Genomic DNA, 56,264 nt, shown 5'->3' with positions numbered 1-56,264 from the left:
GCAACTGCGTGGCCGGCAATGCGGCTGCGGGCGCCGGTGTTGGTCCGGGCATGCTGCATTACATCCTGGGCATCACCAAGGCTTATTGCACGCGTGTCGGCGGCGGCCCATTCCCGACCGAGCTGGACTGGGAAAAGCCGGGAACCCCGGGTTACCACATGAGCACCGTGGGCGCCGAAAAAGGCGTAACCACCGGGCGCAGCCGCCGCTGTGGCTGGTTCGACGCCGCGCTGCTCAAGCGCTCGGCGCAGGTCAATGGCCTGTCAGGCCTGTGCATCACCAAGCTCGACGTGCTTGACGGCATTGACCAGCTCGAGCTGTGCACAGGCTACGAGCTCGACGGCCACCTCATCGACATCCTGCCCATGGGCGCCGAAGAAATTGCCCGCTGCAAGCCGGTTTACGAAACCCTGCCGGGCTGGACCCAGAGCACGGTGGGCGTGACCGACTACGACAAGCTGCCCACTGCGGCCCAGCGCTACCTGCATCGCATCGAGGAAGTCACCGGCGTGCCCATTCACATGATTTCGACCAGCCCCGACCGCGACCACACGATCTTGCTGCGCAATCCCTTTGCCGCCTGAATGGTTTCGCGAAAATTTTGAGTCAAATCGCGCTCCAGCCCAATAGGGTCGGGCGCAGCCAGCTATTGAATCAGGAGCATTTTCATGTTGACGGAAGACGGCAAACACCTATATGTCAGTTATGACGAATACCACAACCTGATTGAAAAACTGGCGATCAAGATCCACCAGTCCGGCTGGCAGTTCGACACCATCCTGTGCCTGGCGCGCGGAGGCATGCGGCCTGGCGACATCCTGTCGCGTATCTTCGACAAGCCGCTGGCCATCATGTCCACCAGCTCCTACCGCGCCGACTCCGGCACGGTGCAGGGCAACCTCGACATCGCGCGTTTCATCACCACGCCCAAAGGCGAGATCGCCGGTAAAGTGCTGCTTGTGGACGACCTGGCCGACACCGGCCACACGCTCAACGCCGTGATCCACCAGTTGCGCAACAACTACAAGCCCATCAGCGAGCTGCGCAGCGCGGTGATCTGGACCAAGGGCGTGTCGACTTTTCAGCCCGATTATTCGGTGGAGTTCCTGCCGACCAATCCGTGGATTCACCAGCCCTTCGAAGGCTACGACAGCATGGGCCCGGAGAAATTGCTGGAGAAATGGAAGGTTTAACGGCCCCCACGGTCGCTCACTTCGTGTAGCTCCCTGCCCCCCGAGGGGGCCGCTGCGCCTGCGGACTGGCAAAGCCATATCCGCGGCCCCTGCTTGAAGGGGAAGCCCCTAACCATCGCCTGCCGTTAACATCGGCAAATGAGCGATATTTCCACCCAACTGATCCACCACGCCTACAAGCCGCCGGCCGGCTTTGACTCGGTCCAGCCCGGCGTCCACAAGGCTTCAACCATCATTTTCCCGAGCGTCGCGGCGCTGCGCCAGCGCGACTGGAAACACAAGACCGGCTACACCTACGGCCTGCATGGCACGCCGACCACCTTCACGCTGGAAGAGCGCATTGCCACGCTGGAAGGCGGCAGCTTCTGCACCCTGGTTCCCAGCGGGCTGGCGTCCGTGGTGCTGGTCGACATGGCGCTGCTCAAGGCCGGCGACGAGGTGCTGGTTCCGGACAACGTCTACGGACCGAACAAGGCCTTTGCGCAGCACGAGCTCGCCGCCTGGGGCGTCAGCACCAGTTATTACGACGCCATGCAGCCCGCTGACTTGGCCGCCAAACTGAGTGCCAAAACTCGTCTGGTCTGGCTCGAGGCGCCGGGCTCGATCACCCTGGAGTTTCCCGACCTGCCGGCCTTGGTGGCTGCCGTCAAAGCGCACGGTGACAGGCATCCGCAAGGCATCGTGACTGCACTGGACAACACCTGGGGAGCCGGCATCGCCTTCAACGCCTTCGCGCTGGGTGCCGACATCTCCGTTCAGGCCCTGACCAAGTATCCGAGCGGCGGCGCGGATGTGTTGATGGGCTCGGTCGTCACGCGCGACGAGGCGCTGCATCAACTGGTGCACTTTTGCCATATGCGCGTGGGCTACGGTGTCAGCGGCAACGACGTCGAGCTGGTGCTGCGCGGCTTGGGCACCATCGCCTTGCGTTATGCCGCGCAGGACGCCGCGACCCGCACGCTTGCGGCCTGGCTGCAACAGCAGCCGCAGGTTGAAGCCGTGCTGCATCCGGCGCTGGAAGGCTCGCCCGGGCATACTTTCTGGAAGCGCGACTGCACGGCCGCGGCCTGCCTGCTGAGCATTGTGTTCAAACCCGGCTATGCGCAGGCGCAGGTCGACCAGTTTTGCGACAACCTGCAGCTGTTCCAGCTCGGTTACAGCTGGGCCGGCCCCATGAGCCTGTGCGCGCCGTATGACGTGCCGGCCATCCGGACCATGCCCTGGCCCTTCAAAGGCGGCCTGGTGCGGTTTTCGATCGGGCTGGAAGCCGTTGCCGACCTGCAGGCCGACCTTGCGAACTCGCTGGCCCTGATGCAGTACAGTTAGGACATATTCCCCTGAAGAAAGCACGCCGTGGCAACTCCCAATTACTCCTACGAAAAGCGCCAGAAAGAGCTGGCCAAAAAGAAGAAAAAAGAGGAAAAGCTCAAGCGCAAAGCCGAAGGCAAGCCAGACTTGCCGGACGATGAAACACCGGGCGAAGAGGGCGGCGAAGCCACCCCGCCAGCCGACCCCGTGTCCTGAGGCGGGATGACTCGAAAAATTTGAAAGAAATCGGGCATTAGCCCTTGATTTACGGGCGCTACTAGCTATTTATTTGATAGCAACCTTGGTGCCCAAGGCCCCGCAGGAACAGGCAGCTGTTTTTCCGGGGCCTTGTTTTTTGGGCCGCCGGTTCAGGCGGCCAGCAGGCTCGCGGCTAGTTCGTCCATGGCCGCGGTTGTATGTGACCTGGGCGCCAGAACACGCGCTGATTCGTACTGCGCGAAATTGCGCTGTATGGACTGCAGGTAGGCCGGATCGTAGTGCTCGACCAGCAGCTCCTGCACCACCGAGGCGACATCGCCGCTGCGTGCGCGGGCCTGCCAGTCCTGCACGGTGGCCTTGCCGCGTGCCTCTGTCAATGCGCCCAGGCGTTCGCAGAAAAAGCCGATGTCTTTCACGAAAAAATCGTAATCTTCCAGCAGCAAGGCCACCCGCTCGCTCTCGGGCAGGTCCAGCCTCAGGCAAGGGCTTGCCCGCATCGCCGTAATCAACCCTTCGGGAACGGCGACATTGCCCACCTTCTTGCTTTCGCTTTCGATGTAGACCGGCCGGGCAGGGTCAAACCCGCGCAGTGCTGCCCAGATCTGGCTGTCAAAAGCCTTCTGGCTGGGTTGCGCCACCCCGGGGATCAGGCCCAGCACCGAGCTGCGGTGATTGGCCAGCGCCTCCAGGTCAAGCACCTGCGCGCCTTGCTGCGCCAATGCGTGCAGCAGGCGCGTCTTGCCCGCACCGGTAGGGCCGCAAACCACCTGGTAGCGGTAGCGGGCAGCCAGTTGGGACAGGTCGGCCACCAGCGCTGCCCGAAAGGCCTTGTAACCACCGTCGACCAGTGTGACCTTGAAGCCGATCTGGTCCAGGATCAAGGCCAGCGAACCGCTGCGTTTTCCCCCACGCCAGCAATAAATCAGGGGTTGCCACTCCCGGGGTTTGTCCAGCACCTCGCGCTGGATGTGTGCGGCGATGTTTTTTGCCACCAGCGCCGCACCCAGCTTCTTCGCTTCGAACTGGCTGATCTGCTTGTAGCGGGTGCCAACAATCTTGCGCTCTTCATCATTCAGGCTGGGCCAGTTGACGGCGCCGGGCAAATGGTCTTCGGCGTATTCGCCTTCGCTGCGGGCGTCGATGACGGCAGAGAAGTCTTTCAGCCGGTCAAGGGCCTCCCCGGCCGGGATGCGTTCGATCGTCACTTGAGAAGTTTTTTCAGTTCCGGCCAGACATTGGCCAGCATCATCGGGTGCGCCTGCTCATTGGGATGAATACGGTCAGCCTGAAACAACCGGGTAGCGTCATTGGTGTCTGCCACACCCTTGAGCAGGAAAGGCACGATCGCCGATTTGGTGTCCTTTGCCACTTTTGCGAACAAGCCCGAGAACTTCGCCGCATAGTCGCCACCGTAGTTCGGAGGCACCTGCATCCCGACCAGCAGGACTTTTGCGCCGGCTTTTTGTGCGGCCTGCGTCATGGTGCGCAGGTTACCCTCGGTCATTTCCAGGGGCAGGCCGCGCAGGGCATCATTGCCGCCCAGCTCGATAATGACCACGCCGGGTTTGTGCTGGGTGAGCAGGGCGCCCAAGCGCGAGCGGCCACCGGAGGTCGTATCGCCGCTGATGCTGGCGTTGACCACTTGTCCCGGCATCTTCTCGGCAAGCAGGCGCTGGGTCATCAGGCTGACCCAGCCGCTGCCGCGTTTAAGGCCGTACTCGGCACTCAGTGAATCACCCACCACCAGAATGGTGGGGCCGGTGCCGGCTGTGGCCGGTTTTCCCACCGCCTGTGCATGGCTGTTCGGGGCCAATACCAGCATAAAAAGACTGACCATAAAACCCAACAGGCCCGCAGGCAGGCCCGGCTTGGTAAAGTCAGGTCGCTTGAATCCCAAAATATCCGATAAGGCTGGCATGTTTGAACCTGTTGTTCCTGTTTCTTCGGTACCGCCGGCTTCACCGGCGGAAACGGAAAACCGCTCTTCTGCAATTATTTCCGTCGAGCATGTTTTCAAGAGCGTGAGCGATTCGACGGGAACCCTGACCATTTTGCGCGATATTGATTTTGCACTCGCGCCCAGGGAGACTGCCGCTATTGTCGGCGCTTCAGGGTCGGGCAAAAGCACGCTGCTGTCCATCATCGCCGGGCTGGACACGCCCACCCAGGGTACGGTGCAACTGGCTGGACAGGATCTGTTCGCCCTTACTGAGGATGACCGGGCGGCCTTGCGCGCCCAGAAAATCGGTTTTGTGTTCCAGAGCTTTCAGCTCATGGGCAACCTCAATGCGCTGGAAAACGTCATGTTGCCGCTGGAACTGTCCGGGGCCAAAAACGCACGGGCGCAGGCCACTGAGATGCTCAAACGTGTCGGCCTGGGCGAACGGCTGGGCCACTACCCCAAGGTGCTTTCGGGCGGCGAGCAGCAGCGCGTAGCACTGGCGCGGGCGTTTGTCGTGCAGCCGGCTGTCTTGCTGGCAGACGAGCCGACCGGAAGCCTGGACTTTGCCACCGGCGAAAAAGTCATGGCGCTGATGTTCGAGCTCAACCAGGAACTCGGAACCACGCTGGTGCTGGTAACGCACGATCCCGGCATTGCGGCCCGCTGCGAGCGGCGTATCACCATTGAAGCCGGTCAGGTGGTTGCCGGTTAAAGAAAAATTGGCGCTTTGCCCTTGATTGATGATCGCTAATAGCTATCAAAAGAGTAGCAATAGGGGAGGGTCGGCAGAGGTCAAGGCTTGTGCGCGGCAGCCAGAAACTTTGAACGATCATCGGGCCGATCCACCTCGGCAGCCAGGGCCTTGATCAAGGCTTCCATCGAAGTATGCCGCGCCACTTCCCTTTTGACGATCATGCGTGCCAGAGGCCCGATGAACTGGCTCAGGGCTTTTTCCAGGCGGACCAACTGCTCGTGGTCGAAGTGGGGCGAGGAGATGGTCGAGGACGGGCCCGAACGCGAATTCACCGGCTGGCTGTGGTCGCTCCGCGGACGGCTGAAAGGGTTGAGCGCACCCCAGTCGCTGCGCACGCCGGAATTGGGCATGGGTTGGGTTTTATTGCTTTTCGGTTTCACAAAAAGCTCGCGTGCGATTGGATCGGGAATCGAAACTGCCAGCAACTGACGCAGGCCCTGCACGCTGACGCTGCGCGGCAAGGCTTTCTGGACCAGCACCTTGGCAAGTGGCCCGATGCTGCGCGCGAGTTCTGCCTCGATTTCGGCAGTGGTCTCCGGCGTCAAGGTGGCCAGCGTTGCGAAGGAGGCCGTATTTTCAAACTCGCTGTTGCGTGCCGGTATGGGTGCTGCAGGCCGTGATTTCGGGTCCAGCACGGCGTAAATTTCGTGCGAGCGAAGGTGTTTGTCCAGGTGTGGTCCCATCGCACTGAACATGCCAGCAGCGTTGTCGGTGAGACAGGAAACCACGTCGTAGTAGGCCCGCGACACCACGATCTGGTTGGGCTGGGCAAAGTCCATGATGCGCTGCGCCACGTTGATGCCGTCGCCCACCACATTGACACGCTGGTTGACGTCAAACACCATGCGGATCGGCCCCAGGTGCAACCCGATGCGGACCGACAGCATCTGGCCGTACTTCTGCAGCAGGAGCCCACGCAGCAGCAAGGCCGATTGCAACGCCTCCTCAGGGTCGCCAAGAAAACAGGTGGCTGCGCCATCGCCGGTGTCAATCACGATGCGCGAGGCCTCCGGCACGCCTTTGAGCGCCTTGATGATCAGCTCGTTGAAACGCTCCTTGAGCACCACCTGCTGGTCGATGGAGTGTTTCGAATAGGCCACCAGATCGAGAAACATCACGGTGCCAAGTACATTCTTGCGGATGTTCTGCGCGCTGTTGCCGGGGAATGAACGTGCGCTGGCCGCGAAGGCAAGCACGTCGCTGTCAGGCCCCGCTCCCGGTTCGGTGGGCATACGGCTCGCCGCCGCGGGCGCCGCCTGCACAGTGGGTGCCTCCACCAGCGCCGCCCGGAATTCGGCAACATTCTGCGGCCTGCGCGCCTCGTTCGAACTCAGTGCCCAGTCAATGGCGCGCAATAAGGCCTCGCCAAATACTGCGGTATCGCCAATGTCGATCGCCCGGGGCATGGAATCGTCCTGGACACGCGCGGCCGATTCCAGTGGCTTTTGTCCTGTGGTCATCCAGTACATCACGGCGCCCAGCGAATAGATGTCCGTCCACGGACCCTGGTTGCCCTTGCTGTGGTACTGCTCAAACGGGGCAAAACCGGGGCTGACGATGTTGGTCAGGTCGCGTCCGCCGGTGTAGCGCCGTGCCGCGCCGAAGTCCAGCAGCACCGGCGAGCCGTCGGCGCGAATATAGATGTTGTCGGGCTTGATGTCGCGGTGCAGGAAGTCCAGCTTGTGTACCGCTTCCAGGCCGTCCATCAGCGGGTAAATCACCTTGAGCAGGCCCGCCTGGTCCAGTGCCGGTTGCTTTGCCAGCCAGCGTTTGAGCGGGTCGCCCGACTCGTACTCCATGACGATGTAGGCGGTACCGTTTTCGCGGAAATAGCGCAGCACGCGCGCAATGTTGGGGTGGCGGAAGGAGGCCAGGGCCCGTGCTTCGTCCAGGAAACGTTCCAGGCCCCAGAGGAACTGCTGCTCGCTTTCGGGCACACGCACCTGGACCGACAGGTCCGCGGCGCGGGTTGTCAGTTCACCGGGAAAATATTCCTTGATGGCGACCGGGAGTTCAAGGTTGATGTCGCGCGCCAGATAGGTAATGCCAAAGCCGCCGCCCCCGAGCATTTTTTCGATGCGGTATTCAAAAACCTTGTGGCCGGCGGGCAGGGCGGCCGCATCCACGCCAGCCGCGGGTGGCTTGGCGTCCGGAGGCTGGCCGGCCACGCTCATGGGCTCAGTTTCCCCGCTCGATCATCTGCATGGCTTTCTCCAGGCTGCGCCGCATGCGATTGAAGGAACTGCCGAGTACGGACACTTCATCACGGCCTGCGTCCGAAAATTCCGGCACGTCGAAGTCACCTGTGCTGACCTTGTCGGCCGCCAGGGACATGCGGCGGATAGGCCGCACGATCAACCAGTTGAGCATCAGGTTGAGCACGATGAAGACCACCACAAATACCGCAGCCAGCGACGCCATGAAGGCCTTGAACGTGCGGTCGGCATTGAGGATGGGAATGTCCATGGGCACCGTGACCACCTGGGCGCCGATGATTTCGTTGTGCTTCCATCCAAAGCCGTTGGCTTCGCCGTAAATCTTGATCATGCTCGCCGGCGCGGCCGACGGCACGCTGTGGCATTGCAGGCAGGCGGCGTTGGTAATCTGGATCGGCTTGGCAATGTAGAGAATGCGGCCCGTACCGCCGGTGCGCTCGGAAACCAGTTCTTTCGACTCGGCGTTCTGCCGGAACTGCTGCACGATGTCGGCTTCCCAGTCGGTGGCGCGGTCGCGCGGATTGGTCGGGTTCAGCGTGGCTTCCTTGTAGCCGTAGTCGCGGTATTTTTTCTGGATGTAATGCAGCGTTTCCGTGGCGGCATAAGCCGGCACGGTTTGGGGCAGGAAAACCTCTTCGAGCTGCTTGTCCAGGTGCGGCTTGACCTGCTCGACGGTATAGGCACGCACAGACAAGGCGGTGTCCATCATCAGGCGCGCGTTGCGCAGCACCTCTTCCCGCGCGTTCTCCTGCAGCAACTGGCGGGAAATAAAGCCGGCCGCGGCAAAGCCGGCCAGAAATACGATCACCAAAACCAGGTTGAATTTGAGGCGAATGCCCATGGCGTCTCCAGTGAGAAAAAACGTCTAGTTACCATTTTAGGCTCAGAGCGCTACCGCCCATCCTGCGCAAGCACCCTGCGGTCAGGCCACAGGGTGCAGCAGTGATAATCGGAGCATGTCATCTTCTCCCAAAGTCCTGTTTGGCTTCCATGCCGTAGGCGTGCGCATCAAAACCGCTCCCCAATCCGTTTTCGAGGTGTTTTTCGATGTGGCGCGGCGCGACGCGCGCATGCGCCAGTTCATCGACCGTGCGCGCGAAGCTGGCGTCCGGCTGGTGGAGTCCGATGGGCTCCGCCTGGCCAAAATGTGCGGCAGCCACGGCCATCAAGGGGTGGTGGCACGGGTGGACGCAGTCGCCCAGGTGAAATCGCTGGACGAATTGCTTGAGCAGCTCGAAGCGGCCGGTGAGCAGTCTCCGCTGCTGCTGGTGCTTGACGGTGTGACCGACCCGCACAACCTGGGCGCCTGCCTGCGCGTGGCGGACGGTGCCGGCGCACACGCAGTGATTGCGCCCAAGGACCATGCGGCGGGCATCAACGCCACGGTCGCCAAGGTGGCCAGCGGCGCTGCGGAAACCATGCCTTACTTCATGGTGACCAACCTGGCGCGCACGCTGGGCGAGCTCAAGGAACGCAACATCTGGTGCATAGGCACCAGCGACGACGCTGAAAAAACCATATACGACGTGGACCTGAAAGGACCGGTGGCCCTGGTGCTGGGTGCCGAGGGCGAGGGCATGCGCCAGCTCACGCGCAAGACCTGCGACGAACTGGTCAGCATCCCGATGCGCGGCGCGGTTGAAAGCCTGAATGTGTCGGTGGCCAGCGGCGTCTGCCTGTACGAGGCGTTGCGCCAGAGGACAACCTGAACTCGAGTGGCCGGGCGGCGTGGAGCGGGCTCAGCCCACTTCGTAAAAACGCATCAGCACCTGGTCAGGCAAGCGTGCGCCGGTGCCGACGAAAAGCCGCTCGTTGATCCAGCGCAGCGCCGGTGCGGTGGTTTCAAAGCGTGGGCTACAACGGAAATAAACCAGCGCAGGATCCACCGGCTCGCCGCGAAGAAGCCGCGCCATCAGCTCCGGCGGGCCGCTGCGAATGGCATGGTTTTGCACGTAAATCATCTCACCGGCATCGGTTTCCAGCAGATAGCGGGCATCCAGCCTGGCGGTACCCGCAGCCGTGACCAGCTGGAAGTCGGTGCCTCCCGGCAAAACACGGGCCTGCCACTCCTGCCCTTGGGCCTGTCCGCCGGTAATGGGAACCAGGCGACGCAAACCCTCGCCACTGTCACCCACCTCCTGCGGTTTCCCCACATTGACCGACAGGTCGGCAAAGAAATTCAGGGGCGGGGTGGCCAGGTTGTTCACGGACTTCTCCGACGTGTATATGAGGATGCGACTTAAACCCAGCCCATTGCGCCCAACAGGGCCCCGACGCCCAGCAGCCACAGCAGGTGCACGCGGGTGCGCCAGACAATCAGCGCGGTTACCACGGTGAGCAGCGCCACCGGCCAGTCTTTCAGGCCGACGACGTTGGCGCTGGCCAGGATCCAGCCCGTGGCAATCAGCAGCGCAATCACGATAGGCGCCATGCCTTGCTTGAAGGCCCGCACGCCGCGCAGGTTGCGGTTTCGGTGCCCCCAGCTGGCGGCCAGGTAGGTGAGGGTGGTGCTGGGCAGCATGATGCCCATCATGGTGACCAGTACGCCGAACAGGCCCATCAAGTGCCCGCCAGCGTTCAGGCCCACCTGCCAGCCCATCAGCGCGACGAACAGCACATTGGGGCCGGGCGCGGCCTGTGCGATGGCCACCGAGGCATTGAACTGCGGGTCGGTCAGCCAGTGCTGGCCATCGACCAGATAGCGATGCATGTCGGGCGCGGTGGTGATGGCGCCGCCAACTGAAAGCAGCGACAGCACCAGAAAATGCCCGAACAGGCCCAGCCAGTCACTCCATTGCAGTGCGATGCTCATGGGCCCAGCTTTCGCCAGGTGAGCCCGCAGGCCGTGACGCCCAGGCCGAGCAAAACATACACCAAAGGCAGGCGCAGCAAGGCAATGCCAATGAAACACAGCACGGCCAGCGTGATGCAAAGCGGCAAGCCCAACGGGTGAAGTTTCAACGTCCCCATTAATTTCAGTCCGGTGGCGGTGATCAGGCCGGCCGCCACGGCGCCCATGCCGCGCAGCGCTCCGGCCACACCTGGGTGGCCTTCAAACTGCCCATAGAGCAGCGCCAGCAGAAGCACCACCACCAGCGGAACGGTCAGCATGCCGGCCAGTGCGGCCATGGCGCCCGGCAGGCCGAAGTAACGGTGGCCAAGCATGAGCGAGAGGTTGACCACGTTGGGGCCCGGCATGATTTGCGCCACCGCCCATTCCTCGACAAACTCTTCGCGGGTCAGCCAGCGTTTTTTCTCGACCAGCTCGCGTTGCACAACGGCCAGCACGCCGCCAAAGCCCTGCAGGGCGAGCAGGGTGAACGAAACAAACAGGTCCGTGAGTGAGCGGGGTCGGGGTCTGGCCCCTTCGTCTTCGGCAGGCGCTGCGGGTGAAACATTCATGGCCGGTCAATTATCTCCCGGCCATTGCCTGCCAATTTATCAATGCTGGTCTGACCTGGCTGCCAGCGGCAGGAAAATGTCGGTGAGCAGCTCTGCGGGCGCCGTGTCGCGCGGGTTGTTGAGGTATTCCTCGAAGACCGGCAGGTTGGCCGCCTCGTAGCCCGACTGCACCAACCATTGACCGTACAGCCACTGGTATGCGGCGCGCATGGTGGCGTATGGGCCCTTATGTCTGAGCACGGCACAGGTCCCTCCGCCGAGTTCAAACAGTACAAGAGGTGCACGGGCTGTAGCATCTGGCGGCAGCGACAAACCTGCGCGCGAATTGAGCTGCGCTTCCGGCACGGAGAAGGGGTCATCGTCATACACCGCCATCCAACGCATGTCTGTGCGGGCCAGGCCTTGGGCAGCCATTTGCGTGTAGGCGGTTTCAAACGCCTTGCCAATGCGCATATAGGAACCCCTGTGGGGCAAACCTGCCAGTTGTACCACCGGCACGGTGCGGATTTCCACGCTATAGCCAGCGAGTTCAGGCTGTGCCTGACCGCCCAGAAAAACCGCATGGCCGCCGCGCTGGCGATAGTCGCTCGGGCTCATGGCAAAAGCTACGCGAAAAGCACGTGCAAAGGACTGGACATTGGGATAACCGCACTTGCGCGCCACCTGTGTCACGGCCATCGTGGTGTTGGCCAGGTACCCGGAAGCCCGATGCAGCCGCAACCGGCGAACCGTGGCGGCAATGGTCTCGCCGTACAAGGCGTGATAAACGCGATGCCAGTGGTAGGACGACAGGTGCGCGACTTCTGCCAGCCGGTCCAGGTCCAACTCGCTCTCAAGGTGATCGTGGATATACGCAGTCACCCGGCCCAGGCGTTCCTGGTAATCCAGCCAGCCGTGACTGCGGCTCACAGGCATGCCCGACGCCGAAGCTGGTCGTGATGACGCTTGGTCATGCGCGCGCGGCCTCCTTGTCAAGGCCGATGAAGATGTCGATGTCGCCTTGGGCGGTGTAACGCTCGTACTCGACGATGAAGGTTTTTGGCAGCTCGTTTCTGCGCCAGATCTCTTGCCATTTTTCGCCCACCAGATCGAAGCGGCCTTTTTCGACAGGAAACACCGCGCGTCGCGACGCCGGGATGACCGCCCGCGCCAATCCGCCTGGTAGGGGCGTGTGCGGATGCACCTGCGCGCCCAGGATCAGCGAATAAACCCCCTGGTTGTTGCTGCCGGCATGGTCGAAGTGGGTGTAAACGGCATAAACGTCGTCAGAAATCTTTCCGGGAATGTTTGCCGGCACAGCTTCCTGTGAAAAGCGCTGCCAGTGCGGCGGGATGGTCTGCATGGCCTCGTCGTTCGACGTGCGCAACTCGATGCCGAAAACGTGGATGGCTTGATCCTGGTGGACGATGTGCATGGCCTGCATGATGGAGTTTCCTCGGGAATAGGTGGAAGGTTGAAGGTGTCGAACGCCAGGAGGACTTTATGCGCGGCGGGCTGACAATTCTTGCGGACTTGGCGGGCGGGTGGCAAACCACAAGCCCAAGGCTATGAAAAAAATCGCTGAAATGGACCACCGGTCAGGCGCTTCTCCGAGAAAAAGCATTCCAAGCAAGGCCGCAGTCAGCGGATTGAGGGCCAGAAAAACCGTCACTCGCGTCGGTGATTCGTGTTTGAGCGCATAAAGCCACCAGAAGTAGCCAATGCCGCTGGACACGCCGATGAAACCGACCACAGCCCAGGTTTGCAGGCTGAGCGCCATCACGCGCGCCGGCCAGTATTCCTGAAGGGCGAGCAGGCTGAGAAACAGAACCGACACCAGCATCGCGAAGCTTGACACGGCCAGCGTCGGGTAACGCTGCAGATAAGGGCGATAAAGAACACTGCACAAGGCCCCGACACAGGCGCTTGCCAGCACTGCTGCTTCTCCCCACCAGTGGCCTGCATGCGCTGTCTGGAGCTTGGGCCACAGCGACAGGGCGACGCCGGCGATGGACAGCAGCACGCCGAAAAGCAGGGCAGGCGAGATACGCTCCCGCCCCAGTGCGCTGGACAGCAGCAGCGTCAGCAAAGGAAACAGGCTGAAGATCAGCGCCGCCTGGGCCGCGCCCAGGTGCTGCAGACCGTAGTTCAGCAGCGCAATCAGCACTGCAAACTGGCCCGTTCCCAGCGCTGCCATGGCGAGCCAGTCTTTGCTTGCTATGCTTTTTATAGCTGCCGGCGCTCGTAAATCAAGGGCCAGTGCCCGAAAATGCTTGAGAAGAAGCGGCAGAAGGCAACAAAACCCGATGCTGTAACGCAGTAAGGCCAGGGTCAGCGGTGGCACGTCTGCAACCACAAAACGGGAGGCCACGATGGCCGCGCCAACCTGCACGCCGGTGGCGGCGGCAGCCAGAAGGGCCAGGTTGATTCGCGTCAAAGCCGCGGGCCGTTCACAGCGGGAGTTCCCAGGTTTCGCCAACCAGCTCTTTGCCGAAACCGGTGTAGGGCTCGCTTTTGACCATGGTGAAACCGCGCTTGGCATAAATGGCTCTTGCGCCATCCAGGCAGCTGTTGGTCCAGAGCACCATTTTTTTATAGCCTTTGTTGCGCGCAAAGCTGATGCATTCATCGGTCAACCGGGCGCCCAAGCCAAGCCCGCGCGCGCCGGGCGCCAGGATCAGCAGGCGCAGCTGGGCCACGGTTTTCGACTTGCGCACGACAAATACGGAGCCCACGCGTTCGCCTCCCAGTTCGGCGATCCAGCAGCGTTCCCACTCAGGCTGGTAGTCGCGCACATAGCCGGCAACGATGCCCGCGACCAAGGCTTCGAATTCGGCGTTCCAGCCGTATTCACGCGCGTAAACCTCGCCATGCTGTTGCACCACCCAGCCCATGTCGCCGGGCTGCGGGTCGCGCAGAACGACGGCCGGCGTGGGGGACGCGGCAGAAGGATCGAGCAGGCGCTGCACGGTGGCCAGGGCCCTTGTCAGTTCCTGCCGGGCAGGATGTGGCAACGGAGCCAGCAGTGCCGCTGCCTCGTCGCGCGAGCGCTGCTGCAACGGCGCGAAAGCCTGGTAACCGGCTTCGGTCAGTTGCAGCAGGCTTTGCCGGGCGTCATTGGGGGAAGGCAGGCGCGTCAGCCACTGCCTGGACTCGAAGCGGCGCAGGATGCGGCTCAGGTAGCCGGCGTCCAGGCCGAGGTCGCGCCCCAGTTCCGTTGCGGTAGGCTGCTGGCGATGCGCCAGCTCATAAAGCACACGCACATCGGTCAATGACAGCTCGCTGCCCAGGTAGGGCGTGAGCACACCGATGCGCTGAGTGTAGAAACGGTTGAAGCCGCGCAGGGCCTTGACGTGGGCTGTGGGAACGCTGCTGCGCCGGGTGTCAGGTGTGGATGCCATGCCCCGGATCATCTGCCAATTACTTGACTTAGTCAACTAATTGGCGTTACGCCGTCAGGCTTCGTCGCCGCGGCTGATCAGGGTGCGCAGGATTTTTTTCAGGGCGGTCACGTCGCGTTCGCTGAAGCCCTGCAGCAGCAAGTCTTCATGCGCCTTGGCCTGGGCCAGCAAGGCCGCCACAGTGGCGCGGCCCTGCGCTGTTTCGAACACCAGGGTGCGCCGGGCGTCGGCCGGGTCCTCGCCGCGCCGCACCCAGCCGGCTTTTTCCATGCGCTGTACAAGTTTGGTCAGGGTCGGCTGCTGCGCCAGGATTTCGCGCGCCAGCTCGCCGATGGTCAGGCCGTCACCATCCGACAAGGTGGCCAGCAGGCGCCATTCCAGCTGGCTCAATCCAGCGGCCTGAACCTGGGCGTGGAACTCGCTGTACACCACATGGCTGGCCCGCGCGAGCAGGTAAGACAGATAGCCATCGATGAACCGGGTAGCCGGCGCCGGGCAGGCCGGCTTGCTGGAGCGGCTCATACGATGTCTCGGCGTGAAAGGAGTGCGCTTGCGTATTGCATGAATATTCATATATTATGCGCAGATGAATGTCGCCTTGCAAGCTTCGCTGGACCCCGCTCCCCTTGACCCACCGCCCGTGCTGGACAGCCGGGTCCTGCGCACGGCGCTGGGCCAGTTTGCGACGGGCATCACGGTGGTGACCACCCGCGCAGACAGTGGCCAGTTTGTCGGGCTCACGGTCAATTCGTTTTCGGCCCTGTCGCTGGAGCCGCCGCTGATTCTCTGGTCGTTGCGGGTCAGCTCACCCAGCCTCGCGGTGTTCGAAGGCGCCGAGCGTTTTGTTGTCAACGTGCTGGCTGAAGCGCAGGTGGAGGTGTCGCGCCGCTTCGCCTTGCCCCAGGCCGATAAGTTTGATGGGGTGCCGCATGCCGAAAACGCCTGGGGCCTGCCGCTACTGCACGGTGCCGCCGCCTGGTTTGAATGCCGCAAGGTGTCGCAGCAGATGGCCGGCGACCATTGCCTGTTCATTGCCGAAGTCGAGCGTTTCACCTTGTCCGAAGCCGCGCCACTGCTGTTTCATGCGGGCGGGTATTTCACGTTGGGCTCGCGCCTTTAAAGAAAGCTTTTCCCATGCTGCAGGAACGAATCGAAGCCCGCTGGATTGACTGTTTTGCCGAGGCCTTTGCGCTGTGCGGCGTGAAGGCGGGCGACACGGCGGCCATCCTGTCCGAAACGCAGTCGCGTCCGGTCAATGTGCGGCTCGCCGAACTTGCGCTGGCGCGCCTCGGTGCGCGGGCCTTTCACCTGGTGCTGAACACACCGCGGCTCACCGCACCGGTACCGGTGCGCTCGACCGGCGCATCCGACGCCATTGGCCAGTTGGCTCCGGTGGTGCAGGCGCTGGCAACCTGCACCTTTGTGGCCGACCTGACGGTGGAAGGGCTGCTGCACGCAGCCGAGCTGCCGGATATTCTGAAAGGCGGCGCGCGCGTGCTGATGGTGTCCAACGAATACCCCGAAATCCTCGAGCGCTGCCTGCCCGATCCCGCGCTCGAACCCAAGGTCAAAGCCGGCATCAAGCTGCTCAGGAATGCCAAAGCCATGCATGTCACCTCCAAGGCGGGCACGGACCTTTCCATCTCGCTGGTCGGGGCGCAAGCCGGCGGTGGCTGGGGCTACACAGCCCGGCCTGGCACCATTTCGCACTGGCCGGGCGGCCTGTGTCTGGCCTTCCCGGCCAAAGGCAGCGTCAACGGCAAGCTGGTGCTGGACCAGGGCGATGTCAACCTCACCTTCAAGCGTTACCTCGAGAAGCCCGTCGTGCTTACGATCGAAAACGACTTCGTGACCGACATCGCCGGCGAGCATGTGGACGCCGAGCTGATGCGCAGCTACTGGGCCGCCTGGGGCGACCGCGAGGCCTATGCGGTCTCGCATGTGGGTTGGGGCATGAACCCCAGGGCGCGCTGGGATGCCATGGCGTTTTACGACAAGAAAGATTTCAACGGCACCGAGCTGCGCGCCTTTGCCGGCAATTTCCTTTATTCGACCGGCGCCAACGAGGTGGCCGGGCGCCACACGCTGGGGCATTTCGATTTGCCGCTCAGGAACTGCACGGTGCACCTGGACGGGCAAATGGTTGTGGATGCCGGCCGCCTGACCGGCGAGCTGGCCTGAGCCATGGCGCTGCCGGCTTATCTGGAGCAGGGCAAGGGCGATACGGCCGTTTTTCTGCTGCACGGCGTGGGCGGGGGCAAGGAGGCCTGGGCGCACAACCAGCCGATACCGGCGAGCCACGGCTACCGGACGATTGCCTGGGACATGCCGGGTTACGGCGCGTCGCAGGCGTTGGCGTCCTGCAGCAATACCTCGCTGGCAGAAGCACTTAAAACCCTGATCGAACACACGGGCGCGAAGCGCAATGTGGTGCTGGGCCACAGCATGGGCGGCATGCTTGCGCAGGAGCTGGCAGCCCTGCATCCTCAGCTAGTACATGGCCTGGTTTTCTACAGTACCTCGCCAGCTTTCGGCAAGGCCGACGGCGCCTGGCAACAGCAGTTTTTGCAGAGTCGCTTTGCGCCGCTGGACCAGGGGCTGGGCATGGCGGGCCTGGCCGGCAAACTGGTGCCCACCATGTTCGCGCCGGATGCCGAGCCGGTGCGCGTCGCCGAAGCCGCCGCATTGATGGCCCGTGTGCCTGCAGACAGCTACCGCGCTGCACTCTCGGCCATCGTTTCGTTCAACCGCCTGGCCGCGCTGGGCGACATCGCCGTGCCGACCCTGTGCCTGGCGGGTGAGCTGGACCAGAACGCACCGCCCGCTGTGGTGGAAAAAATGGCCAGCCGCATTCCGGGCGCTGCTTATGTCTGCCTGCCGGGCGTGGGCCATATCGCCAACATCGAGCAGCCTCATTTGTTCAACGGCGCCGTCCTGACGTTTCTAAAACAGCATTTCCCGACCTGACCCGAGGACCTTCCCATGTCTGCATTGCCTGTCTCTCCCCCCACTGCCGTCCGTTACCAGCCGCCCTCGATTGCCGGTGACTACAGCGAACTCACGCCCAAGCAAACCAAACTGCTGACTATTGCGGCCCGACTGGGCCGCGAGAAGTTCGCGCCACGCGCGCAGCAGATCGATCGTGACGCGGTGTTTCCCTTCGAGAATTACGCCGACCTGCGCGAGGCCGGCCTGCTGGGCATCTGCGTGCCCGAAGAGCATGGCGGCTGGGGCGCCGACTTCGCGACCTATGTGATGACTGCCGCTGAAATTGGCCGGCATTGCGGCGCCACCGCGCTGACACTGAACATGCATGTGAGCTCCACCATGTGGACCGGTTTCATCGCCGACGACCTCGACATGACGCCGGAGCAGCGCGCCAATCACGAAGCGCACCGCAAGATTCATTACCAGCGCGTGGTGGAGCAGGGCAAGGTGTACTCGCAACCCTTCTCTGAAGGTGGGGCGGCTGCGGCCGGCAAGGCGCCTTTCGGTACCCTGGCCCGTAAGGTCGAAGGCGGGTACGTCGTCAACGGCAAGAAAATTTTTGCCTCGCTGGCGGGGGCGGCGGATTACTACGGCATCCTTTGCACGCTGGACAAGCCGGGCGCGACCCAGCGTGACTCGCTCTACCTTGCGGTCGACAAAAACCTGGTCGGTGTCAGCGTCACCGGTGACTGGGACCCGCTGGGCATGCGCGGCACGGTCTCGCGTACGCTGGTGTTCCAGGATGTGTTTGTGCCTGAAGTTGAGCGGCTGATACCCGAAGGCGTGTATGCCCAGGCTGCCTTGCGCTGGCCGCACATGTTTGCGACCCTGTCGCCGACCTACATGGGCATTTGCCAGGCGGCCTACGATTTCACGGTGCAGTACCTGCGTGGCGAGGTACCGGGCACGCCGCCGGTGAAACGCCGCATGTACCCCACCAAGCAGATCGCGGTCGCGGAAATGAAGGTCAGGCTGGAGCAGACCCGCGCCATTTTTCTGCAGAATGCGCGTGCTGCGAGGGTCGATCCTTCGAAGGAAATACGCCTCGGGCTGTATGCGGCCCACTACACCATCATGGAAAACGCCAACGAGATCTGCCGCCTGGCCGTGCGCACCTGCGGCGGCCAGTCCATGCTCAAGAGCCTGCCGCTGGAACGCATGTACCGTGATTCGCGCTGTGGCTCGCTGATGCTGCCGTGGACAGCCGAACTCTGCATCGACCGCCTTGGGCGTGAATGCCTGTATGAGGCCGGCGAACAGGACGAGCAGGCGGTGCTGTAGGGCCCGGCATGAACCTCGCGCAGATCATTCAGCGGCACGCACAGTTTTCGCCGCAGCAGGTGGCGATCCACGCGGCGGGGGAAGACATCAGCTACCCGGCGCTGTGGCAGCGCATTGAGCGTGCGACGCAGGTGCTGTTGGCGGCCGGTGTGCAGCCAGGCGACCGTGTGGCCTGGCTGGGCTTCAACGACCCGGCCATGCTGGTACTGCTGTTTGCACTTTCTCGCGTTGGTGCAATTTTGCTGCCGCTCAACCACCGGCTGGCGGCGCCCGAACACGCGGCGATTCTTGAACATGCGGGTGTGAGCCTGCTGGTCAGCGACAGTGGGTACGCCGATGCGGCGGCGGCGCTGGCAACCACACAAGGCTGCCGCCTGCTGCCGGCCGCCGGACTTGCGACAGAACATGCCGGGAGCAGCACCGCCCAGCTGTCAGGCGACTACGCCTCGCCGGTGCTGCTGGTCTACACCTCGGGCACAACCGGCAAGCCCAAGGGGGCGCTGCACACGCAGTCAGGCCTGATCTGGAACTGCGTGATTTCCGCGCATGCGCATGAACTCACCCAGGCTGACCATGTGCTGAGTGTGCTGCCCATGTTTCATGTAGGTGGCCTGTGCATCCAGACTCTGCCGGCCCTTCACGCCGGCGCAACGGTGACCCTGCATGCGCGTTTTGATGCCGCGGCCTGGCTGGCCGATGTGGCCGGGCGTCGGCCGGCGCTTTCCCTGATGGTGCCGGCCACCTTGCGCGCGGTACTCGACCATGCTGATTTTGCTGAGGCCGATTTGTCTTCCCTGCGTTTTCTGGCTGCGGGTTCTTCCACCATTCCCACCTCGATGATTGCAGCCATGCATGCACGCGGTGTACCGGTCGGCCAGGTGTATGGCGCGACAGAAACCGGCCCGGTTTCCATCTACCTGCGCCGTGCCGATGCGATGCAGCATGTCGGATCGGCCGGCAAGGCCGGTCTGCATGTAGAAGTGAAACTCGTCAACACGCTGGGCGAAACCGTGGCCCCAGGCGAGGTCGGCGAAATCCGGGTGCGTGCTCCCAATGTGATGTGTGCCTATTGGGCCGATACCGATAACCTGGCCTTTGCCGAAGGCTGGTTTCACACCGGCGACCTGGCGCGCTGTGATGAAGCAGGGTTTTATGAAGTCGTCGGGCGCTCGAAAGACATGATCATCTCGGGTGGGGAAAACATTTACCCGGCCGAAATTGAAAATCTGCTGGCCGATTGCCCTGAAATTCTGGAGGCCGCGGTGGTGGGCCAGCCAGACGCACGCTGGGGCGAGGTGGTGGTTGCCGTGGTTGTGCGCAAACCTGGTAGCGGGCTTGATGCGGCCGGGGTTCAGCAACTGTTTGAAGGCCGGCTCGCGCGTTTCAAGCACCCCAAGCGCGTGCTGTTCTGCGATGCCTTGCCCAAGACCGCGCTGGGCAAGGTGCAGAAAGCCGGCCTGCTGACCGGCATCAAAGCTCAGTAGACCGGCTGGTACTTTTTGATCGCGGCCTTGACCTCATCGCTGAGTACAAAGCCCGGGCCGAATTTTGCAGCCAGTTCACCGGCGCGTTTCACAAAGGTCTCCACCCCCATGCTGTAGATGAACTGCATTGCGCCGCCGGTCCAGGCGGGAAAACCGATGCCGAAGATCGAACCGATGTTGGCATCGTGCACGCTGGTCAGCACGCTTTCGCTGAGGCAGCGCGCGGTTTCCACGGCCTGGCGGTACAGCAGCCGATCCTTCAGGTCGGTGATGCTCCAGCCCGTACCCGGTTTCTCGAACAGGGGTTTGAGTTCGGGCCACAGGCTTTTCTTCGCGCCTTTCTCCTCGGGGTAGTCGTAAAAGCCCGCGCCTGCGGCACGGCCGTTGCGGTCGAACTCCTTGACCATGCGCTCGACGATCAACTCGCCCGGCGTGGCGATATAGGTCTTGCCTTCGGCCACATAGTCGGCACGGGTCTGGTCCAGCACATGCACGCTCAGTGATAGCGCGGTTTCGTCGAGCACGGCGAGCGGGCCCACCGGCATGCCGCACTGGATGCCGGCGTTTTCAATGGCTGCCGCCGGAATGCCTTCGCCCAGCATGGCCGCGCCTTCCATCACAAAGGTGCCGAAGGTACGACTGGTGTAGAAACCGCGCGAGTCATTGACCACAATCGGAATCTTGCCGAGGGCCTGCACATAGTCGAAGGCGCGCGCCACAGTTTCATCGTCGGTCTGTTTGCCGCGGATGATCTCGACCAGCTTCATCTTGTCGACCGGGCTGAAGAAGTGGATGCCTACGAATTTTTCAGGGCGGTCACTGGCCGTGGCCAGCCCGCTGATCGGAAGGGTGGACGTGTTCGATGCAAAAAATCCGCCGGGTGCCAGCAAGGGTTCGGCTTCCTGCGTGACCTTGGCTTTCAGGTCGCGGCGCTCGAACACCGCTTCAATGATCAGGTCGCAGCCGGCGAGGTCGGCCACCTTGTCGGTGGCGTGGATGCGCGCGAGTAGGGCGGTCTGGTCGGGCGCACTCATGCGACCCTTGTCCACGCGTGTTTGGGTCAGTTTGGCGCTGTAGGCCTTGCCCGTGTCGGCCTTGTTCTGGCTCACGTCCCTGAGCACAGTGCTGATGCCGCGGCTGGCCTGGGCGTAGGCAATGCCGGCGCCCATCATGCCGGCCCCCAGCAGGCCGACTTTCTGCGGCTTGTAGCGCGGAACATCTTTCGGTCGCGAGTGGCCCGACTTGATCGCGTTCATGTTGAAGAAAAAGGTGTTGATCATGTTCTTGGCAACAGGGCTCACGATCAGCCTGGCCAGGTAACGCGACTCGATGCGTAGCGCGGTGTCGAAATCGACCTGCGCACCCTCGACCATGGCGGCCAGCGCATATTCGGGGGCCGGGTAAAGTCCGCGCGTTTTCTGCTTGAGCACGGCCGGCGCCACAGCCAGCATGCCGGCAATCTTGGGGTTGGCAGGTGTGCCGCCAGGCATCTTGTAGTTCTTGTCTTCCCACGGGTGGTGCGCAGGTGCGGCGGTGCCGTCATGGGTCGCTACCCAGGCCAGCGCCGCGGGACGCAGTGCGGCGGCATTGGGCACCAGTTCGTGCACGAGGCCGAGTTCCAGCGCCTCGTGCGGGTTGAACAGCTTGCTCTCCAGGATGTAGGGCTGTGCACCCATCAGACCCAGCATGCGCGTCATCTTGGTGATGCCGCTGGCACCGGGGATCAAACCCAGTGTGACTTCCGGCAGGCCGAACTGGATCTTCTTGTCATCAACCGCAACGCGGTAGTGGCCGACCAGTGCCACTTCCCAGCCGCCGCCCAGTGCTGTGCCGTTGAGACAGCTCACCACCGGCTTGCCCAGGGTCTCCAGCGTGCGGAAGTTCTTCTTGGTCAGCTCTATTCCCTGAAACACCGCTGCAGCGTCCGAAGCCTGCAGGCGCATCGTGGCCTTGAGGTCGGCGCCGGCAAAGAAAGTGCTTTTATTCGATGCCAGAACGATGCCTCGAATTGCGTCCCTGTCTTTCACGACCTGCGCAGTGGCCGCTGTCAGATCCTTCTGCCACTGGGCACACATGGTGTTGACCGGCGAACCTTCCTCGTCGAAGGTGAGTGTTGCAATGCCGTCGGCCAGTTCGTACTTGATCGTCTTCATCAGATTCTTTCCACAATGGTTGCGATGCCCATGCCGCCGCCTACGCACAGGGTGGCCAGGCCGTAGCGCAGCTTGCGCCTGTGCAACTCATCAATCAGGGTGCTGAGAATCATGGCGCCGGTCGCGCCCAGCGGATGGCCCATGGCAATCGCGCCCCCGTTGACGTTGACCTTGTCGTGCGGGACTTTCATCTCCTTCATGAAACGCATGACCACGGCGGCAAAGGCTTCGTTGACCTCGAACAGGTCGATCTGGTCAATCGTCAGGCCGGCTTTGGCAAGCGCCTTGCGCGTCGCGGGCATGGGGCCGGTCAGCATGATGGTCGGGTCGGCGCCGCTCAGCGCTGCGGAGACGATGCGGGCGCGCGGCGTGAAACCATGGGTCTTGCCCGCGGCTTCCGAACCAACCAGCACAGCCGCCGCACCGTCCACGATGCCCGAGGAGTTGCCGGCATGGTGCACATGGTGAATGCGCTCGACCTGTGGATAACGTGTCAGCGCCACCTGGTCAAAACCCATGCCGCCCATCTGTTCGAAAGCCGGTTTGAGGGAGGCCAGGCCTTCCAGGGTGGTGTGCGGCTTGATGAACTCGTCCTGCGCGAGGATGGTCTGGTCGAGGAAGTCTTTCACCGGAACGACCGAGCGGTCGAAATAGCCGGCGTCGCGCGCCCTCGCGGCGCGCTTCTGGCTTTCCATCGCGAAGGCGTCCACATCGGCGCGCGTGAATCCCTCCAGGGTGGCAATCAGGTCGGCTCCAACGCCTTGCGGCACAAAACCGGTGGCGCTGTTGGTTTCTGGGTCCTGCGCCCAGGCGCCGCCGTCCGAACCAATCGGCACGCGGCTCATGCTCTCCACGCCACCGGCCACCACCAGGTCTTCCCATCCGGAACGTACCTTCTGCGCAGCCATGTTGACGGCTTCCAGGCCGGAGGCGCAAAAGCGGTTGACCTGCACGCCCGAGGCGCGGAAGTCCCAGCCGGCCTTGAGCGCGGCCACCTTGGCAATGACGGAGCCCTGCTCGCCGATGGGCGAGACCACACCCATCACCACGTCGTCAACAAAGGCGGTGTCGAAGTCATTGCGCCGCTGCAGCTCGCTCAGCACACCGGCCAGCAGGTTGACGGGTTTGACCTCGTACAGGCTGCCGTCTTTCTTTCCCTTGCCGCGCGGTGTGCGGATGGCGTCGTAAATGAATGCTTCTGTCATGGCGTACTCCGGTGATGGGTCACGGCGGATCGACCCCGCCATGCATGAATCCCGGAGCCGGCCCGGGATGAAGGAAAACACTGGGTAGAGTATATTCATTTCACCAAGCAAACGCTTTGCATAAATGTATTCCGGGCTTTCAATACTCCCCACAACGAGGTAGCACCATGATCGAAAGAACTCTTTTCAACCCCGACCATGAGGCGTTCCGCGACAGTTTTCGCCGTTTCATGGACAAGGAAATCGCGCCCTTTCACGCCGAATGGGAAGAGCAGGGCTATGTGAATCGCGCGGTCTGGAACAAGGCGGGGGAAAACGGCTTCCTGTGCATGACCATGCCCGAGGAATACGGAGGCTCCGGCGCCGACAAGCTGTATTCCGTGGTGCAGATGGAAGAGCTCAATGCAGCGGGTTTCACCGGCATTGGTTACAGCCTGCACAGTGAAATCGTCGCGCCCTACATCCTTCATTACGGCACCAAGGCACAGAAGAAAAAATACCTGCCGAAGCTCGCCAGCGGCGAGATGGTCGGCGCCATTGCGATGAGCGAACCGGCAGCCGGCTCCGACCTGCAAGGCGTCAAATCCAGCGCGATCAAACAGGCCGACGGCAGTTACCTTCTCAACGGCAGCAAGACCTTCATCACCAACGGCTGGCACGCTGACCTGGTGATCGTGGTCGCCAAGACCAACCCGACGGCCGGAGCCAAAGGCACCAGCCTGCTATTGGTCGAACGCGGCATGCCGGGCTTTGCTGTGGGTAAACGGCTGAAAAAGCTGGGGCTGAAGGCGCAGGACACTTCGGAGCTTTTCTTTGACGGCGTGCGTGTGCCGGCTGAAAACCTGCTCGGCGGAGAAGCGCAGGAAAACCGCGGGTTCATCTGCCTGATGGAGCAGTTGCCGTGGGAGCGCCTGCAGATTGCCATCGGGGCCGTGGCGGCAGCCCAGGCCGCGATCGGCTGGACGCTGGACTACGTGAAGGAACGCAAGGTGTTCGGCCAACCGGTGGCCAGCTACCAGAACACGCGCTACACCTTGGCCGAGCTGCAGACCGAGGTGCAGGTGGCGCGTGTGTTTGTCGATAAATGCACTGAATTGCTGGCCGGAGACAAGTTGGACACCGCAACAGCCAGCATGGCCAAGTACTGGTGTTCGGACCTGCAATGCAAGGTGATGGATGAATGTGTGCAGCTTTTCGGCGGCTACGGCTACATGTGGGAATACCCCATCACCCGGGCCTATGCCGACGCCCGTGTGCAGCGCATCTACGGCGGCACCAACGAAATCATGAAGGAAGTGATTTCGCGGTCCATGGGCCTGGGAAGCAAATAGCGCTGCTGCGTGCCCGGATAGAAGCGTTCAACCGACTTTCGGGCTGGCGCTGTGCGATGGGGCGTAAAGCGCCCGGAAGCGGGCATAACGCGAGGAAAGCATTGCCTGCTCGTCCGGGTCGGGGGCATACGTCACCTCCACCGCAGGTGTTTTGCACACCGTTTGCGGTGCGGCTCCGGTGGACAGCCATGCCAGGCGCGCGGCACCCAAGGCTCCTCCGACTGCCGAATCGCTGTGGGTCAGGATCTCGATATCCAGACTTGACGCCAGCTGCTGAGCCCACATGGCACTGCGCGAGCCACCGCCAACCAGCGAGAGGCGTTGAACAGAGCTGCCGGCGGCGGTCAGGGCAGCCAGGCCGTCGCGCAGGCCGAAGGTCACACCCTCCATCACTGCATAGGCCAGCCGTGCGGCGTCTGTCGTGAAGCTCAGGCTGTGAAAGCTGCCGCGAATGTCGGCGTCGTTGTGGGGAGTTCTTTCTCCGTCCAGGTAGGGCAGGAAAATGGGAGCTGCTGCGCGCTCGGCCAAGGTCAGCGCACTGGCCTGGGTGGCCAAGGTGCCCTCCGAAGGCGCCCCCAAGAGGCGGGTGACCCATTGCAGGGAACTGGCTGCCGACAACATCACGCTCATCTGGTGCCAGCGGTTGGGGAGAGCGTGGCAGAAGGCATGGGTGGCACTGGCTGCATTGGGCTGATAGCTGGGTGTCACCACGAACAGCACGCCGCTGGTGCCCAGCGACAAAAATCCCTGGCCCGCCTCGGTGGCTCCCATGCCTACCGCGCTGGCTGCGTTGTCGCCCGCACCACCGGCCACCACCGTGCCGGCCTTCAGGCCCAGCACCTGGGCTGCCTTCGCGCTGAGCTGGCCACCCGCGGCACTGCCTTCCACCAAGCCCGGCATGTGCGCCTGGTTCAGGCCGGTGAGGGCCAGCAGTTCATCCGACCAGGCGCGGCGCTGCACATCCAGCCACAAAGTGCCGCTGGCATCCGACATGTCGGTCAGGAAGTCGCCGGTCAACATCAGGCGCACATAGTCCTTGGGCAGCAGGACCTTGGCAATTCGCTGAAATATTTCCGGTTCATGGCGCGCCACCCAGCGCAGCTTGGGTGCAGTAAAGCCCGGCATGGCCAGACTGCCTGCCAATGCCGGCAGGCCGGGCAACTCGGCCATCATTGCGGTGCATTCGGCGGCTGAGCGGGTGTCGTTCCACAAAATGGCGGGTCTTAGCACCTGGTCCCGGGCGTCCAGCAGCACGGCGCCGTGCATTTGCCCGGAGAGGCCTATTGCCTCGATTGCTCCGTAGGCTTCAGGATGGGCCTGGCGCAATTGAGCCAGTGCGGCCTGGGTCGCCGTCCACCAGTCCTGGGGTTGCTGCTCGCTGTGGCCGGGGTGCGGGCGGGACACGGCGAGTGCGGCACCGGCCGAACCTACCACGCGATGGTTGGCGTCAAGCAGAAGGGCTTTGACTTCCGAGGTGCCGATGTCGATTCCGAGAAACATGGTGAGGTTCCGAAAAAAATCGCCAGAAAAAAGGCTTAGCTCCGTGCAGGGACGCCGTTGCGCACGAGGTGGCCGCGCGGATGCATGGGGCGCAGATACTGATGCAGCACCAGGGCGGCAGCACCTACTGCAGAAGCCAGCAGGCCGTAACGCGCGACACGCACCACGGGAGCGGTTACGCCGGCTTGGGTGGCGTAGTTTTGCAGCGTCTCCTGGGCAACCTGCACCATGTCGGGAAAACGGTGACATGAAGCGCCGCCCACCACCAGCACGCTGGGGTCGAAAGTGGTCCACAGGTTCTGCAGCAACACGCCCAGATAGTGACCTGCCCGGCGGGTGTCCGCCAGCTGGCCCAGGGCACCCGAACCGATAAACGTCTCTGCGCACCCGCGCCGCCCACAAGAGCACAGCGGGCCATCGAGTTGCAAAACGCTGTGGCCGATCTCGCCGGCCATGCCCTGCATGCCGGTGAACAGCCGGTCGTTAAGCACAATGCCCGCGCCCACGCCGACGTCACAGGTGACAAAAATCAGCGAGTCTTTGCTCTCGCTTTCCGAAAATTCGTATTCGCTCAGCGCGGCGGTATCGGCTTCGTTTTGCACATGTACCGGTACCGGGGGCAGACCTGCATGAACCAGTGCCTGGGTGATCTGCGGCAAGAAATCCACATTGCGCCAACCCAGGTTGGGCGCAAAGCGGACCACACCGGTGGCCTCGTCAAACGCGCCGGGCAGGCCTATGCCTACACCCGAGAGTTGCACGCCGCGCGATACCAGCTGCCCCTGGGCCTGTACCGTCAGGTCGGCGATCTGGCTGCAGACGTCTTGCGGCCGGGTGCCGCGCAAAGGCTCTTGCGTTGACCACAGCACCTGCCCCAGCAGGGAGACGCTCACCACACGCAAAGTGTCCACAGCCACTTCCACGCCAATCAGGCCGCGTGACTGGGTGTCGATTTGCAGGGGTGTGGAGGGCCGCCCCACACCGTTGGCAGCGGCCAGGCTGGTTTCGCTGAGCCAGCCTTCGTCAATGAGTTCGCGCACCAGCAGGCTGACCGTCGACTTGGTCAGCCCGCTATGGCTGGCGAGCTGCGCACGCGAGCGACCCGGCTGGCTACGCAGCAAGCGCAGCAGTACGCTGCGATTGATACGTTTGACGAGTTGCTGGTCGCCTGTGGTTTTCATGGCCGATGGCATCTTCAGGCGATGCGGTGCGGCGCCTGTGTTTTTCCTTCCGGCTGCTTGCCGGCGATGATCATGCCGAGAATCTGGTCTTCGTTCAGATCAGTCGTTCGGTAAGTGCCTATCAGCCGGCCGTTCTTCATCACGGAGAGACGGTCGCTGAGCGAAAAAACATCGTGCATGTCGTGCGTGATCAGGAAAATTCCCACGCCTTCGGCCTTGAGCTGAAGCACCAGATTCGCCACCATGGCGGACTCCTCCGGGCCCAAGGCTGCGCAGGGTTCGTCCATGATCAGGATGCGGGCGTTGAAGTAGATGGCGCGCGAGATGGCCACCACCTGGCGCTGCCCGCCCGACAGGCGCCGCACCGGGGTGTGGATGTTGGTGAAGTTTTTATTGAGACGGCCAAACACCTTGCGGGCCTGCGCCTCCATGAAGTAATCGTCCAGCGTATTCCAGGCCGTCATTTTTTCCCGGCCCAGGAACAGGTTGGCCACGGCGTCCAGGTTGTCGGCGAGAGCCAGCGTTTGATAGATTGTTTCTATACCCTGGTGCTGCGCATCGGCCGGGGTCCGGAGATTCACTTTCTCTCCCATCACATGGATCTCGCCCGAATCGATGGGGAAAGCGCCGGCCAGCATTTTCATGAGAGTTGATTTGCCCGCGCCGTTGTGGCCCAGCACGGCAACGACTTCGCCGGGGTACAGGTTCAGGTTCACGCCGTCCACAGCGTGAACGCCGCCAAAGGCCTTGCGGATGTCCTTGAATTCGACCAGGGGTTCGGTAGTGGTTTGCATGTCAGTTTTCCTGCGCCCACTTGCGATAGAGCACGTCAAATACCACCGCCACAATCAGCACCTGCCCGATGATGATCATGCGTTTTCCGATGGACACATCCAGCAGCAGCATGCCGCTGTCCAGCGACTGCATGATGAGTGCGCCCAGGACCGAGCCGATGATGGTGCCGCTGCCTCCGGCAAGCGCAGTGCCACCGATCACGGCGGCAGCAATCACGAACAGTTCCATGCCGGTGCCCAGCGAGTTGGTGCCTGCGTTCAGGCGAGCCACCGACACGATCGCCGCGATGGTGATGAGCACGGCGAGCAAGGCAAACAGCATGAGCGTTACCCGCTTGACGGGTATGCCGACCAGTACCGCAGCGTCGGGGTTGCCACCCATGGCATAGACATAGCGGCCAAAACGGGTGCGCTGGGAGATGAAGGACATCACCACCGCCACGGCCGCCCAGATGAGCACCGGGATCGGAATGCCCTGGGGAGCATCCTTGTTGGGGACCAGGTAGCTGTTCATGGTCGCAGCAAACGCGGCCAGGAGGGCTACGGGTGCTGCCACCAGCAGGACATCCACCCATACGGGCTGGTTGGGCATCTCGTGGTGTGTGGAGGCGCGGCGGCGCAACAGCATCCGGATTACCAGCACCAGGCTCACGCATGCGGTCAGCACCCAGGTGGCAGTCACTCCGATGCCACCGTCATAGCCACCGCCCAGCTGCAAAAAGGTCTCGTCGCTGACGGGCTGGGTCTTGCCGTCGGCCACCAGAAAAGCCGCGCCGCGCAGGGACATCAAGCCTCCCAGCGTGACCACAAAAGACGGCACCCCAAGCATGGCGGTCAGCCATCCCTGGTACACCGACACCACCAGCGCCGCGGCCAGCCCGGCGAGTGACGCTGCGGGCCAGGACCATCCCAGGGTGTATTGAAGATAGGCGATGAGCACGCCGACAAAACCGATCACCGAGCCGACCGACAGGTCAATATGCCGGGCCACAATGATCAACACCATGACGGTGGACACGATGCCCACCACCGCGGTTTGCTGGGCGATGTTGTAGAGGTTTTCAGGCGACAGGAAAATGCCGCCCGACAGGACCTGGAATATGCCTGCCATGACGGCAAGCACGCCGCCCATGAATACCAGCCGCCAGTCGACGGCAGCGTTGCGCAGGAATCGAACGGGAAATTGCATGGTCTTGAGGATGCAGTACTCCCCAAGGCAACCTACAGGCTGGTTGCCTTGCCTGCTTGCGCAGAACGGGGAGCAGGGAGCTGAAAGCCTGTATTACTTGCAGGCGGGGACGTTGCCGGTGACACCCTTGCAGAGTTCGTCTTTTTTGATCCAGCCGGCTTTCACCACCACGTCGAGGTTGTCACGGGTGATGGGCACGGGCTTCAGGAACTGGGCCTGCAGGGCGACCTTCTTCTCGCCACCGTTCCAGGAGGTCGCGCCATCGACTTTTTTGCCGGCACCCAGATTGACAGCTGCACTGGCAGCCTGTTTACCGAGGTCGCGGGCATCTTTCCATACCGACACCGTCTGAGTGCCCATGGCCACGCGGTTCAGTGCGGCAAAGTCACCGTCCTGGCCTGACACCGGCACGCCCTTGAGGCCCTTGGAGCTCAGCGCCGCCACAACACCACCGGCGGTGCCGTCATTGGATGCGACCACGGCATCAACTTTGCCGCCGTTCTTGGTCAGGATCTGCTCCATGTTTTTCTGCGCGACTTCAGGCTTCCAGCCATCGGTGTATTCCTCGCCCACGATCTTGATGTCGCCTTTCTTGACGGCGGCTTCAATGATTTCCTGCTGGCCTTCGCGCAGGAAATTGGCATTCGGGTCGGTGGGGGAGCCCTTGATCATCACGTAGTTGCCCTTGGGCTTGGCCTGGAACACGGCACGGGCCTGCATGCGGCCGACTTCCTTGTTGTCGAAGGTGATATAGAACACGCCGGGCGCTTCGATCAGGCGGTCGTAGGCGATGACGGGCACTTTTTGTTTGGTGGCCTTGTTCACGGCGGGCAGGATGGCGTCCTTGTCCATCGCCAGCACGATCAGAACCTTGGCGCCCTTGGCCATCAGGCCGTCAATGTCCGCCAGCTGTTTTTCGGGGGAGCCGGCGGCGTCTGCACTGATGTACTTGGCGCCCAGCTTTTCAAGTTGAGTCTTGATGGCGGCCTCGTCGGTTTTCCAGCGTTCCTCCTGGAAGTTGGACCAGCTGACGCCCACCGTGACCTGCGCAAATGCGCCGGCGGCGGCCAGGCTGAGTGCCAATGCAGTGAGGGTAGTTTTTAATTTCATGGATGTCTCCGATAGTTCTGCCCAAGTCAGGCAGGTGGTTTTGAAAACTCAGCTAAATCCCGGTGATCGTCCGGCTGCAAAAGCAGCAGCCACGGATTAGTTTGAACGACGCACTAATTATGTGGAACTGAAGAATTCCCCGCCTAGGGACAAACCCCCGGGGTGCGCGGCCGGGCCGAATTTTTGGAGAGTTTCTGTAACGCTGCGCCTGCCAGAGCCGCAGGCAACCAATCATCAGCTGATGGCAGTGGGTTCCGACACGCCCAGCTTTGCTGCCCATGGCGCCAAGGCGGGCAGGATGGAGGGGTAAAGCGTGACGCCCTGGCGTGTTTGCTGGTCGGCCAGCGCCACGCCTTTTTCTCCAGGTGTCCGCACCGGTTTGCCGGGTTCTGCCGCCCGTGAAGCGCGGCAGGCGTCAGTCACATGGCCGGTCTGTCGCGTGAAGGCATCCAGACCCGCGAAGGCACGCGGATCGATGATCTGTAAAAACACCGTGGCGCCCCAGCCTTCCTTCGCGTCGGCGCGCCCATGGCCCGCAAGACCGCCAGTGAGGGCCTCAACCAACAGCGAGAGGCCGTAGCCTTTGTGGCCCGAATCCATGCCGCCCAGCGGCAGGATGGTGCCCTTGGGTTCCTTGAACAGCACCGCCGGGTCGTCACTCGCCACGCCGTGGCCATCCATCACCCAGGCGGCCGGCAGCCGCCGGCCTTCCTTGTGCAAGCGGTTGGTCAAGCCATTGGTAGTCGCAGAGGTGGAGACATCCATCAGCACCGGAACGCCATCCGTGGGTATGCCCGCGGCAATCGGGTTGGGCGTGAACACGGCGTCCAGCCCCCCGAAAGGCGCCACGCTGGCTGTGTTCGGATCCGAGCAAGTCAGCAGCATCAACAGCCCCTGGTCCGTGGCGCGTTTCAGGTAGGCGGCCAGACAGGCAATGTGGTGGCTGCGGCGTATGACCACCGTGCAAGTACCTTGCGCACGTGCGCGTTGCGTGGCCAGTTCCATGGCCTGGAGCACCAGCCAGGGCCCTGGCAATCTCTGGCCATCCCAGGTGACGGCCGCAGGATGGTCGGCGAGCACGGCGGGCTCACCGTGCTTGCGCATCGCGCCGGATTCAAGTTCAGTGAGATAGCCCGGCAGCAAGGCCAAGCCATGGGTGGTGTGCCCCATGAGATCGCCCTGAACAAGAATGTCGGCAACCGAGCGGGACTTGTCCGCGTCAAGACCACAGGCGTCAAGAAGGGCACGAGCGTAATCGACCAGATCGGTAGGGCGGTAAGGCATGCGGAGTGTCTCCATCTGCTATTAATACTGTAGCTGCTCACGCCCGTCAGATAAGGGCCAGATGCCAATATGGCTTGCGACTTTGGTGAAAAGGCTCTGGAGCGGCCTATTTGCCTTTGATTCTACGGACAGGTGCCAGAAAACCTGCACGAAAAAAAACCAGATAGTTCTTCACTGCTTCGGCGCGCCGCGGCACAAGTGCGGGACGCCGCCTGCCTCAACAGTTCTCACGTTCGCCAGCCATGAAAAAAAGAGCCCGCTTGAGGCGGGCTTGAAAGGGGGGAACTGTGATGCGTGCTTTTTCTGGCAGTGTGCGTTGTGATGAGCGAAGACGAAATGCGCGGAGCGTACCTCTTGTGATTTTCAGGAAGGGTCTTTGCTGCGTGTTCGGCTCACAGCACTGAAGATTCCGATGCCCAGGATGATCAGTGCTCCGATGCCGATGTAGACCTGCGGAACGCCGAGAACAAATGCGCCCCATACGAGACCGCCGAGGAAGATCACGAAGCCGACCATATAAAGCGCAAAAGACATATTCTTTCTCCAGAAAGTAGAACTCTCAGTATCCACAGCACTGTCTAAGTCTCTATCGGGCGGTGTCTTTGAAGGCTGTCGGAGAACACCGACGGGCATCTTTAACAGACAGTCAGCGAAAAGTTCTATTTGTGACTTTGTAGCTGGGGTCTTTGGCACTCATTCATGGAATTTGTCACAGCAGCACTACCTCAGACTACCGTGTATCAGAAGATGACAAGCTGTAACGAAACGCATACTATATTTGTAGTGAACCGCAGAACTGAAGAACCGGGCCAAGCAACAAAATTCGCAGGAAATTGACATCAGGGTGGACCACGTCATTCAACATCTATTTGCGCCATGTCATTCTTTCAAAACCTCTTTTCTTCTTCGAATACCCTGAAAGATACGGGCTCGGGTGAAACCGGGCCCGTCAAGATGAGCCTGGACGAACGCATGGCGTTTCGACGAGAAATGCTGTTTGATTCTGTGAAGGCCACCATGGAAAGCAAGGGCATTCTCAGCGGCAGTTATAAATTCAAGGTGGTGCGTGCCGACAAGCGCGGCCACAGTTTTGTTGTCATGGTGGATCTTTCCACCGACTTCATGGACAGCGAGCAGGGGCGGCAGCGCTCCCTGGCGGCACTCGGTGCCGTCATCGGGAAAAATGCCCTGGCCCGTTACGGCTTGGGGGTGTCATCGGTCTACTGGCGCGTTAACGAGGAGCTCCGGGGCTTCGATCCTCAACGCGCAGAGGCCGCGGTCGGACAGGACAGCGGCACACTTTCCCCCGAAGAAAAACGGGCATCCAACGTACGCCGCTATGAGCGTGCAACCGCGGAGGAACTGGCTGCATTCGAGTCCGCGTGGCAAAACAGCAGCGAGATGACCATTGGTGACCGCACCTACTCTTCCGACCTCGCCCCTCTGGGTGGGTCCGAAAAAGACAGTCGCTGACAACCGCTCAATGAGCCGGCCTCTTTGAAGCGGGGCAGGATAATGCAGGTCTCTTCACTGACCGGCTTACCCGATGCTCGTTTTTTTCCTGCGCTTGCTTTTCCCAGACGCGACCAAGCTCTACCTTCAACGAAAGCAGCGGCGTGGGTGAGCCACTGCAGATGCACTGGGTCGAAGCCGGCGAGGCCCGCTCCGCCCGTTGGCGCTCTGAAAGCGGAGCGGCACCGCCCAAACGTGTTCAGCTCGCCGACGACACTCTGACCGCCGATGCGGCATTCCGGCTTGCCAGCGAAGGCACGGCCATCTTGTGGCGAGGTGATTTCCAGAATGCGCGGCAGCTCCTGCAGGCACTGGCAAGGCGCATCGACAAACCCAAAAAGGGAAAAAAACCCAAGCCTGATGCACCGGCGATTTCGCCGATCGATGCTTTCAATCTGCATCGCCAGGCTCAATCGCAGCGTGCCCGCACGCTGGGCATGCTGGTACTGGAGTTTGACGGCGAACACCACAGCAGCTTGCGCCGGGCGCCTGATGTCGCAGAGGCGTGCCGCGAAGCCTATGGCCCCGGCGACAAAGCCCAAGGCAGTTATGTCGTGTCGCTCCGTGAAATTCAGGGATTGATCGGTGCGCACGAATGGCGAAAAAAAGGTGTCGAAATAGCCGCCTTGGGTGGTGAACGCATTCACCCTCACTACGGGGTGTTCGCTCCAGTGCGGGGCGAGTACCTGGCGCTGGTGGCCGAAGCGCCTCTGCCGCCGGCCTTGAAAGCCGAAAGTCTGGCATTTGACATTGGAACAGGAACGGGCGTGCTTGCAGCCATCCTGGCGCGCCGGGGCGTGCAGCAAATTGTTGCGACCGACCAGGATCCGCGCGCGCTCGTGTGCGCGCAGGAAAATCTGGTGCGGTTGGGGCTGACGGATCGGGTGGCGCTGCAGGCGGCGGACTTGTTTCCGCCAGGTCGTGCGCCGTTGATCGTCTGTAATCCGCCCTGGGTACCCGCACGGCCAAGTTCGCCGGTCGAGCACGCGGTGTATGACCCCGACAGCCGGATGTTGCGTGGTTTTCTGCAGGGAGTGGGCGACCATCTCGCGCCCGGTGGAGAGGCTTGGCTCATCCTGTCGGATCTGGCCGAACACCTGGGTCTACGTTCGCGCAGCGAATTGCTTGCCTGGATAGATGCTGCGGGCTTGCAGGTGGTGTCCCGCATGGATACCCGGCCGCAACATCCCAAGGCAGGTGATGCCAGCGACCCGCTGCATGCCGCCCGCGCAGCTGAAAACACGTCGCTCTGGCGCCTGGCTGCCAGGGCATCCACGTGATTTTGCTATCAAATAAGTAGCTGTTCGCGCCCGAAGAACAATGGCCAGAAGGCAGTTTGATACTCAAAAACTGGCAAGGAGAGACCTGATGGCTTACGAATTGCATTATTGGCCCACGATTCAGGGACGCGGGGAGTTTGTGCGGCTTGCGCTGGAAGCTGCTGGTGCCGACTACGTGGATGTGGCGCGCGGCCCCGAGCGCAAAGGGCAGGGCGCACCAGTCATGATGCGGTACCTTGAGAACCCGGAAATACAGACCCCGCCTTTTGCGCCGCCCTTCCTGGTAGATGGCCGGGTCATCATTGGCCAGACATCGGCCATCCTGCTGTACCTCGGCCCGCGCCTGGGCCTGGTGGGAAAGAGCGAAGCCAAGCGCTTGTGGACACACCAGTTGCAACTGACCATTGCGGACGTGGTCGCAGAAGCCCACGACACCCATCACCCGATTGCCACCGGCCTGTATTACGAGGATCAGAAAAAGGAAGCCGTGCAGCGGGCGAAGGCATTTCGCGCGCAGCGGATTCCAAAATTCCTCGCCTGGTTTGAAAGTGTCCTGGCGCGCAACCCGCAGGGCCCGGCCCATCTGGTTGGTGCTCGCTTGAGTTACGCCGATCTTTCCCTGTTCCAGCTTGTTGAGGGCCTTTTGTATGCCTTCCCCAAGGCGACGCGGCGTGCTCTCCGGCGGACGCCCCTCGTTGGCGATGTGCATGCCCGAGCGGCCCAGCATCGGCGCCTCGCGCAATACCTTGCCAGCGACAGGCGTATTCCTTTCAACGAAGACGGAATTTTCCGGCGTTACCCCGAGCTTGACGCGTGAAATGGCGCCACCGCGCGCTTGGTCATCCATAAAAAACTTCGTATCAATCCCACGGCGTGTTCTCCTACAGGCGGGTCTGTTCTCGCCTGACCGCAGGTTATTTTTTGTGGCGGGAGGATGGCTTCTCGAGCTGAAAAATAACCGCAGTGCAGTCTGGTTTTTAAGCCATCTGCCAGAGGTAATTTTCAGTTTCCGATGCCCCATCAAACACTTAAGGAGCACACCATGGCACTCGACGACTACAAAACTGACAAGAATCTCAACCTTGATCCGATTACGGATGCGCCTGGCTCTCATCCCGTTGGCACCGGTTTAGGCGCAGCTGCCGGTGGTGCAGCTGCGGGTGCCGCCGCGGGCGCTTTTGGCGGCCCGGCGGGCGCGGTGGCTGGCGCAGTTATTGGCGCGGTGGCCGGCGGTCTGGGCGGCAGGACTGTGGCTGAAGCCATCAATCCGACGGCTGAAGAAGCTTACTGGCGCGAGCAATACATCAAAGAGCCGTATTACCAGACAGGCCTGAGTTATGACGACTACGCCCCCGCCTACCGGCTGGGTCTCTACGGGCGCAGCAATTACACGGGCACTTTTGACGACGCCGAGACCGACCTGTCAGTCCATTGGGACAGCAAAAAGGAACGCTCGACCCTGAGCTGGCCGGAGGCCGAGGCCGCCAGCCGGGCTGCGTGGATGCGAGCGGACGATCAACTGAGCTCACGCACCATCTCCGGACAGGTGGCAGACAACGACGACGTGATCGACACCCTGAATCAACTGCTGGAGTCCTGCCGCGACGGCGAGTACGGTTTTGCGGAATGTGCGGAGCATGTGAAAGCACAGGACATCAAAACCCTGCTGATGCGCCATGCCGACGAATGCCGCGGGGCAGCCGCAGAACTAATTTCGCAGATTCGCCAGCTGGGCGGCGAGGTCGAAGAGGGCGGTACCGTGGCAGGCGCCATGCACCGTGGCTGGGTGTCGGTGCGCCGGGTTCTCAGCGGCTACACGGACCTGACCATGCTCAAGGAGTGCGAACGTGGGGAGGATGCGGCGGTTGCACGCTATCGTTCAGCGCTGAAAGAAAACCTGCCCCCGTCGGTGCGAAGCCTGGTGGAGCGGCAAGCCCAGGGTGCACAGCGCAACCATGACCAGGTCAAGGCGTTGCGCGATGCGCTGGCTGCTTCTTCCTGACCAGCGCACATGGCGTGAAGCACAAAAAAAGCCGGCCCCGCCAGCTTTTTTTACGCCTGCACCAGCGAGGGTTCAGTCCTTGTGACCTTTTCCGTGACCCTTGCCGTGGCCATTACCGTGGCCGTTGTCGTGCTTGTCGTATTTTTCTTTTTTGAATTTTTTATCCTGGACCACCACGTAGTTGGCGTCACGGACCCAATAACCAGACTGGCGCTGATAGCCGTTGCCTCTCTGTTCCCAGTGGTCCGGCGCCCAACGGTAGCCATCGCGTTTCATGATGGGTCGACCCGCCACCCACACATGGCGTTCTCCCGTCCACGCCCAGTAGCCTGGCGCCCACGCCTGGGTAGGCGCCAGCACTGGCACAGCTTCGTATTGCGGCTGGGGCGGGGCAATATTGATGTTGATGCTGACCTGCGCAAGGGCAGGCATGGCGGCGCCAGCGCTCAGCACTACGGCAAGCAGCATTTTTTTGCCAGGCACGGGAAAGGGCAGATGGATGGACATGAAAAGCTCCTTGGTTGTTGAAGGCGGTGTGGACCGTGTGTCCGGGGGGGCTTACCGCATGCCGTGTAAAGAAGCATGAGGTACGAGAACGATCCTGCAAGATTTTGTTGGTGCTATCTATTTTGTAGCTTTTGGTGCCCACCAAATAAGGGCGAGCGGCGTATTTCGTCTAATCTTTTAACTTGCTACCGCAATCCACCTGCGCGCTGAGCGCGGTGGATTTTGCGGCGTAGCTGCTGTCGGTCACCTTGCAGTTAGAGGCCTTTTCAATGGCGCGCACCAAGCCCGCTGTGGTTTGCGAACTGCCGGAAGTCCCTGCCGGTCCACGGGCCGTCCAGGTGCTGGCGGTGATCTGTTCAACGCGGTAGGCCACGCCATCGAGCTCCAGGGTCCGAGGTGGCGATTCGGGTTGCTGCGCCGGCAGGCCGCAACCGCAAAGGATAAGGGCAAAGCCGGCCTGGGCGAGCCACGAGCATTGCACGGTAAAACGAGGAAAGTCAGATTTCAAGGGTATGCCTTTGCGGTACATAGATGCTGGCCTTGGGTTCGGGCACCATGCCTGGTTTGTCCGGCACCTTCGATTGCGGGCAACCCGCCAGAAATATCAGGCTGAGGAGGACGGGCAGGGCGGTCAACAAACGCTTCATGATGTGCTCCGTAAGCAGGACGACCAGCAAAGCAGCGGGCCGGGTGAGGCAGCTTTCAGAATATCGGGTGCGCGCGCATGCCACAGGTGGCGTGAACCGTCGGGGCGTGTCAGCACCGTGCTCGTCGGGCTGTGATGAGGGTCCTACAAGAAGTGCTTTGCGACCTTGGACAAAACTGGATGCTCTGGACAGGGCGGCTGTGCCGCCTCACAAGCCTGCGTCCTACGCCCTGCGCCACGGCATTCGCATTAAGATGACTGCCCCTCTTTCCCTTTCTGGAGACAAACATGATGACCATTGATCGCCGTACCCTGGGTGCCGTCGTTGCTGCTGCCGCTGTTGTGCTGATCACCGGCTGCGGCATGATGCCGTCGTCCAAGTCCAACCTGGTGGCATTCACCACGCAAATGCGCGGCGCAAACGAAGTGCCGCCGGCTGCCTCCAACGCCAACGGCCAGGTGGATGCCGTATTGAACAAAGACACCAATGTGCTGCGTTGGGAACTGACGTATTCCGGGCTGAGTGGCCCCGCGACGGCCGGCCATTTTCACGGTCCGGCCATGGTGGGGGCCAACGCGGGTGTTGCGCTGCCATTCAACAACCCGATCACCAGCCCCATGGCGGGCCAGGCCACACTGACAGCTGCGCAGGCCGCCGACCTGATGGCCGGCAAGTGGTACGCGAACATCCATACGGCCAAATTCCCCGGGGGCGAAATTCGCGGCCAGATGACCGTACGCCCTTGAATACGCGATAAAGTCAGAAAAAAAAAGCCGGGCCGGGTGTCCGGCTTTTTACTTTCCGGCCACTGGGTGTAGTGCGGCTCCTACAGCCAGCGGTCCATGGAGATGACGCCCCTTTATCCAGAGGTCGCTTAAGGTCTGATTGACCGCAATCATGCTGCCTGACAGCGCGCCCGGTCGTTATCAAAGGACTTCATCATGACAAACAGACTTTCCATTTCTTTTGTGTCCGCCTTGCTGCTTGCCAGCGCGTCCGCTGTGTTGTCTCAGCCGGTCGCCCTGGAGGAACGGCTGCTGGAGCGTGGCGCGGTTGAAGACAGCACCCCACAACAAAGATATCGCACAGCCATCAACGAAGCCGGCGGCGGCTACAAGCTTTATCTGGTGGAATGCGCCAGCATGCCGGCGGCAGAACGCACCGCCTGCAGGCGTGAGGCCAAGGCTGTTTATGACCGCGACATGGCTGCTGCCAGGCAGATTCTGCGGAAATAGCAGCAACAGGGCAGGGTGGTGCGCATTCGCACAAAAAGCCGCTGTCCGACAGCGGCTTTTTTGTGGTGGGCCGCGTTTGCGGTAGAGCGCGGACCGCAGCCCTTGCTGGCAGGACTATTCAGCTGCCTGCTGCCGCTGGTGTTCGCTGCGTTTCATTGTCAGGTACGCGGTACGTTCAATTTCGCGCAATTGGCGTGGGTAGCGTTCGGTGGCTTCAAACCAGTGTTGCAGGCGTTTTTCCAGCTGCTCGGCAGGAGGTGCGGCCAGTGAGGCGAGGTAGGCGTCAATCGCCAGGTAATAACGCATGGTGTTGCGCTCTACCGTGCCACGCATGCCGTCCACATATTTTTTCTCGCCGCCGCCCTCAACCTGGGTGAAGCCCAGTTTTCCGCTGCCAACGGTGGAGAGGTAGCCCTGCATGGCCATACGTCCTGCCATGCCGTAACCATAGGAATATTGCAGGTGCATGAAGGTTTTGCCGCCAGCAATGGGGGTCACCTGCAGGTTGATGCGGTAGTTGTTCGTGCCCAGCGGGCCTTTGTCGGCATTGAGTTGCACCGCCATGTAGTCGGGTGTGGCGCTTGCCAGCCTGAAGTCGAACGCCAGCGTGTAAGCATCCTTGATCTCCTGCCGGGTTTTCTTGCCAATGCTGACTTCAAGCACCGACGGGCTGGCGTCCCCTTGGGCGCGGCAGAACTTCGTGTTCAGGTGAAGCATCAGCACATCGCACCAGTTGCCCGGGTTTTTGAACGCTGTACTGACGGTGGTGAACGGGTAGTTGATCACCGCGTAGGCGTTGCCGTTGACTGAATTCGGCGATTCCGAAGATTCAATGACCAGCGGCCGCTGGAACTCGTTGCGTGCCAGCTGCGGGGCGAGGGCGTTGTACCGTGCCTGAAGCGTTGCGGCCGCCCCCGACTCCGCCGGCGCACTCAACGCGCTTGTGCAGACCAAGGCCGCCACAAGGCCTGCGGCAGTCCAAAGACCCATGGATTTCGTTCGTTTTTTGTGCATATTGACAGTTTGCGCGGCCCGTCAGGGGCTACGGGCTGTTTGCTACTCGGTCCTACATGGTTTGGGTGAGACAGGGAAATTAAAGGAGAAGGCTGACCGGGATGAGGCTTTATCTGGTCAGAAATGCAACCGGAAGTGTCAAGGGGCTTGCCCATGCTCCGATATTTCGAACGATACGGGGTTCCCGGTTCGCGATTAGTCGCCGTGACAGACCAGCGTAAACTCCACCGTCGTTGACCCTTAATGAGGCACTTGCAGAACTTATGTTTCGGAATCTACACATCAAGAAACGCCAATTCCGGGCGGATCAAGGTATTAAGCGCTTCTTCGATCATGGCTTCACCTTGCTGGAACTGCTCGTTGTCATGGTGATCATTGGCTTGCTGGCTGCTTATGTCGGGCCGCGTTACTTTGCTCAACTCGGAAAATCCGAACAGGGAAGTGCCAAAGCCCAGATCGAGGCCTTTGGCAAAGCGCTTGATTCCTATCGACTGGATACCGGGTACTACCCCACTTCAGAAAAAGGCTTGGCTGCCCTGGTAGTCAAGCCAAATAGCGAGCCTAAATGGCAAGGGCCTTACCTTCAAAAAGCCGTACCACTGGATCCTTGGGGGCGTGCCTACATCTATCGCTTTCCCGGGGCTGGGGGAGACTTTGATCTGCTTTCTTATGGGAAAGACGGACAACCCGGTGGAGAGGCTGACAACGCTGACGTTTCCTATCGCTAATCCGGCTCTTTGGTTTTAGCCGTCTATCGCTAAAGTTTGTCGAGCTGCACGCTCCAGATTCCGCGGTGGTTTAGCGCTGATCCGAACCCCATCGGGTTGCTGGTAGCGGTGCTTACGCTTTCCAGCTGCCAGGGGCGGTTGTCATAGCCTGTGTTGAGAAGGGCGGTGAGTGAAGCGGCTTTTCCCACCGAATCTATCTCAAACTCCAACCGCAACGCGCCGGAAGCTCCATCGAGACTTAAATTACGCAGTCGAGTACCAGGTTCTTTGAGGTTCTCAATGGTCGCAAATACCTTATTCAAGTCTTGCTGAAGAAGTTTCGCTGCTTGTTCTGCGCTGCCATGCCTGGGGTTAGGCAGACTTTCCTTTGGCGCGTTTAATTGGCTTAGTTTCTGCCTGACGCCCTCTATACGGCTTCCTGTTTCGCGGATGGCACGATCACTTTTTTGCCATTGCCAGACGGTCACGCCCGAAAGAAGCACTCCGGAAAGCAGGCACGCTATCCAGATCCAGCGCCAGCGCTTGTCCTGTATGAAATCTATCTGAATTGATTTCATGGTTTGTACCAGTGGCTGGACCAAGGTTTGGGGTACGCGGGTACAACGTTCCCCGGTTTGATGTCAAAACCGATTTTCATGACCTGGTCTTCAGTGAGGCCATGACTGACTTGCCAACGCCGTGTGTGCGTGCCTAATAAGGATGGATCAATCTGACCGGGCAAGGTTGATGCCGTGAAACGGTTCAGCTCGTCACTTGCCAGCAGGGTCACAGCATCCGGCTCCAATAGAACCAGACTCTTGATGCCCGGCTGACGAGCCGCCTGGCACTGCGTTGCCAACGCCCAAAGCGGTTGAATGGATACGATGGAGTAATGGGACTTGATTGCCCACAGGCGCAATTGTTCAAGAGTCGCAAGGGAGATGGCGGCAGCTACTCCAGGGAGAAAAGCGTCGATCCCGCATTCAACCTGATTTGTATCGGTGCTCAGGGTTTGGGCAACGGAAGCGAGTGCGATCTGGTGCCGTTCTTTCCATTGGGTTATCTCTTTGGGAGTCGAAACTCCAAGAGCCGGGCACAAGGCCCCGCTCAGGAAAACCCGGAGCTTGCCTTTCGCTATATCCCGGCCCGCCAGAGCAGTCAGGCTGGACAGGGTGGCATCCAGCGGCGACGTCGTGACAGGTATCTCCATCATGACGGGCGCGGCAGAGCCAACCTTGAGCATGGCAACGGACCGGCCGAGGTAAAGATCCACCGGTTCAGACCAAGCCAACCACACGGGTTACCTCCTCCAGCGTTGTGCTGCCTTGCGCCACCTGGTTCAGTGCTTGCATTAGCAGCCGGGTGTTTTCATCGCGGTAAATAATTTCTTTAAGTTCTGTCATCGAGGGTTTGCGAACGATCAGATCGCGCACTTTGTCTGTCAATTCATGGACCTCTGCCACCACAAAGCGTCCGCGGTAACCAGTCTGGCGGCAATGGTCACAGCCATGTGCTACCGGCAACTTAAGAGGTACAGGCAGGTTTAAAGAGATCAATTTTTTCTCTTCATTACTCGTAGGCTCCCGCCAGGTCCCACAATGCTTGCATAACCTGCGTAGCAAGCGCTGTACCACGACTCCGTTGAGAGCCGAAGCAAGCGCAAAGGGGTCAATGCCGAAGTGCTGAAAGCGGCCTAATACGTCAAACAGACTGTTGGCATGGACAGTGGTAAATACCAGATGCCCTGTAAGAGATGATTGGATGGCAATTTCGGCTGTTTCAGCGTCCCGAATTTCACCGACCAGGATTTTGTCCGGATCATGGCGCAAGATGGACCGGAGTCCCGTAGCGAAGGTCAGGCCTTTCTGCTCGTTCACCGGAATTTGCAATACACCCGGGAGTTCGTACTCCACCGGATCTTCAATGGTCACGATTTTTTCCAGGCCGTCATTGGCTTCTGAAAGGGCGGCGTAAACGGTGGTGGTTTTACCGCTGCCCGTCGGCCCTGTGATTAGCAACATGCCGTGCGGGCGTGTTGCCAATTCCCGAATAACGGCTGCCACATTGGCATCAAAACCCAAAACATCCAGCGACATGCTTTGCTCGCTATGGCGCAGCTGGGCTTTGTCCAGAAGGCGCAGCACCGCGTCTTCGCCAAAAATGCTGGGCATGATGGAAACACGCAGATCAATACTATCCCCACCGTCCCGCTGCCAATGGATTCGCCCGTCCTGTGGCCGGCGACGTTCGGTGATGTCGAGTTGCGCCAATACCTTGATGCGGGAAATTACTTCCTCTGCGCGGCCGTCGTCCAGCCGCTCACCGGGAGCCATCACGCCATCCAGTCGGTATTTGATCCCCACCCCGCGACGATCGGTTTCAAAGTGAATATCGCTGGCGCCCTCTTCGTAGGCTCGAACAATAGCTTGGTCCACAAACTGGACGACGGAGAAAGAATTATTGACGTTGCCTTTTGACAAGGCGAGGTTTGGCGTGGACGTTTTAGGTTTGAGGTTCTTCTGCAATGAGGCCAGTTGCCCCGGCCGCGCCAGTGCAAGCTGCATGTGGACTGGCGCAGGTCTTGCCTGTGCCGCCATGGCCTCAGCTGACCAGGGATCTTCACACAGCAGCAGCAATTCCTCGCCGAGCGTGATTTTCATAACGCCAGGCGAGTTGTTTGCTGGATCTCCTGCAGGATCTGCATTGACTTGCAGCCAGCGTTCATCGTCGATCAACGTAATCCCGTGCCCATCCTGCAGCAGGGTGGCCAAAGCTGATTCACTGATGCCCAAGGTTCTGATGAGCATCTGGCAAATACTTCCGTCCAGGGCAGGGGATTGGCGCAGTGCTACCAAGGCCATGTCGAGCTGGTGTTGCGTAGCCATGTTGGCCGATGCGGTCGTATTCATGGGCTCAAACTTTCAGTCAGCGCAAATTCGTAGCCATGTCAAAGACAGGCAGGTACATCATGACAACAATGGTGCCGACCATCAGGGCGACTGCCAGTAGCAGGAGTGGTTCAACGATGCGCGTAGCACGCTCAACAAACAGCTCAAACCGCTCCCCATGCAAGCGCGAAACCACATCGGCGGCCAGGTAGAAATCGCCGTTGCGTTCGGCGGCAGCCATCAGCCGGCGTCCAACTTCATCACACAGGTGGGCCTCTGAAAGTGCCTGCGAAACAAGGCCACCGCGCTCTATCTGGCCAAGCGCCTGTTCAAGTGACATTTTCAAGTGAAGAGAGAGCGCGGACTGGCTAGCAACAGCCATTGCTTCCGTCATGGGGTATCCGCCTTTAAGCAGCAACGCGAGGGCCTGGTACATCATGGCCAATTGAAAATCTTCCATGCGCTTGTGTATCCAGGGAATCGAACGCCCCAGCTGAGCAAAAAACTTTTTCGCATTGCCGCTGACAATCCAGAAAATCAGCGCAGCGCCGGTGAAAGCCATGCCACCCAAAGTGGCGTTCCGGTTTTTTCCGATGAATTGACTGATCTCGATGGTGAGCGCGGTGGTTCCGGTGGAGGCACCTCTCAAATTTTCATACATGCCTGCGAAATTGGGCATGACCACCAGCAACAGAAAGAGGGAAATTCCCAGGCCCAACGTTGTAACCAATGCAGGGTAGATAGATGCGCTGATGACTTTCGTTCTTAACTGCTCCACCAGATTGTTAAAGCGCAAATAGTCGTCAAGTGCTTCAATCAGATTACTGGTACGTTCACCTGCCCGCACGGCAGCAATCAAGACGGTTGGGGTGTTGGGCAGTTCGCTCAATGCATTGGACAGCGACTTGCCTTGCTGCAAACGTACCAGCAGCGCTGCCGACAGACTTTCACTGCGTCCCTCAAGACGTTCGCGCGCGGACAGTGTGTCTACCGCCTCAACAATGGTCATGCCGGCGTGGATCAACGTCCTTACTTCGCGGCAGAACAGCGGGAAGCGATTGCGTGCTACTGACCGCTTGAGCGGCCAGAGTGTTGAAACCTTGCGAATGCTGAGTACTGTTCGCCCTTGCGTCTGCAGTGAAGCGCGCAGGGCCGACTCGTCGTCTGACTCCAGCACTTGTTCGCTGACAGACAAATCGCCTAATTGCAAGCTCCGGACGCGGTACTGCATGTTTAACGCTTCGGCGGGGGTACTGTTGGCGGAGGCTGGTAGACAAATTGCCAGTCAGCATAGCGGCCCGCGGGGGGAAGAACCAAAGCGCCAAACTCCATTGCTGCAGTACGCAAGGGCCGTAGGTCACTCAGGCTGTGAAGACCGGCAATTCCACCGTCTGAAGAGGGCACGATGCCCCAGGCGGACGATCGAGCGACCGGATCTGAATAAACCTCTCTCAAATGGCGCTTGATGCCTACGAATCGTTTGTCGTCTGTAAGATCTTCCAGAGAGCGCGGCCATTTTTTTACGCTGCCGGGAGACGATTCATAGTAGCTGCCAATGGCTTGCACATAGGCCTGCCCTATACGCAACAACTCCTCTTCCCGATCGCGTTGCGCTTGTTGTGACACATAGGTCATGACGCCCTGCGTCGAAAGGGCGAGGATGAACATGGCAGCCAGCACAGCAAGCAGAGTGAAGCCCTGCTCCGCAGATGATGACGCCGACGAGGTGGGGGTGCTACCAAGCCGCATACTCGCTTCCATCTCTGGCACGCTGGGTAGCACCGCTTTTGACGTCGAACACGGCCTTGGAGGACTCCTTGGGTGAGACCAGGATCCACGAATCCGTTCTTTTCGTCATCGGGTCAAGCGGGATAGCGCGGATATAGCGCTGTGTGACCAGCTCATCCAGTGTTTCCGGATAGCGGGCTTTGTCACGGTAGAACTGATCGATGGCCGTACGCAGGCCCACCAGGTTTTGCCGCAGCACAGTCTCGCGGGCATCGTCCACGCGGTCAAGGTACCGGGGTGCTACAAGGCTTGCCAATACTGCAAGCACCGCCATAACCACCAGCAACTCAATCAGCGTAAAGCCGCCGGAAAAGGGGCGCGTCTGGATCACTCGCTGTAGCCTGCGGCGGACTGAATTTTTACCATTTGGCATAGGGCGACCCATCCAGTGCGATTCCGTCTGATGAGGAATGAACATCGTAAACATCAGCACCCGTCGCCGGTTTGTTTGGCGGTGAGGCGTAGCTACGCAGCCGCCACGTCTGCTCTGCCGGCAGGCGGGCATCGGCAAACGGGTCGCGGGGGATCTGACGCAGAAAATATTGCGTTTTCCCTTTTCCTTGTGGGCGTGCGTCAGGCGTGCCGTCCACCAGTGTCTTCAGATTGGCCGGATAGCCCGATTGCCCGGAGGTCACGACAATGGCGCCCTGGTCGGCGGCCCGCTTGTAGTCGTCGATGGCGCCCCGAAGTTCCCGCAAAGCCAGGCGAAGATCGCGCTCCCTTTGCGCGGTCAAAAGTGTCTCCCCGAGCGGCATGACGGCCGCCGCAAGTATTCCCAGGACAGCCATCACGACCAGCAGTTCAATGATCGTGAAGCCGCGGGCTTCAATCCTTGCAGCGGTTCTGGAAAGCGCAATCATTTCACGTCAAGACGCAGTGTGGGTAGTTCGCCAATGGCTGCTACACCATTCAGGGCAATGGGTTTAAGGCTGGTAATCACCAGATCAATCGGCCCCGGCGCTTTGGCCTTCAGCCGCAACTGCAACAAATTGCCTTGGCCTGTTGCCCCGCCTGTATCGTTGGTAAGAATTCCCGCGCTGATACGGCCCGTCGTCGCGTTAACTGCATGGGTGAAGCTGGTAGCTCCTCCTGACTGCCTGAAAAATGCCCCCTCAGTCACTTCCAATACTTCCAGAGACTTTGCCGGGAATCCTATTTCCAGTGGGGCACCCCGAAGTGGGGCATTCGACGCGAGACCCAAGGTAACGACAAACTCAGCGCCAGCCTTCAACTCGGAAGGCGCCTGCCAGCTAAGTTGAACGGGGCCGGCGGCCGCAGCTGCAGCCGCCGGCGGTGAAACCGCTTTGGTATTCGCTGATGCGGCAGGGGAGGCGAGTCCGGTGCTTGGGGTTGCCGCCGCGACGCTCGCGGAGGTCATCGGTACGCGTGTCGGCGTGGCGCGCAAACGCGTTGCCATTTCGCTACCAACCCACATCTCTGCCTGGGCAATGTCAGGCCGCGGTGCGTTCCGCAAAATGCGTGGCGTGATGGCCAAGACCAGCTCGGTACGCTGGAAGTCGTCTCTCTGGCTGGAAAACAGCCGTCCCAGGACCGGCAAGTCCCCCAGTCCTGGAACGCGATTGGCACTGGAGCGGTCTTCATTGCTGATCAGGCCCGCCAGTAACTGCGTTTCCCCATCGCGCAGGCGCAGGATGGTGTTGGCGTTGCGGGTACCAATTTGGTAAGCCAGCGAACCGCCAGCCGTACGTATTTCCTTTGCCAGGCTGCTGACTTCCAGTCCAAGCTTGATGGACACCTCATCGTCCGGCGAGACCGTAGGCTCAACTTCCAGCTTGATGCCCACATCCAGATAGCTGACGCTTTCTGACAAAAATCCGGTTGCAGTTGAATTGGAGGTGATCACCGGTACTTTGTCGCCAATCAGAATACGGGCCTTCTCCCGGCTTTTTGCGCGTATGCGGGGGTTGGCCAGAATATTGAAATCACCCACCTCGCGGCGCAGATTCACAAGCAAGCCCGCTACCCCCACTCCAATACGGTCGGAGTTCAGACTCTTCATGCTGCTCACCGTCAGACCGGTAGCGCCCGGTATGGGTAACGGAGTCAACGAAAAGCTGTTTGGAAAATTAATTCCCAGCTCGGTCAAGCGGGTTGTCTTGATTTCCAGAATTTCAACTTCCAGCATGACTTCGGCTTCGCCCACATCGTGCAGCGCTACCAGTCGTTCCGCGAGGGCAATGATCTCCGGAGTTTCCCGCAACGCGATCAGATTTGCACGTTCATCGACAAAAGGATCCTTGATGCGCAACATCCCACGCAGCAAGGCCGCCGTGGACTTGGCTTCTGCGTGCCCGAGGTGAAATACCCGAATGATCTGCTCTTGATGTTCACGCTGCTTTTCAGGTGTGTTGGGATAAAGCAGCACGGTTTTGGAGTCAACGATACGGCGCGACAATTGATGCGCTCCCGTGACCAGATCAATGGCGTCATCAACCCTCGCTGACCGCAGATACAAGGTAACGCGGCTGTCCTGTTTGACGTCACGGTCAAGAATAAAGTTGATACCGCTACCGCGAGTGATAGCTTCCAGCACGGTAGACAGCGGTGCATTGCGGAAGTCGAGCGTGATCACACGTTCCTCTGCAAGCCCGCGTCGCCCCGCAGGCTCGGACTCGAAACGAAGCTCGGCTTCCAGCCGGCGTTGCAATGCCAACAGCTCTTGTTGCCGGGGCACATCTCGAAGCCCGGACTCCACCGCGCGCAATGCTTGCTCTTTCTTCTTGCTGTTCATCAGCGTCAGCGCTTCGTCCAGGCTCTTTTCTGCCCGCCGTTGCATCACGACGTCATTCTGCAAAGCCAGGATGCGTTCGTTTCTGGGGTCCAGTGCCAGTGCACGCAGCAGCGTGTTGTCAGCATCGTCAAAACGCCCAACGGCACGCTGCTGAGTAGCTTGAGCCAAAAGGCGTGAAACGGCTTCGGTCTGGGCCGACACCAGCCCGGCTCTGAGCGTGGCGCTCTCGGGGTATTTGGTTACGCCTTCTTGCAGCCCCTGTATTGCAGTTTCATAGTCGCCTTCGCGCAATTTGGTACTTGCGTCGTCGCGGATGAGTTGCGCGCACCCACCCAGGAGGAAAAGCAGGGTCAGGCTGCTAAAGGCAGGCAGTGGCGAAAAAAAGGATTTCATCGGATTTCGTATCGGGGTGGCTCGGGCAAATCAAGACGTGCGGTGAAATTCAAGGGCTGGTAATGCAGTTCAACATTGCGCTCATGGATCGCGTGAACCCTGTAACCATTGGGCAAGGTTTGACCAGGCGACAAAGACATAGGTGTGTCGCCGAAGGCAACAAATATGACCTGGCTGCCATCAGGCGCCGTCATCCTGCCCGTGAACCTTAGATTCAGTGGCGGCGGTGACGGCGCGGGTGGTGGGGCCACCGGAACCGGCTTTTGGATGGCTACCAAGGATGGCGGCGGAGCCAGAGCAGCGAAGGGATCACGGCTCGCTGGCTCCAGGGCAGGGCGTTCCAGCTCTGCGGGCAGCGCAAGAACGGCGCGGGAAGCCGGTACTGCTTGCTGAAAAGACGCGCTGGCCCTGCTACCGCCGGGTACAGCCGCCGAAGAGGCCGGCTCCCGAGCGCCTATCCATGCGATCAATACAACTGCGCAAAGCACGCCATAGATCTGAACACGGCTAGCCACATCAGTCCTTCACAAAAAGAACAAAACTCACCAGGGCTTCCTGGCGAGTTGAGTCGTTGGATGCCCCGCGCATGGACAGTGCTTGAACCGCCAACGACGGATAGCGAGCCAGCAATTCCCCTAGCCAGAGTTTCAAGGCCTTGTAGTCAGCATTCGTGTTCAGATTAAATTGAAATTTTCGGAGTTCGCTGATGGAGGGCTCCGGAATGACGACGGACAACGAGGTAATCTGAACACCGAGGAGCTGGGCCTGGTGGCTCAGCTCACGCACAACCTCATCGGATCGCGAGGCCGGGGGAAGGCTCTGGGTAAAGTCCCCGGATTGCTTTTTTACGCTCGTGCGCTCCAGGGTCTGCAGTTGAATCTGCAAAGAACGCAGCTCGGTGTCACGCTCGCTGGCCAGGAATGAGGCTTTGTGCGCCAACCACCAACCAGCCGTGGCAATACCGGCCACTACCAGGCAGGCGGTCAGCATGTGATAGCGAAATGGCCATCGCTGGAACGGAATACGCAGGAGGAACATCAGATAAGCAGGGATAAATGGCCACGATGAAGACAGGTGAGATGGTCCGCCGCCGGCAAAAGCGTCTGAATTTTATGCCCAGAAATTGCGATTCTGCCGTTTGGGTGTGGTGCAAATGAATCAATTGACGCCAGTTAAGCCGCTTAGTCTTAGCGCTTAAGTTCTGGTCGAACGAGTCAGGCTGTCCCCGGCTCATGTCCTTGGATGCTGGGTCTTTAGTTCGCATTTTCTTTTTTTGAAACGAGCGTCTACTACAAATAGAGGAGATGAAAAGCGTTTTTTTTCTGACCCGCATGTTGAATTGCTGCCCGAGCTTGGTAGCATCGCGGCAATTTAATTTCAGAATAATCAAAAAAAAGGGCGGGCATGAGGCATTTCGACAGACAGGCGCTGTTTGGCGTGGTCCTGTGCATGACCGCCGGTCTCACACTGGCACAAACCACGGTTGCGGGCACCACACCCGGGCAGTTCTCCGTCAACGAATCAGGCGCAGCTACCTACGCCATTCCCATCCAGGTACCGCCCGGCGTGGCCGGCATGCAGCCTCAACTCTCGCTCGAGTACAACAGCCATGGTGGCAATGGACTACTGGGTATCGGCTGGAACCTTGGAGGGCTGTCTGCCATATCCCGGTGTCCCAAAACCATGGCCAGCGACGAGGTGCGTGGAAGCGTCAATCTCGACAACAACGACCGGTTCTGTCTGGATGGCCAAAGGCTGATTTTGGTGACTGGAAGCTATGGGGCAAATGGAAGCGAGTACCGAACCGAACGGGAGTCTTTCTCAAAGATTACGGCCATCGGGGGGGACAACGGTACTTCTGCAACCTACAGTGGCCCGCTGAGTTTTAGCGTTCAAACCAAAGCAGGATTGACACTGCACTTTGGCTCAAGCGTCGATTCAAGAATCGAGGCGCAAGGTAAAGCGGCTGTCTTGATTTGGGCGCTGCAAAAAATGACCGACGCCAAGGGCAACTATCTGACCTTTACTTATACAGAAGACAACACCAACGGTGACTTTTATCCACAGCGTATTGACTACACGGCAAATGCCACTACTGGCGTCACCGCTACCCATCAAATACGTTTCAACTATGAAGCGAGGCCGGATGTTCTGGTGCGTTACCGAAGCGGTTCCAAAAGCAGGAGTGCGCTCCGACTGACTTCAGTTCAGACCTACGTTGGGCCGCAGCTGGTTAAAAGTTACTCGTTGTCCTATGACAACCTGATTGCCGGAGGCGCAACGCGATCGACGGGCCTGCAGGAGTGTGAAGGCAGTGGGGCATGCTTTCCTCCAACCATTTTTGGCTGGCTGTCCGGCGTCAATGGGATGGATGCAGCAGTTATTCCAACCGACATCAATGGCAGCGGCTGGACCTCGAGCGCCTATCCCCGGCGATTTGCCGATGTCAACGGTGATGGAATACCAGATATCGTTTTGATTGACAAGGATGAAGCGGTACCTCATGTGTTTTTGGCCAAGGGAGACGGCTCATTTCTGACGCAACCGATTTCGACTGACGTCAACGGCAACGGATGGACCGAGTCAGCGTACCCCCGGTATCTGATGGACGTGAACGGTGATGGCCGGGCCGACCTGGTGATGGCCGCCAACAGCGAAGCACAGGTGTACGTGTTTCTGGGCCAAACCAACGGCTCCTTTGCACAACAACCTGTGTCCACAGACGTTGACGGAAGCGGCTGGACTTTCAGCGCTTATCCCCGTCGATTCGCCGATGTCAATGGTGATGGTCTTCCGGACTTCGTTCTGATTGACAAGGACGAAGCGGTGCCGCACGTGTTTCTTGGCAAAGGCGATGGATCGTTCCTGACCCAGCCGGTGTCAACCGACGTCAACGGCAATGGGTGGACCGAGTTAGCGTACCCCCGGTATCTGATGGACGTGAACGGTGATGGCCGGGCCGACCTGGTGATGGCCGCCAACAGCGAAGCACAGGTGTACGTGTTTCTGGGCCAAACCAACGGCTCCTTTGCACAACAACCTGTGTCCACAGACGTTGACGGAAGCGGCTGGACTTTCAGCGCTTATTCCCGTCGATTCGCCGATGTCAATGGTGATGGTCTTCCGGACTTCGTTCTGATTGACAAGGACGAAGCGGTGCCGCACGTGTTTCTTGGCAAAGGCGATGGATCGTTCCTGACCCAGCCGGTGTCAACCGACGTCAATGGCAATGGATGGACCGAGTTAGCTTATCGCCGCGATTTGGTAGACGTCAATGGCGATGGGCGAGCAGACCTTGTGATGACTTTGGCGAGCGAGGCGCAGACCTATGTGTTCTTGGGGCAGGCAGATGGTTCATTTTTACAGCAGGCGATTTCGACCGACATTAACGGCAATGGATGGACTTCGAGCGCCTACCCCCGGGAGTTCGCTGACGCCAATGGTGACGGTAAGGGCGACTTGATCCTTGTGACGGAAAGCGAAGCCATCATGCATGTGTCTCTTTCCACATTTCCGGCTCCTTTACTCCAGTCTGTGTCAAGAGGCTCCGACACCACTACAGCGATTGTGTACAAGCCGCTCACCGAAAACACGGTCTACACCAAAGACAGTGCAGGAAATGCGTCGGTGTACCCGAAGATTGATTTGCAGTACCCGCAATACGTAGTGAGCTCAGTAGCCACCAGCAACGGCCTGGGCGGCGTCAACACTGTTGAGTACAGCTACGGCGGGTTAAAGGCAGAGCAGGGCACAGGCCGAGGCTCCCTGGGCTTTCGCTGGATGAAATCAAAGAGCGTAGCCAACAACATCGAAAGCTACACCGAGTTCAACCAGACCTATCCTTTCACGGGGAATGTGACCAAGAACGAAACCCGCCTGGCCGGCTCAGGCAACGCCGGCCTGCTCAAACGCACCATTAACACCTATGCCCAAAGCCCAGGCTCCGCAGGAGCCAGCGTCTTTGTGTACCCCAGCCTGAGCGTGGAAGAAAGCTGGGACTTGAGCGGCACCCCCTACCCCAGCAGCACCACCAGCTACGTGTACGGCCAGAGCCCGCAATACGGCGACCCGACCCAGATCACAGTGAGCAACAGCGAAGGCTCAAGCAAGGCCACGGTCAATGAGTACTGGCCGGTTGACAGCAACAATTGGATATTGGGCCGGCTCAAGAAAGCCAGCGTTACCAGTGTGAAGCCGTAAAAAAACAAACGTAGAAGCATAAGTAAAGAGGGAGTGCGAGGAAATGCAAGGCAGATACAGCAACATACTGATGGGCGTGGCACTGAGCCTCAGCACAGCGCTGATGGCGGGACCAGTCTTGGCCCAGACCACCGTAGCAGGCACCACTCCCGGGCAGTTCAGCGTTAACGAGTCCGGCGCAGCGACTTACTCCATTCCCATTCAGGTGCCACCCGGCGTGGCCGGCATGCAACCCCGGCTCTCACTGGAATACAACAGCCAGGGTGGCAATGGTCTGCTGGGCATGGGTTGGAACCTGAGCGGGCTCTCAGTCATTACCCGCTGCCCCAGGACCATGGCCCAGGACGGCGTGCGCGGTGGCGTCAACTACGACATGAACGACCGTTACTGTCTGGACGGTCAGAGGCTGATCCTGATGTCCGGTACTTACGGCAGTGATGGCAGTGAATACCGTACCGAAAGGGATAGCTTCAGCCGCATCATCGCTTCAGGAACGGCTGGCAACGGTGTGGCCTCTTTCACGGTTCGAAGTAAGGCCGGGCTGACGATGGAGTACGGCAACACGATCGACTCAAGGATTGAAGCGCAGGACAAGCCGACTGTCAGAGTCTGGGCCATCAACAAGATCTCTGACGTCAAGACTAACTTCATGACCTTCGCTTATATCGAAGACAACGCCAATGGGGAGTACTACCCCGACCGGGTCGATTACACCGGCAATGCAACTGCCGGGCAGGCAACCGGCAACTATCTGCAATTCATCTCCGAAGAAAGGCCGGATGTCCGCAGGGGCTTTCTGGCTGGCAGTGTCTACAAGTCCCTCAAACGCCTAACTCGCATCAAGACCTATGGAAATGGCGGCACGGCCGTCAAGGACTATGTGCTTACCTATCAACAAAGCGCTTCGACGAGCCGCTCCCGGCTTGCGCAATTGACGGAGTGTGATGGACAGGTCGCCTCAGCGTGTTTGCCACCCACGAATTTGACCTGGACAGATACGACTGACGGCGAATTTTTTGGCGCTTGGAGCCACTCCTCTGCATTGAGCGGTGCCGACGACGCCTATAGCATCTTCGTCGTTGACGTCAATGGTGATGGCCTTGCCGATCTGGTTCAGACTTCGCGAACCAGCGCAGCGCTGTTTGTAAGCATCAATCCGGGCAACGGTTATTTTTCTTCATGGACCTATACGTCGGGTTTGACTGGGCCCGCCAATGACTACACGACGGACATGGTGGACGTGAATGGCGACGGTTTGCCGGACCTGGTGCACATGTCGCGCACCACCAACGCGTTGTTTGTAAGCATTAATCCGGGCAATGGCAATTTCCAGACCTGGAGTCATCAGTCGGGCCTGACAGGCGCGGCCAACAGCTATGCGACGCATTTTGTTGATGTGAATGGCGATGGCCTTACCGACCTGGTTCACATGTCGCGCACGACCAATGCGTTGCACGTGAGTATCAACCCGGGCAATGGCTATTTCTCTTCATGGAGTCATATGTCGGGCCTGACCGGTGCGGCTAACAGTTATGCGACGCATTTTGCTGATGTGAACGGCGACGGCTTGGCCGATATGGTTCATCTTTCTCGCACCACCAATGCGCTGTATGTGAGCTACAACCCTGGTAACGGCTATTTTTCGACATGGAACCACCAGTCCAGCCTGACCGGCGCTGCCGATGCTTACAACACCCATCTCGTCGATGTCGACGGCGACGGCCTCGCGGATCTGGTTCAGATGTCGCGCAGCCAAAGCGGCTTGTTTGTCAGCATCAATATCGGCAATGGTACGTTTTCGGCGTGGAGCCACTCTTCGAATCTGACTGGACCGGCCGACTCCTATGCGCACCATCTGGTTGATCTAAACGGTGACGGACTTGTAGATATGCTGTCGATATCGCGGGGTGACAATGCGTCGTGGGTCACCCTCAATCCGGGCAATGGTTATTTTTACCTGCCGCATACCTACTCGACCACCCTCACTGGCGCAGGCAGCGCATATACACATCATGTGGCTGACGTTACGGGCGACGGTTTGCCGGATATCGTGCAATTTTCGCGTATCGGAAACGCACTCTGGATAGGGCCCAACTTCAGGGTCAATCCGGACCTCATGGCGGTGGTGACATCTGGCCTGCAGACTGCGACAACCATCAGCTATGCACCCCTCACCGCTAGCGCGGTCTACACCAAAGACAGCGGCGCCAACGCCTCGGTCTACCCCAAGATCGACCTGCAGTACCCGCAATACGTCGTCAGCACCGTCAGCACCAGCAACGGCCTGGGCGGAGTCAACACCGTGCAATACAACTACGGCGGGTTAAAGGCAGAGCAGGGCACAGGCCGAGGCTCACTGGGCTTTCGCTGGATGAAATCCAAAAGCGTGGCCAACAACATAGAAAGCTACACCGAGTTCGACCAGACCTATCCCTTCACGGGGAGTGTGACCAAAAACGAAACCCGGCTGCCTGGTTCCGGCAACGCCGGCCTGCTCAAACGCACCATCAACACCTATGCCCAAAGCCCGGGCTCCGCAGGCGCCAGCGTCTTTGTGTACCCCAGCCAGAGCGTGGAAGAAAGCTGGGACTTGAGCGGCACCCCCTACCCCAGCAGCACCACCAGCTACGTGTACGGCCAGAGCCCGCAATACGGCGACCCGACCCAGATCACAGTGAGCAACAGCGAAGGCTCAAGCAAGGCCACGGCCAACGAGTACTGGCCAGCTGACAGCAACAACTGGATCTTGGGCCGGCTCAAGAAAGCCAGCGTTACCAGCGTCAAGCCGTAAAAGCACAAAAAGCATAAAGAGGGAGAACCCACCATGAACCCACAAACATCCGCAAACCAGTGCGCCATTTACACGGCTCCTCGCAAAATGCGCCTTCTGTCGGCGCTGCTGCCGGCGCTGCTATGTGCAACACTAGGCATCTGGAGCCCAGCGGCCCTGGCGGACACCAAAGTCAGAAGCAGCAGCTTCGAATACGACGCGCAGGGTTTGTTGATCAAAGAAGTGGTCGAGCCCGACAGCCCCAACGACTGCCTGCAGACCAGCCACAGCTACGACCAGTACGGCAACAAGAACAGCGTCAGCACCAGCGCCTGCGCCGGTGCCAGCGGCTACGCCATCTCCAGCGCCACCACGGCCCGCTCAGCCAGCAGCAGCTTCGGCGCCGATGGCCGCTTTCCTGTCAGCACCAGCAACGTGCTGGGCCAAAGCGAAAGCAAAACCTACGACGCGCGCTTCGGCGGCGTCACCAGCCTGACCGGCCCCAACGGCCTCACTACCCTGTGGGAGTACGACGGCTTCGGCAGGAAGACCAAAGAAACCCGCGCCGACGCAACGTATACCACCTGGGCCTACCAACTGTGCACCGACGCCGGCATGAGCTGCCCCGGCCCGATTGCAGGCGCAACGATTACCT

55 protein-coding genes and 1 pseudogene (1 of these 56 running past the window's edge) are annotated in these 56,264 nt (G+C 60.4%); 22 read left to right on the top strand and 34 right to left on the bottom strand.

Annotation, left to right across the window (positions count from 1 at the left end; genetic code table 11):
* The 4 genes from B0B52_RS17225 to B0B52_RS22515 form a co-directional block, all read left to right on the top strand.
* Positions 1-584 carry the end of an adenylosuccinate synthase gene (locus B0B52_RS17225; protein ID WP_077594901.1) on the top strand. The gene continues 757 nt to the left of window position 1, outside the view, so only the last 584 of its 1,341 coding nucleotides appear in the window; its start codon lies off the left edge, out of view; the stop codon is at positions 582-584.
* 84 nt (positions 585-668) lie between these two features.
* Entirely contained in the window at positions 669-1,193 is a 525-nt protein-coding gene (locus B0B52_RS17220) for a phosphoribosyltransferase (protein ID WP_077594900.1), read from the top strand.
* Between the two features lie 138 nt (positions 1,194-1,331).
* Positions 1,332-2,519 (top strand): PLP-dependent transferase, encoded by a 1,188-nt coding sequence (locus B0B52_RS17215; RefSeq protein ID WP_077594899.1) that lies wholly within the window; start codon positions 1,332-1,334, stop codon positions 2,517-2,519.
* Positions 2,520-2,546: 27 nt separating this feature from the next.
* Positions 2,547-2,717, top strand: a complete 171-nt coding sequence (locus tag B0B52_RS22515) for a hypothetical protein (RefSeq protein WP_168173577.1) — start codon at positions 2,547-2,549, stop codon at positions 2,715-2,717.
* Between the two features lie 152 nt (positions 2,718-2,869).
* On the opposite strand, the gene mnmH is transcribed toward B0B52_RS22515, so the two are convergent.
* The gene (mnmH, locus tag B0B52_RS17210) at positions 2,870-3,925 is read right to left on the bottom strand and encodes a tRNA 2-selenouridine(34) synthase MnmH (RefSeq protein ID WP_077594898.1); all 1,056 of its coding nucleotides are present in this window, start codon (positions 3,923-3,925) and stop codon (positions 2,870-2,872) included.
* Positions 3,922-4,638 carry an arylesterase gene (locus B0B52_RS17205; protein WP_077594897.1) on the bottom strand — a complete coding sequence of 239 codons (717 nt, stop codon included), beginning with the start codon at positions 4,636-4,638 and terminating at the stop codon, positions 3,922-3,924. The genes mnmH and B0B52_RS17205 overlap by 4 nt, the downstream gene beginning before the upstream one ends.
* Between B0B52_RS17205 and B0B52_RS17200 the strand changes: the two genes are divergently transcribed.
* Positions 4,637-5,374 carry an ABC transporter ATP-binding protein gene (locus B0B52_RS17200; RefSeq protein ID WP_077594896.1) on the top strand — a complete coding sequence of 246 codons (738 nt, stop codon included), beginning with the start codon at positions 4,637-4,639 and terminating at the stop codon, positions 5,372-5,374. The two genes, B0B52_RS17205 and B0B52_RS17200, sit on opposite strands and share 2 nt — an antisense overlap.
* Positions 5,375-5,454: 80 nt before the next feature.
* Here the strand turns inward: B0B52_RS17200 and B0B52_RS17195 are convergent, their stop codons facing one another.
* Both B0B52_RS17195 and B0B52_RS17190 read right to left on the bottom strand, forming a co-directional pair.
* The gene (locus tag B0B52_RS17195) at positions 5,455-7,590 is read right to left on the bottom strand and encodes a protein kinase (RefSeq protein WP_077594895.1); all 2,136 of its coding nucleotides are present in this window, start codon (positions 7,588-7,590) and stop codon (positions 5,455-5,457) included.
* Between the two features lie 4 nt (positions 7,591-7,594).
* Positions 7,595-8,473 (bottom strand): DUF3365 domain-containing protein, encoded by an 879-nt coding sequence (locus tag B0B52_RS17190; RefSeq protein WP_077594894.1) that lies wholly within the window; start codon positions 8,471-8,473, stop codon positions 7,595-7,597.
* A 115-nt stretch (positions 8,474-8,588) separates the two neighbouring features.
* Between B0B52_RS17190 and rlmB the strand changes: the two genes are divergently transcribed.
* The gene (rlmB, locus tag B0B52_RS17185; RefSeq protein ID WP_077594893.1) at positions 8,589-9,341 is read left to right on the top strand and encodes a 23S rRNA (guanosine(2251)-2'-O)-methyltransferase RlmB; all 753 of its coding nucleotides are present in this window, start codon (positions 8,589-8,591) and stop codon (positions 9,339-9,341) included.
* 30 nt (positions 9,342-9,371) lie between these two features.
* On the opposite strand, the gene B0B52_RS17180 is transcribed toward rlmB, so the two are convergent.
* Genes B0B52_RS17180 through B0B52_RS17145 form a run of 8 tightly spaced genes read right to left on the bottom strand, consistent with a single transcriptional unit; the run spans position 9,372 to position 14,936 of the window.
* Positions 9,372-9,839 carry a DUF3237 domain-containing protein gene (locus B0B52_RS17180; RefSeq protein WP_077594892.1) on the bottom strand — a complete coding sequence of 156 codons (468 nt, stop codon included), beginning with the start codon at positions 9,837-9,839 and terminating at the stop codon, positions 9,372-9,374.
* Between the two features lie 32 nt (positions 9,840-9,871).
* Positions 9,872-10,444 (bottom strand): chromate transporter, encoded by a 573-nt coding sequence (locus tag B0B52_RS17175; RefSeq protein WP_077594891.1) that lies wholly within the window; start codon positions 10,442-10,444, stop codon positions 9,872-9,874.
* Entirely contained in the window at positions 10,441-11,034 is a 594-nt protein-coding gene (locus B0B52_RS17170; protein ID WP_077594890.1) for a chromate transporter, read from the bottom strand. Before B0B52_RS17170 ends, B0B52_RS17175 begins: the two co-directional genes overlap by 4 nt.
* A gap of 39 nt (positions 11,035-11,073) precedes the next feature.
* The gene (locus B0B52_RS17165; RefSeq protein ID WP_077594889.1) at positions 11,074-11,949 is read right to left on the bottom strand and encodes a GyrI-like domain-containing protein; all 876 of its coding nucleotides are present in this window, start codon (positions 11,947-11,949) and stop codon (positions 11,074-11,076) included.
* A gap of 34 nt (positions 11,950-11,983) precedes the next feature.
* Positions 11,984-12,457, bottom strand: a complete 474-nt coding sequence (locus B0B52_RS17160) for a GyrI-like domain-containing protein (protein WP_077594888.1) — start codon at positions 12,455-12,457, stop codon at positions 11,984-11,986.
* Positions 12,458-12,514: 57 nt separating this feature from the next.
* Positions 12,515-13,450 (bottom strand): DMT family transporter, encoded by a 936-nt coding sequence (locus B0B52_RS17155; protein ID WP_217349810.1) that lies wholly within the window; start codon positions 13,448-13,450, stop codon positions 12,515-12,517.
* Positions 13,451-13,463: 13 nt separating this feature from the next.
* The gene (locus B0B52_RS17150) at positions 13,464-14,414 is read right to left on the bottom strand and encodes a helix-turn-helix domain-containing GNAT family N-acetyltransferase (RefSeq protein WP_139351996.1); all 951 of its coding nucleotides are present in this window, start codon (positions 14,412-14,414) and stop codon (positions 13,464-13,466) included.
* A gap of 54 nt (positions 14,415-14,468) precedes the next feature.
* The gene (locus B0B52_RS17145) at positions 14,469-14,936 is read right to left on the bottom strand and encodes a MarR family winged helix-turn-helix transcriptional regulator (RefSeq protein WP_077594886.1); all 468 of its coding nucleotides are present in this window, start codon (positions 14,934-14,936) and stop codon (positions 14,469-14,471) included.
* A 64-nt stretch (positions 14,937-15,000) separates the two neighbouring features.
* On the opposite strand from B0B52_RS17145, the gene B0B52_RS17140 reads away from it, so the two are divergent.
* Genes B0B52_RS17140 through B0B52_RS17120 form a run of 5 tightly spaced genes read left to right on the top strand, consistent with a single transcriptional unit; the run spans position 15,001 to position 20,167 of the window.
* The gene (locus B0B52_RS17140; protein WP_077594885.1) at positions 15,001-15,534 is read left to right on the top strand and encodes a flavin reductase family protein; all 534 of its coding nucleotides are present in this window, start codon (positions 15,001-15,003) and stop codon (positions 15,532-15,534) included.
* A gap of 14 nt (positions 15,535-15,548) precedes the next feature.
* Positions 15,549-16,595, top strand: a complete 1,047-nt coding sequence (locus tag B0B52_RS17135; RefSeq protein ID WP_077594884.1) for a peptidase M29 — start codon at positions 15,549-15,551, stop codon at positions 16,593-16,595.
* A 3-nt stretch (positions 16,596-16,598) separates the two neighbouring features.
* Positions 16,599-17,381 (top strand): alpha/beta fold hydrolase, encoded by a 783-nt coding sequence (locus tag B0B52_RS17130; protein ID WP_077594883.1) that lies wholly within the window; start codon positions 16,599-16,601, stop codon positions 17,379-17,381.
* Positions 17,382-17,396: 15 nt separating this feature from the next.
* Positions 17,397-18,683, top strand: a complete 1,287-nt coding sequence (locus tag B0B52_RS17125) for an acyl-CoA dehydrogenase family protein (RefSeq protein WP_077594882.1) — start codon at positions 17,397-17,399, stop codon at positions 18,681-18,683.
* A gap of 8 nt (positions 18,684-18,691) precedes the next feature.
* Positions 18,692-20,167, top strand: a complete 1,476-nt coding sequence (locus B0B52_RS17120; protein ID WP_077594881.1) for a class I adenylate-forming enzyme family protein — start codon at positions 18,692-18,694, stop codon at positions 20,165-20,167.
* Here the strand turns inward: B0B52_RS17120 and B0B52_RS17115 are convergent.
* A complete protein-coding gene (locus B0B52_RS17115; RefSeq protein WP_077594880.1) occupies positions 20,161-22,320 on the bottom strand; it encodes a 3-hydroxyacyl-CoA dehydrogenase NAD-binding domain-containing protein in 2,160 nt (719 codons plus the stop codon). The genes B0B52_RS17120 and B0B52_RS17115 overlap by 7 nt on opposite strands.
* Complete coding sequence (locus B0B52_RS17110) at positions 22,320-23,525, bottom strand: acetyl-CoA C-acetyltransferase (RefSeq protein WP_077594879.1); 1,206 nt, start codon at positions 23,523-23,525, stop codon at positions 22,320-22,322. Before B0B52_RS17110 ends, B0B52_RS17115 begins: the two co-directional genes overlap by 1 nt.
* A 167-nt stretch (positions 23,526-23,692) precedes the next feature.
* Here B0B52_RS17110 and B0B52_RS17105 point away from each other — a divergent pair, with 167 nt between their 5' ends.
* Positions 23,693-24,856 (top strand): acyl-CoA dehydrogenase family protein, encoded by a 1,164-nt coding sequence (locus B0B52_RS17105; RefSeq protein ID WP_077594878.1) that lies wholly within the window; start codon positions 23,693-23,695, stop codon positions 24,854-24,856.
* A 27-nt stretch (positions 24,857-24,883) separates the two neighbouring features.
* Here the strand turns inward: B0B52_RS17105 and xylB are convergent, their stop codons facing one another.
* From xylB to B0B52_RS22510, 7 genes are all read right to left on the bottom strand, one after another.
* The gene (gene xylB / locus B0B52_RS17100) at positions 24,884-26,356 is read right to left on the bottom strand and encodes a xylulokinase (RefSeq protein ID WP_077594877.1); all 1,473 of its coding nucleotides are present in this window, start codon (positions 26,354-26,356) and stop codon (positions 24,884-24,886) included.
* 35 nt (positions 26,357-26,391) lie between these two features.
* Positions 26,392-27,537 carry an ROK family protein gene (locus B0B52_RS17095; protein WP_077595042.1) on the bottom strand — a complete coding sequence of 382 codons (1,146 nt, stop codon included), beginning with the start codon at positions 27,535-27,537 and terminating at the stop codon, positions 26,392-26,394.
* A 14-nt stretch (positions 27,538-27,551) separates the two neighbouring features.
* The gene (locus B0B52_RS17090) at positions 27,552-28,331 is read right to left on the bottom strand and encodes an ATP-binding cassette domain-containing protein (protein WP_077594876.1); all 780 of its coding nucleotides are present in this window, start codon (positions 28,329-28,331) and stop codon (positions 27,552-27,554) included.
* 1 nt (position 28,332) lies between these two features.
* Positions 28,333-29,463 (bottom strand): sugar ABC transporter permease, encoded by a 1,131-nt coding sequence (locus B0B52_RS17085; RefSeq protein WP_371327410.1) that lies wholly within the window; start codon positions 29,461-29,463, stop codon positions 28,333-28,335.
* 150 nt (positions 29,464-29,613) lie between these two features.
* Positions 29,614-30,630 carry a D-xylose ABC transporter substrate-binding protein gene (xylF, locus tag B0B52_RS17080; RefSeq protein WP_077594874.1) on the bottom strand — a complete coding sequence of 339 codons (1,017 nt, stop codon included), beginning with the start codon at positions 30,628-30,630 and terminating at the stop codon, positions 29,614-29,616.
* Positions 30,631-30,864: 234 nt separating this feature from the next.
* Positions 30,865-31,914 (bottom strand): Ldh family oxidoreductase, encoded by a 1,050-nt coding sequence (locus B0B52_RS17075; RefSeq protein WP_077594873.1) that lies wholly within the window; start codon positions 31,912-31,914, stop codon positions 30,865-30,867.
* A 363-nt stretch (positions 31,915-32,277) separates the two neighbouring features.
* Entirely contained in the window at positions 32,278-32,448 is a 171-nt protein-coding gene (locus B0B52_RS22510) for a hypothetical protein (RefSeq protein ID WP_168173576.1), read from the bottom strand.
* A gap of 342 nt (positions 32,449-32,790) precedes the next feature.
* Here B0B52_RS22510 and B0B52_RS17070 point away from each other — a divergent pair, with 342 nt between their 5' ends.
* From B0B52_RS17070 to B0B52_RS17055, 4 genes are all read left to right on the top strand, one after another.
* Positions 32,791-33,387: a hypothetical protein gene (locus B0B52_RS17070; protein WP_077594872.1), complete on the top strand. Its 597-nt coding sequence runs from the start codon at positions 32,791-32,793 to the stop codon at positions 33,385-33,387.
* Positions 33,388-33,548: 161 nt separating this feature from the next.
* Complete coding sequence (locus B0B52_RS17065; RefSeq protein ID WP_077594871.1) at positions 33,549-34,706, top strand: class I SAM-dependent methyltransferase; 1,158 nt, start codon at positions 33,549-33,551, stop codon at positions 34,704-34,706.
* Positions 34,707-34,794: 88 nt separating this feature from the next.
* Positions 34,795-35,523 (top strand): glutathione S-transferase, encoded by a 729-nt coding sequence (locus tag B0B52_RS17060; protein WP_077594870.1) that lies wholly within the window; start codon positions 34,795-34,797, stop codon positions 35,521-35,523.
* Between the two features lie 225 nt (positions 35,524-35,748).
* On the top strand, positions 35,749-36,708 hold the full coding sequence (locus B0B52_RS17055; protein WP_077594869.1) for a PA2169 family four-helix-bundle protein: 960 nt from the start codon (positions 35,749-35,751) through the stop codon (positions 36,706-36,708).
* 72 nt (positions 36,709-36,780) lie between these two features.
* Here B0B52_RS17055 and B0B52_RS17050 read toward each other — a convergent pair whose 3' ends face one another.
* The 3 genes from B0B52_RS17050 to B0B52_RS22505 all read right to left on the bottom strand — a co-directional run bounded on the left by B0B52_RS17050 (position 36,781) and on the right by B0B52_RS22505 (position 37,862).
* The gene (locus B0B52_RS17050) at positions 36,781-37,215 is read right to left on the bottom strand and encodes a YXWGXW repeat-containing protein (protein ID WP_077594868.1); all 435 of its coding nucleotides are present in this window, start codon (positions 37,213-37,215) and stop codon (positions 36,781-36,783) included.
* Between the two features lie 169 nt (positions 37,216-37,384).
* Complete coding sequence (locus B0B52_RS17045; RefSeq protein ID WP_139351995.1) at positions 37,385-37,723, bottom strand: hypothetical protein; 339 nt, start codon at positions 37,721-37,723, stop codon at positions 37,385-37,387.
* Positions 37,713-37,862: a hypothetical protein gene (locus B0B52_RS22505; RefSeq protein ID WP_168173575.1), complete on the bottom strand. Its 150-nt coding sequence runs from the start codon at positions 37,860-37,862 to the stop codon at positions 37,713-37,715. The genes B0B52_RS17045 and B0B52_RS22505 overlap by 11 nt, the downstream gene beginning before the upstream one ends.
* Positions 37,863-38,149: 287 nt before the next feature.
* Here B0B52_RS22505 and B0B52_RS17035 point away from each other — a divergent pair, with 287 nt between their 5' ends.
* Positions 38,150-38,608: a CHRD domain-containing protein gene (locus tag B0B52_RS17035; protein ID WP_139351994.1), complete on the top strand. Its 459-nt coding sequence runs from the start codon at positions 38,150-38,152 to the stop codon at positions 38,606-38,608.
* A 195-nt stretch (positions 38,609-38,803) separates the two neighbouring features.
* Positions 38,804-39,097 carry a hypothetical protein gene (locus B0B52_RS17030; RefSeq protein WP_077594865.1) on the top strand — a complete coding sequence of 98 codons (294 nt, stop codon included), beginning with the start codon at positions 38,804-38,806 and terminating at the stop codon, positions 39,095-39,097.
* Positions 39,098-39,211: 114 nt separating this feature from the next.
* On the opposite strand, the gene B0B52_RS17025 is transcribed toward B0B52_RS17030, so the two are convergent.
* Entirely contained in the window at positions 39,212-40,087 is an 876-nt protein-coding gene (locus B0B52_RS17025; protein ID WP_254425745.1) for a hypothetical protein, read from the bottom strand.
* A 257-nt stretch (positions 40,088-40,344) separates the two neighbouring features.
* On the opposite strand from B0B52_RS17025, the gene gspG reads away from it, so the two are divergent.
* The gene (gene gspG / locus B0B52_RS17020; RefSeq protein WP_254425744.1) at positions 40,345-40,839 is read left to right on the top strand and encodes a type II secretion system major pseudopilin GspG; all 495 of its coding nucleotides are present in this window, start codon (positions 40,345-40,347) and stop codon (positions 40,837-40,839) included.
* Between the two features lie 29 nt (positions 40,840-40,868).
* Here the strand turns inward: gspG and B0B52_RS17015 are convergent, their stop codons facing one another.
* From B0B52_RS17015 to B0B52_RS16975, 9 genes are all read right to left on the bottom strand, one after another.
* Positions 40,869-41,396: a hypothetical protein gene (locus B0B52_RS17015; RefSeq protein WP_077594862.1), complete on the bottom strand. Its 528-nt coding sequence runs from the start codon at positions 41,394-41,396 to the stop codon at positions 40,869-40,871.
* Positions 41,393-42,115: a hypothetical protein gene (locus B0B52_RS17010; protein WP_139351993.1), complete on the bottom strand. Its 723-nt coding sequence runs from the start codon at positions 42,113-42,115 to the stop codon at positions 41,393-41,395. Before B0B52_RS17010 ends, B0B52_RS17015 begins: the two co-directional genes overlap by 4 nt.
* Positions 42,096-43,727, bottom strand: coding sequence for a GspE/PulE family protein (locus B0B52_RS17005; RefSeq protein WP_077594860.1), 1,632 nt, complete (start codon positions 43,725-43,727; stop codon positions 42,096-42,098). The genes B0B52_RS17010 and B0B52_RS17005 overlap by 20 nt, the downstream gene beginning before the upstream one ends.
* A gap of 16 nt (positions 43,728-43,743) precedes the next feature.
* Positions 43,744-44,937: a type II secretion system F family protein gene (locus tag B0B52_RS17000; protein WP_077594859.1), complete on the bottom strand. Its 1,194-nt coding sequence runs from the start codon at positions 44,935-44,937 to the stop codon at positions 43,744-43,746.
* Positions 44,938-44,939: 2 nt separating this feature from the next.
* Positions 44,940-45,374: a type II secretion system protein gene (locus B0B52_RS16995; protein ID WP_139351992.1), complete on the bottom strand. Its 435-nt coding sequence runs from the start codon at positions 45,372-45,374 to the stop codon at positions 44,940-44,942.
* A 67-nt stretch (positions 45,375-45,441) separates the two neighbouring features.
* Positions 45,442-45,879: a type II secretion system protein gene (locus tag B0B52_RS16990; protein WP_077594857.1), complete on the bottom strand. Its 438-nt coding sequence runs from the start codon at positions 45,877-45,879 to the stop codon at positions 45,442-45,444.
* On the bottom strand, positions 45,854-46,354 hold the full coding sequence (locus B0B52_RS16985; protein ID WP_077594856.1) for a type II secretion system protein: 501 nt from the start codon (positions 46,352-46,354) through the stop codon (positions 45,854-45,856). The genes B0B52_RS16990 and B0B52_RS16985 overlap by 26 nt, the downstream gene beginning before the upstream one ends.
* Positions 46,351-48,537 carry a secretin N-terminal domain-containing protein gene (locus tag B0B52_RS16980; protein WP_168173574.1) on the bottom strand — a complete coding sequence of 729 codons (2,187 nt, stop codon included), beginning with the start codon at positions 48,535-48,537 and terminating at the stop codon, positions 46,351-46,353. Before B0B52_RS16980 ends, B0B52_RS16985 begins: the two co-directional genes overlap by 4 nt.
* Positions 48,538-49,155: 618 nt before the next feature.
* Positions 49,156-49,677, bottom strand: coding sequence for a GspMb/PilO family protein (locus B0B52_RS16975; RefSeq protein ID WP_139351990.1), 522 nt, complete (start codon positions 49,675-49,677; stop codon positions 49,156-49,158).
* A 366-nt stretch (positions 49,678-50,043) separates the two neighbouring features.
* Here B0B52_RS16975 and B0B52_RS16970 point away from each other — a divergent pair, with 366 nt between their 5' ends.
* The 3 genes and pseudogenes from B0B52_RS16970 to B0B52_RS16960 all read left to right on the top strand — a co-directional run.
* Positions 50,044-52,839, top strand: a complete 2,796-nt coding sequence (locus B0B52_RS16970) for an FG-GAP-like repeat-containing protein (RefSeq protein WP_077594853.1) — start codon at positions 50,044-50,046, stop codon at positions 52,837-52,839.
* Positions 52,840-52,882: 43 nt separating this feature from the next.
* Positions 52,883-55,630, top strand: a complete 2,748-nt coding sequence (locus B0B52_RS16965; RefSeq protein WP_077594852.1) for an FG-GAP-like repeat-containing protein — start codon at positions 52,883-52,885, stop codon at positions 55,628-55,630.
* Positions 55,631-55,663: 33 nt separating this feature from the next.
* Positions 55,664-56,264 (top strand): annotated as a pseudogene (locus tag B0B52_RS16960) (RHS repeat protein); the annotation flags it as partial.

The sequence above is a fragment of the Polaromonas sp. A23 genome (assembly GCF_002001015.1).
In the GTDB taxonomy this organism is placed as follows: Bacteria; Pseudomonadota; Gammaproteobacteria; order Burkholderiales; family Burkholderiaceae_C; genus Polaromonas.
Note: the sequence above shows the minus strand (reverse complement) of the source record. Positions and strands in the feature narration are given on the sequence as shown.

Coding starts and splice junctions, on each gene's coding strand:
- B0B52_RS17015 (WP_077594862.1), bottom strand. CDS start 41,396: ATGAAATCAATTCAGATAGATTTCATACAGGACAAGCGCTGGCGCTGG.
- B0B52_RS17200 (WP_077594896.1), top strand. CDS start 4,637: ATGTTTGAACCTGTTGTTCCTGTTTCTTCGGTACCGCCGGCTTCACCG.
- B0B52_RS17125 (WP_077594882.1), top strand. CDS start 17,397: ATGTCTGCATTGCCTGTCTCTCCCCCCACTGCCGTCCGTTACCAGCCG.
- B0B52_RS17160 (WP_077594888.1), bottom strand. CDS start 12,457: ATGCAGGCCATGCACATCGTCCACCAGGATCAAGCCATCCACGTTTTC.
- B0B52_RS17085 (WP_371327410.1), bottom strand. CDS start 29,463: ATGGGCGGCGTGCTTGCCGTCATGGCAGGCATATTCCAGGTCCTGTCG.
- B0B52_RS17120 (WP_077594881.1), top strand. CDS start 18,692: ATGAACCTCGCGCAGATCATTCAGCGGCACGCACAGTTTTCGCCGCAG.
- B0B52_RS17220 (WP_077594900.1), top strand. CDS start 669: ATGTTGACGGAAGACGGCAAACACCTATATGTCAGTTATGACGAATAC.
- B0B52_RS17115 (WP_077594880.1), bottom strand. CDS start 22,320: ATGAAGACGATCAAGTACGAACTGGCCGACGGCATTGCAACACTCACC.
- B0B52_RS17175 (WP_077594891.1), bottom strand. CDS start 10,444: ATGAGCATCGCACTGCAATGGAGTGACTGGCTGGGCCTGTTCGGGCAT.
- B0B52_RS17070 (WP_077594872.1), top strand. CDS start 32,791: ATGTCATTCTTTCAAAACCTCTTTTCTTCTTCGAATACCCTGAAAGAT.
- B0B52_RS16970 (WP_077594853.1), top strand. CDS start 50,044: ATGAGGCATTTCGACAGACAGGCGCTGTTTGGCGTGGTCCTGTGCATG.
- B0B52_RS17000 (WP_077594859.1), bottom strand. CDS start 44,937: ATGCAGTACCGCGTCCGGAGCTTGCAATTAGGCGATTTGTCTGTCAGC.
- B0B52_RS17110 (WP_077594879.1), bottom strand. CDS start 23,525: ATGACAGAAGCATTCATTTACGACGCCATCCGCACACCGCGCGGCAAG.
- B0B52_RS17005 (WP_077594860.1), bottom strand. CDS start 43,727: ATGAATACGACCGCATCGGCCAACATGGCTACGCAACACCAGCTCGAC.
- B0B52_RS16995 (WP_139351992.1), bottom strand. CDS start 45,374: ATGTTCATCCTCGCCCTTTCGACGCAGGGCGTCATGACCTATGTGTCA.
- B0B52_RS17170 (WP_077594890.1), bottom strand. CDS start 11,034: ATGAATGTTTCACCCGCAGCGCCTGCCGAAGACGAAGGGGCCAGACCC.
- B0B52_RS17060 (WP_077594870.1), top strand. CDS start 34,795: ATGGCTTACGAATTGCATTATTGGCCCACGATTCAGGGACGCGGGGAG.
- xylF (WP_077594874.1), bottom strand. CDS start 30,630: ATGAAATTAAAAACTACCCTCACTGCATTGGCACTCAGCCTGGCCGCC.
- B0B52_RS17140 (WP_077594885.1), top strand. CDS start 15,001: ATGAATGTCGCCTTGCAAGCTTCGCTGGACCCCGCTCCCCTTGACCCA.
- B0B52_RS17135 (WP_077594884.1), top strand. CDS start 15,549: ATGCTGCAGGAACGAATCGAAGCCCGCTGGATTGACTGTTTTGCCGAG.
- B0B52_RS22505 (WP_168173575.1), bottom strand. CDS start 37,862: ATGAAGCGTTTGTTGACCGCCCTGCCCGTCCTCCTCAGCCTGATATTT.
- B0B52_RS17215 (WP_077594899.1), top strand. CDS start 1,332: ATGAGCGATATTTCCACCCAACTGATCCACCACGCCTACAAGCCGCCG.
- B0B52_RS16990 (WP_077594857.1), bottom strand. CDS start 45,879: ATGGGTCGCCCTATGCCAAATGGTAAAAATTCAGTCCGCCGCAGGCTA.
- B0B52_RS17090 (WP_077594876.1), bottom strand. CDS start 28,331: ATGCAAACCACTACCGAACCCCTGGTCGAATTCAAGGACATCCGCAAG.
- B0B52_RS17030 (WP_077594865.1), top strand. CDS start 38,804: ATGACAAACAGACTTTCCATTTCTTTTGTGTCCGCCTTGCTGCTTGCC.
- B0B52_RS17035 (WP_139351994.1), top strand. CDS start 38,150: ATGATGACCATTGATCGCCGTACCCTGGGTGCCGTCGTTGCTGCTGCC.
- B0B52_RS17145 (WP_077594886.1), bottom strand. CDS start 14,936: ATGAGCCGCTCCAGCAAGCCGGCCTGCCCGGCGCCGGCTACCCGGTTC.
- B0B52_RS17025 (WP_254425745.1), bottom strand. CDS start 40,087: ATGGGTCTTTGGACTGCCGCAGGCCTTGTGGCGGCCTTGGTCTGCACA.
- B0B52_RS17095 (WP_077595042.1), bottom strand. CDS start 27,537: ATGAAAACCACAGGCGACCAGCAACTCGTCAAACGTATCAATCGCAGC.
- rlmB (WP_077594893.1), top strand. CDS start 8,589: ATGTCATCTTCTCCCAAAGTCCTGTTTGGCTTCCATGCCGTAGGCGTG.
- B0B52_RS17130 (WP_077594883.1), top strand. CDS start 16,599: ATGGCGCTGCCGGCTTATCTGGAGCAGGGCAAGGGCGATACGGCCGTT.
- B0B52_RS17105 (WP_077594878.1), top strand. CDS start 23,693: ATGATCGAAAGAACTCTTTTCAACCCCGACCATGAGGCGTTCCGCGAC.
- B0B52_RS16985 (WP_077594856.1), bottom strand. CDS start 46,354: ATGATTGCGCTTTCCAGAACCGCTGCAAGGATTGAAGCCCGCGGCTTC.
- B0B52_RS22510 (WP_168173576.1), bottom strand. CDS start 32,448: ATGTCTTTTGCGCTTTATATGGTCGGCTTCGTGATCTTCCTCGGCGGT.
- B0B52_RS16975 (WP_139351990.1), bottom strand. CDS start 49,677: ATGTTCCTCCTGCGTATTCCGTTCCAGCGATGGCCATTTCGCTATCAC.
- xylB (WP_077594877.1), bottom strand. CDS start 26,356: ATGTTTCTCGGAATCGACATCGGCACCTCGGAAGTCAAAGCCCTTCTG.
- B0B52_RS17075 (WP_077594873.1), bottom strand. CDS start 31,914: ATGCCTTACCGCCCTACCGATCTGGTCGATTACGCTCGTGCCCTTCTT.
- B0B52_RS17050 (WP_077594868.1), bottom strand. CDS start 37,215: ATGTCCATCCATCTGCCCTTTCCCGTGCCTGGCAAAAAAATGCTGCTT.
- B0B52_RS17205 (WP_077594897.1), bottom strand. CDS start 4,638: ATGCCAGCCTTATCGGATATTTTGGGATTCAAGCGACCTGACTTTACC.
- B0B52_RS17150 (WP_139351996.1), bottom strand. CDS start 14,414: ATGGCATCCACACCTGACACCCGGCGCAGCAGCGTTCCCACAGCCCAC.
- B0B52_RS16965 (WP_077594852.1), top strand. CDS start 52,883: ATGCAAGGCAGATACAGCAACATACTGATGGGCGTGGCACTGAGCCTC.
- B0B52_RS17055 (WP_077594869.1), top strand. CDS start 35,749: ATGGCACTCGACGACTACAAAACTGACAAGAATCTCAACCTTGATCCG.
- B0B52_RS17195 (WP_077594895.1), bottom strand. CDS start 7,590: ATGAGCGTGGCCGGCCAGCCTCCGGACGCCAAGCCACCCGCGGCTGGC.
- B0B52_RS17190 (WP_077594894.1), bottom strand. CDS start 8,473: ATGGGCATTCGCCTCAAATTCAACCTGGTTTTGGTGATCGTATTTCTG.
- B0B52_RS17065 (WP_077594871.1), top strand. CDS start 33,549: ATGCACTGGGTCGAAGCCGGCGAGGCCCGCTCCGCCCGTTGGCGCTCT.
- B0B52_RS17165 (WP_077594889.1), bottom strand. CDS start 11,949: ATGCCTGTGAGCCGCAGTCACGGCTGGCTGGATTACCAGGAACGCCTG.